61 protein-coding genes (2 of these 61 cut by a window edge) are annotated in these 57671 nt (G+C 40.2%); 25 read left to right on the top strand and 36 right to left on the bottom strand.

Annotated elements, in window-relative coordinates:
* Positions 1-128, top strand: the 3' portion of a protein-coding gene (locus IC619_RS12745) for a cold shock domain-containing protein (protein ID WP_283770974.1). 79 nt of this gene lie to the left of the window's left edge; only the last 128 of its 207 coding nucleotides appear in the window; its start codon lies beyond the left edge, outside the window; the stop codon is at positions 126-128.
* A gap of 52 nt (positions 129-180) precedes the next feature.
* Here IC619_RS12745 and IC619_RS12740 read toward each other — a convergent pair whose 3' ends face one another.
* Positions 181-597 carry an Lrp/AsnC family transcriptional regulator gene (locus tag IC619_RS12740; protein ID WP_191140443.1) on the bottom strand — a complete coding sequence of 139 codons (417 nt, stop codon included), beginning with the start codon at positions 595-597 and terminating at the stop codon, positions 181-183.
* 121 nt (positions 598-718) lie between these two features.
* Between IC619_RS12740 and IC619_RS12735 the strand changes: the two genes are divergently transcribed.
* Both IC619_RS12735 and IC619_RS12730 read left to right on the top strand, forming a co-directional pair.
* Positions 719-1177 carry a carboxymuconolactone decarboxylase family protein gene (locus IC619_RS12735; RefSeq protein ID WP_191140444.1) on the top strand — a complete coding sequence of 153 codons (459 nt, stop codon included), beginning with the start codon at positions 719-721 and terminating at the stop codon, positions 1175-1177.
* Positions 1178-1207: 30 nt separating this feature from the next.
* Positions 1208-2104 (top strand): RluA family pseudouridine synthase, encoded by an 897-nt coding sequence (locus tag IC619_RS12730; protein WP_191140445.1) that lies wholly within the window; start codon positions 1208-1210, stop codon positions 2102-2104.
* 17 nt (positions 2105-2121) lie between these two features.
* On the opposite strand, the gene IC619_RS12725 is transcribed toward IC619_RS12730, so the two are convergent.
* The 7 genes from IC619_RS12725 to aceB all read right to left on the bottom strand — a co-directional run bounded on the left by IC619_RS12725 (position 2122) and on the right by aceB (position 9049).
* Positions 2122-2430 carry a YunC family protein gene (locus tag IC619_RS12725; protein WP_191140446.1) on the bottom strand — a complete coding sequence of 103 codons (309 nt, stop codon included), beginning with the start codon at positions 2428-2430 and terminating at the stop codon, positions 2122-2124.
* Positions 2431-2490: 60 nt separating this feature from the next.
* The gene (locus IC619_RS12720; protein WP_191140447.1) at positions 2491-2748 is read right to left on the bottom strand and encodes a DUF6154 family protein; all 258 of its coding nucleotides are present in this window, start codon (positions 2746-2748) and stop codon (positions 2491-2493) included.
* Positions 2749-2812: 64 nt separating this feature from the next.
* Entirely contained in the window at positions 2813-4270 is a 1458-nt protein-coding gene (locus tag IC619_RS12715; protein WP_191140448.1) for a bifunctional metallophosphatase/5'-nucleotidase, read from the bottom strand.
* Between the two features lie 11 nt (positions 4271-4281).
* Positions 4282-5112, bottom strand: coding sequence for a sulfite exporter TauE/SafE family protein (locus IC619_RS12710; RefSeq protein WP_249669856.1), 831 nt, complete (start codon positions 5110-5112; stop codon positions 4282-4284).
* Positions 5113-5133: 21 nt separating this feature from the next.
* Positions 5134-5985 (bottom strand): DUF72 domain-containing protein, encoded by an 852-nt coding sequence (locus IC619_RS12705; protein ID WP_224749666.1) that lies wholly within the window; start codon positions 5983-5985, stop codon positions 5134-5136.
* Between the two features lie 169 nt (positions 5986-6154).
* Positions 6155-7426 (bottom strand): isocitrate lyase, encoded by a 1272-nt coding sequence (gene aceA / locus IC619_RS12700; RefSeq protein WP_191140450.1) that lies wholly within the window; start codon positions 7424-7426, stop codon positions 6155-6157.
* Positions 7427-7459: 33 nt separating this feature from the next.
* Entirely contained in the window at positions 7460-9049 is a 1590-nt protein-coding gene (aceB, locus tag IC619_RS12695) for a malate synthase A (RefSeq protein WP_347239796.1), read from the bottom strand.
* Positions 9050-9716: 667 nt separating this feature from the next.
* Here aceB and IC619_RS12690 point away from each other — a divergent pair.
* Genes IC619_RS12690 through argF form a run of 7 tightly spaced genes read left to right on the top strand, consistent with a single transcriptional unit; the run spans position 9717 to position 17588 of the window.
* A complete protein-coding gene (locus IC619_RS12690; protein WP_191140451.1) occupies positions 9717-10940 on the top strand; it encodes an argininosuccinate synthase in 1224 nt (407 codons plus the stop codon).
* Positions 10921-12327, top strand: coding sequence for an argininosuccinate lyase (argH, locus tag IC619_RS12685; RefSeq protein ID WP_191140452.1), 1407 nt, complete (start codon positions 10921-10923; stop codon positions 12325-12327). Before IC619_RS12690 ends, argH begins: the two co-directional genes overlap by 20 nt.
* Positions 12328-12330: 3 nt before the next feature.
* Positions 12331-13371, top strand: coding sequence for an N-acetyl-gamma-glutamyl-phosphate reductase (gene argC / locus IC619_RS12680; RefSeq protein WP_191140453.1), 1041 nt, complete (start codon positions 12331-12333; stop codon positions 13369-13371).
* Between the two features lie 29 nt (positions 13372-13400).
* Positions 13401-14624, top strand: coding sequence for a bifunctional glutamate N-acetyltransferase/amino-acid acetyltransferase ArgJ (argJ, locus tag IC619_RS12675; protein WP_191140454.1), 1224 nt, complete (start codon positions 13401-13403; stop codon positions 14622-14624).
* Between the two features lie 15 nt (positions 14625-14639).
* The gene (gene argB, locus IC619_RS12670) at positions 14640-15446 is read left to right on the top strand and encodes an acetylglutamate kinase (protein ID WP_191140455.1); all 807 of its coding nucleotides are present in this window, start codon (positions 14640-14642) and stop codon (positions 15444-15446) included.
* Complete coding sequence (locus IC619_RS12665) at positions 15433-16587, top strand: aspartate aminotransferase family protein (protein ID WP_191140456.1); 1155 nt, start codon at positions 15433-15435, stop codon at positions 16585-16587. Before argB ends, IC619_RS12665 begins: the two co-directional genes overlap by 14 nt.
* Positions 16588-16604: 17 nt before the next feature.
* A complete protein-coding gene (gene argF / locus IC619_RS12660) occupies positions 16605-17588 on the top strand; it encodes an ornithine carbamoyltransferase (protein ID WP_191140457.1) in 984 nt (327 codons plus the stop codon).
* Positions 17589-17833: 245 nt separating this feature from the next.
* Here argF and IC619_RS12655 read toward each other — a convergent pair whose 3' ends face one another.
* From IC619_RS12655 to ablB, 13 genes are all read right to left on the bottom strand, one after another.
* On the bottom strand, positions 17834-18763 hold the full coding sequence (locus tag IC619_RS12655) for an ATP-grasp domain-containing protein (protein ID WP_191140458.1): 930 nt from the start codon (positions 18761-18763) through the stop codon (positions 17834-17836).
* 135 nt (positions 18764-18898) lie between these two features.
* Positions 18899-19678 carry a sporulation protein gene (locus IC619_RS12650; protein WP_191140459.1) on the bottom strand — a complete coding sequence of 260 codons (780 nt, stop codon included), beginning with the start codon at positions 19676-19678 and terminating at the stop codon, positions 18899-18901.
* Positions 19679-19738: 60 nt separating this feature from the next.
* Positions 19739-20545, bottom strand: a complete 807-nt coding sequence (locus tag IC619_RS12645; protein ID WP_191140460.1) for a methyltransferase — start codon at positions 20543-20545, stop codon at positions 19739-19741.
* Positions 20546-20690: 145 nt separating this feature from the next.
* Complete coding sequence (locus tag IC619_RS12640) at positions 20691-21902, bottom strand: MFS transporter (RefSeq protein WP_191140461.1); 1212 nt, start codon at positions 21900-21902, stop codon at positions 20691-20693.
* Between the two features lie 117 nt (positions 21903-22019).
* A complete protein-coding gene (gene bioC, locus IC619_RS12635; RefSeq protein ID WP_191140462.1) occupies positions 22020-22817 on the bottom strand; it encodes a malonyl-ACP O-methyltransferase BioC in 798 nt (265 codons plus the stop codon).
* Complete coding sequence (locus IC619_RS12630) at positions 22810-23538, bottom strand: alpha/beta fold hydrolase (RefSeq protein WP_191140463.1); 729 nt, start codon at positions 23536-23538, stop codon at positions 22810-22812. Before IC619_RS12630 ends, bioC begins: the two co-directional genes overlap by 8 nt.
* Positions 23523-24689, bottom strand: a complete 1167-nt coding sequence (gene bioF, locus IC619_RS12625; protein ID WP_191140464.1) for an 8-amino-7-oxononanoate synthase — start codon at positions 24687-24689, stop codon at positions 23523-23525. The genes IC619_RS12630 and bioF overlap by 16 nt, the downstream gene beginning before the upstream one ends.
* A complete protein-coding gene (gene bioB / locus IC619_RS12620) occupies positions 24690-25697 on the bottom strand; it encodes a biotin synthase BioB (RefSeq protein WP_191140465.1) in 1008 nt (335 codons plus the stop codon).
* Complete coding sequence (bioD, locus tag IC619_RS12615) at positions 25694-26419, bottom strand: dethiobiotin synthase (RefSeq protein ID WP_191140466.1); 726 nt, start codon at positions 26417-26419, stop codon at positions 25694-25696. The genes bioB and bioD overlap by 4 nt, the downstream gene beginning before the upstream one ends.
* Complete coding sequence (gene bioA, locus IC619_RS12610; RefSeq protein WP_191140467.1) at positions 26416-27762, bottom strand: adenosylmethionine--8-amino-7-oxononanoate transaminase; 1347 nt, start codon at positions 27760-27762, stop codon at positions 26416-26418. The genes bioD and bioA overlap by 4 nt, the downstream gene beginning before the upstream one ends.
* Before the next feature lie 198 nt (positions 27763-27960).
* Positions 27961-29469 (bottom strand): carboxypeptidase M32, encoded by a 1509-nt coding sequence (locus IC619_RS12605; RefSeq protein WP_191140468.1) that lies wholly within the window; start codon positions 29467-29469, stop codon positions 27961-27963.
* Positions 29470-29680: 211 nt separating this feature from the next.
* Complete coding sequence (gene speD / locus IC619_RS12600; RefSeq protein WP_191140469.1) at positions 29681-30097, bottom strand: adenosylmethionine decarboxylase; 417 nt, start codon at positions 30095-30097, stop codon at positions 29681-29683.
* 283 nt (positions 30098-30380) lie between these two features.
* Positions 30381-31253, bottom strand: a complete 873-nt coding sequence (ablB, locus tag IC619_RS12595) for a putative beta-lysine N-acetyltransferase (protein WP_191140470.1) — start codon at positions 31251-31253, stop codon at positions 30381-30383.
* Between the two features lie 223 nt (positions 31254-31476).
* Between ablB and IC619_RS12590 the strand changes: the two genes are divergently transcribed.
* On the top strand, positions 31477-31665 hold the full coding sequence (locus IC619_RS12590) for a hypothetical protein (protein ID WP_191140471.1): 189 nt from the start codon (positions 31477-31479) through the stop codon (positions 31663-31665).
* Between the two features lie 65 nt (positions 31666-31730).
* Here the strand turns inward: IC619_RS12590 and IC619_RS12585 are convergent, their stop codons facing one another.
* The gene (locus IC619_RS12585) at positions 31731-32117 is read right to left on the bottom strand and encodes a hypothetical protein (RefSeq protein ID WP_191140472.1); all 387 of its coding nucleotides are present in this window, start codon (positions 32115-32117) and stop codon (positions 31731-31733) included.
* A 21-nt stretch (positions 32118-32138) separates the two neighbouring features.
* Positions 32139-33059: an alkaline phosphatase family protein gene (locus IC619_RS12580; protein WP_191140473.1), complete on the bottom strand. Its 921-nt coding sequence runs from the start codon at positions 33057-33059 to the stop codon at positions 32139-32141.
* Positions 33060-33214: 155 nt separating this feature from the next.
* Between IC619_RS12580 and IC619_RS12575 the strand changes: the two genes are divergently transcribed.
* The gene (locus IC619_RS12575; RefSeq protein WP_191140474.1) at positions 33215-33538 is read left to right on the top strand and encodes a DUF1811 family protein; all 324 of its coding nucleotides are present in this window, start codon (positions 33215-33217) and stop codon (positions 33536-33538) included.
* Between the two features lie 81 nt (positions 33539-33619).
* Positions 33620-33799: a hypothetical protein gene (locus IC619_RS12570; RefSeq protein ID WP_191140475.1), complete on the top strand. Its 180-nt coding sequence runs from the start codon at positions 33620-33622 to the stop codon at positions 33797-33799.
* A gap of 74 nt (positions 33800-33873) precedes the next feature.
* Here the strand turns inward: IC619_RS12570 and IC619_RS12565 are convergent, their stop codons facing one another.
* Positions 33874-34827 (bottom strand): 4-hydroxy-3-methylbut-2-enyl diphosphate reductase, encoded by a 954-nt coding sequence (locus tag IC619_RS12565; RefSeq protein ID WP_191140476.1) that lies wholly within the window; start codon positions 34825-34827, stop codon positions 33874-33876.
* Positions 34828-35014: 187 nt separating this feature from the next.
* Here IC619_RS12565 and IC619_RS12560 point away from each other — a divergent pair, with 187 nt between their 5' ends.
* Entirely contained in the window at positions 35015-35692 is a 678-nt protein-coding gene (locus tag IC619_RS12560; protein WP_191140477.1) for a hypothetical protein, read from the top strand.
* Positions 35693-36223: 531 nt separating this feature from the next.
* On the opposite strand, the gene IC619_RS12555 is transcribed toward IC619_RS12560, so the two are convergent.
* The 3 genes from IC619_RS12555 to IC619_RS12545 all read right to left on the bottom strand — a co-directional run bounded on the left by IC619_RS12555 (position 36224) and on the right by IC619_RS12545 (position 39897).
* Positions 36224-37486: an esterase/lipase family protein gene (locus tag IC619_RS12555; RefSeq protein ID WP_191140478.1), complete on the bottom strand. Its 1263-nt coding sequence runs from the start codon at positions 37484-37486 to the stop codon at positions 36224-36226.
* 469 nt (positions 37487-37955) lie between these two features.
* On the bottom strand, positions 37956-38495 hold the full coding sequence (locus IC619_RS12550) for a GNAT family N-acetyltransferase (protein WP_191140479.1): 540 nt from the start codon (positions 38493-38495) through the stop codon (positions 37956-37958).
* A gap of 79 nt (positions 38496-38574) precedes the next feature.
* Entirely contained in the window at positions 38575-39897 is a 1323-nt protein-coding gene (locus IC619_RS12545; protein ID WP_191140480.1) for a tetratricopeptide repeat protein, read from the bottom strand.
* 701 nt (positions 39898-40598) lie between these two features.
* Here IC619_RS12545 and IC619_RS12540 point away from each other — a divergent pair.
* On the top strand, positions 40599-40820 hold the full coding sequence (locus IC619_RS12540; RefSeq protein WP_191140481.1) for a hypothetical protein: 222 nt from the start codon (positions 40599-40601) through the stop codon (positions 40818-40820).
* On the opposite strand, the gene IC619_RS12535 is transcribed toward IC619_RS12540, so the two are convergent.
* Positions 40809-41597 carry a DUF4397 domain-containing protein gene (locus IC619_RS12535; RefSeq protein WP_191140482.1) on the bottom strand — a complete coding sequence of 263 codons (789 nt, stop codon included), beginning with the start codon at positions 41595-41597 and terminating at the stop codon, positions 40809-40811. The two genes, IC619_RS12540 and IC619_RS12535, sit on opposite strands and share 12 nt — an antisense overlap.
* Before the next feature lie 108 nt (positions 41598-41705).
* Here IC619_RS12535 and IC619_RS12530 point away from each other — a divergent pair, with 108 nt between their 5' ends.
* On the top strand, positions 41706-42062 hold the full coding sequence (locus IC619_RS12530) for a cupin domain-containing protein (RefSeq protein ID WP_191140483.1): 357 nt from the start codon (positions 41706-41708) through the stop codon (positions 42060-42062).
* Here IC619_RS12530 and IC619_RS12525 read toward each other — a convergent pair.
* Positions 42057-43370 (bottom strand): hemolysin family protein, encoded by a 1314-nt coding sequence (locus IC619_RS12525; RefSeq protein WP_224749668.1) that lies wholly within the window; start codon positions 43368-43370, stop codon positions 42057-42059. The genes IC619_RS12530 and IC619_RS12525 overlap by 6 nt on opposite strands.
* 292 nt (positions 43371-43662) lie before the next feature.
* On the opposite strand from IC619_RS12525, the gene IC619_RS12520 reads away from it, so the two are divergent.
* Positions 43663-44448, top strand: a complete 786-nt coding sequence (locus tag IC619_RS12520) for a YitT family protein (RefSeq protein ID WP_191140555.1) — start codon at positions 43663-43665, stop codon at positions 44446-44448.
* A 14-nt stretch (positions 44449-44462) separates the two neighbouring features.
* Here IC619_RS12520 and IC619_RS12515 read toward each other — a convergent pair whose 3' ends face one another.
* The gene (locus tag IC619_RS12515; protein ID WP_191140484.1) at positions 44463-45347 is read right to left on the bottom strand and encodes an NAD(P)-dependent oxidoreductase; all 885 of its coding nucleotides are present in this window, start codon (positions 45345-45347) and stop codon (positions 44463-44465) included.
* A 150-nt stretch (positions 45348-45497) separates the two neighbouring features.
* Between IC619_RS12515 and IC619_RS12510 the strand changes: the two genes are divergently transcribed.
* Positions 45498-46172, top strand: a complete 675-nt coding sequence (locus IC619_RS12510) for a uracil-DNA glycosylase (RefSeq protein ID WP_191140485.1) — start codon at positions 45498-45500, stop codon at positions 46170-46172.
* 52 nt (positions 46173-46224) lie between these two features.
* Here IC619_RS12510 and IC619_RS12505 read toward each other — a convergent pair whose 3' ends face one another.
* Both IC619_RS12505 and IC619_RS12500 read right to left on the bottom strand, forming a co-directional pair.
* Positions 46225-46881 carry a peroxiredoxin-like family protein gene (locus tag IC619_RS12505; RefSeq protein ID WP_191140486.1) on the bottom strand — a complete coding sequence of 219 codons (657 nt, stop codon included), beginning with the start codon at positions 46879-46881 and terminating at the stop codon, positions 46225-46227.
* Positions 46882-46894: 13 nt separating this feature from the next.
* Entirely contained in the window at positions 46895-47341 is a 447-nt protein-coding gene (locus tag IC619_RS12500; RefSeq protein WP_191140487.1) for a MarR family winged helix-turn-helix transcriptional regulator, read from the bottom strand.
* 116 nt (positions 47342-47457) lie between these two features.
* Here IC619_RS12500 and IC619_RS17380 point away from each other — a divergent pair, with 116 nt between their 5' ends.
* Together IC619_RS17380 and IC619_RS12490 are read left to right on the top strand one after the other, a co-directional pair.
* Entirely contained in the window at positions 47458-47559 is a 102-nt protein-coding gene (locus IC619_RS17380) for a sortase B protein-sorting domain-containing protein (protein WP_191140556.1), read from the top strand.
* A 29-nt stretch (positions 47560-47588) separates the two neighbouring features.
* On the top strand, positions 47589-48599 hold the full coding sequence (locus IC619_RS12490) for an NADP-dependent oxidoreductase (protein WP_191140488.1): 1011 nt from the start codon (positions 47589-47591) through the stop codon (positions 48597-48599).
* Between the two features lie 51 nt (positions 48600-48650).
* On the opposite strand, the gene IC619_RS12485 is transcribed toward IC619_RS12490, so the two are convergent.
* Entirely contained in the window at positions 48651-51761 is a 3111-nt protein-coding gene (locus IC619_RS12485) for a DUF2339 domain-containing protein (RefSeq protein WP_191140489.1), read from the bottom strand.
* Between the two features lie 133 nt (positions 51762-51894).
* On the opposite strand from IC619_RS12485, the gene IC619_RS12480 reads away from it, so the two are divergent.
* Positions 51895-52755: an arylamine N-acetyltransferase gene (locus IC619_RS12480; protein WP_191140490.1), complete on the top strand. Its 861-nt coding sequence runs from the start codon at positions 51895-51897 to the stop codon at positions 52753-52755.
* On the opposite strand, the gene IC619_RS12475 is transcribed toward IC619_RS12480, so the two are convergent.
* Positions 52740-53420 (bottom strand): 4'-phosphopantetheinyl transferase family protein, encoded by a 681-nt coding sequence (locus tag IC619_RS12475; RefSeq protein WP_191140491.1) that lies wholly within the window; start codon positions 53418-53420, stop codon positions 52740-52742. The two genes, IC619_RS12480 and IC619_RS12475, sit on opposite strands and share 16 nt — an antisense overlap.
* Before the next feature lie 53 nt (positions 53421-53473).
* Between IC619_RS12475 and IC619_RS12470 the strand changes: the two genes are divergently transcribed.
* A complete protein-coding gene (locus tag IC619_RS12470; RefSeq protein WP_191140492.1) occupies positions 53474-54169 on the top strand; it encodes a YdcF family protein in 696 nt (231 codons plus the stop codon).
* Positions 54170-54202: 33 nt separating this feature from the next.
* On the opposite strand, the gene tyrS is transcribed toward IC619_RS12470, so the two are convergent.
* Both tyrS and IC619_RS12460 read right to left on the bottom strand, forming a co-directional pair.
* On the bottom strand, positions 54203-55468 hold the full coding sequence (gene tyrS / locus IC619_RS12465; RefSeq protein ID WP_191140493.1) for a tyrosine--tRNA ligase: 1266 nt from the start codon (positions 55466-55468) through the stop codon (positions 54203-54205).
* Positions 55469-55597: 129 nt separating this feature from the next.
* Positions 55598-55774: a hypothetical protein gene (locus tag IC619_RS12460; RefSeq protein ID WP_191140494.1), complete on the bottom strand. Its 177-nt coding sequence runs from the start codon at positions 55772-55774 to the stop codon at positions 55598-55600.
* A 516-nt stretch (positions 55775-56290) separates the two neighbouring features.
* On the opposite strand from IC619_RS12460, the gene IC619_RS12455 reads away from it, so the two are divergent.
* The 3 genes from IC619_RS12455 to IC619_RS12445 all read left to right on the top strand — a co-directional run.
* On the top strand, positions 56291-56518 hold the full coding sequence (locus IC619_RS12455) for a hypothetical protein (protein ID WP_191140495.1): 228 nt from the start codon (positions 56291-56293) through the stop codon (positions 56516-56518).
* Positions 56519-56695: 177 nt separating this feature from the next.
* Positions 56696-56971 (top strand): hypothetical protein, encoded by a 276-nt coding sequence (locus tag IC619_RS12450; protein WP_191140496.1) that lies wholly within the window; start codon positions 56696-56698, stop codon positions 56969-56971.
* 229 nt (positions 56972-57200) lie between these two features.
* A protein-coding gene (locus tag IC619_RS12445; protein WP_191140497.1) for a DinB family protein crosses the window boundary here: on the top strand, positions 57201-57671 show its 5' portion. The gene runs 9 nt beyond the window's last position; the window shows 471 of its 480 coding nt (coding positions 1-471); its start codon is at positions 57201-57203; its stop codon lies beyond the right edge, outside the window.

The following is a 57671-nucleotide window of genomic DNA, read 5'->3' as shown; positions in this document are numbered from 1 at the left end:
TTCACTATTCCGCTATTGAAGCTGATGGTTTCAAAACTTTAGAAGAAGGCGAGCCAGTTGAGTTCGAAATCGTTGATGGCGATCGTGGACCTCAATCAGCTAACGTTAGACGTTTAAACCACGCTTAAGTTTAAAACTGCTAGTAAAGCCCAGTTCATCATTGAACTGGGCTTTTTAGTATTATTTTACCTGCGATAAAATAATATAAGACTCTGTCATGACTTGCGCTCTCACTTCATCAATAAACTTCTCTAACTCCTCTAAGCTGGCCAAATTGATCTTCAGGAAGAAGCATGCTTTTCCAGCTACCCGATATGCAAATTCAATCTCATTTCTTCGACTCAACTCCCGACGAAAAGCATCATACGCGCCATTGCGTACGGTTACTTCCATCAGCACCTGTACAGGAGAACCCATCTTAGCTTGATCTAGCACGACGCTATACCCTTTAATCACCCCTTCGATCTCTAATTTTTTTACCCTTTCCGCAACAGATGGCGCAGATAGATTCACCTTTTTAGCTAGCTCTCTCATAGATAAGCGGCTATTTTGTTTTAGTTCATGAACAATTAAGCCATCTATTTCATCCATTTTCATTCGTTATCCTATTCCCCTTAATTTTTTTCAATTGCTATGTTTTTAACTGTATTACATAAAAATCATAACTGCAAATTTGAAAATATCCACGATAAAATAAGGGAATAAGGAGGGGTTAAAAATGCCACGTATTCATCTAACAAATCAAGTAGGAGAAAGCCAATTAGAAAAAGCTTTATCTTATATTCCTGACAGTAAAGCACATATAAACGCACTTCATCACCAAATTTGGAACAGTTCAATCGTTTCGCAAACGCTAAAAGAGCAGATTCGACTTTTCCTCGCACACCAAAACGGATGTGTCCGTTGCATGAGTTTATCTTACGTGCACCTAGACACCACTCATCAGGAACTGATACAGCAATTTGAACAAGGGGATTACAGTTCACTCCCTCTTGCTGACTTTATCGTACAATATCGCGATAATCCGCAATTGATAACAGCAAAAGGAATTGAACAGCTCCGCGCACGGTATTCAGATGAGCAAATGATGGAAATCTGCGCATGGATTAATTTGATCGATGGGTTGCATAAAATGATTGTATCTCTTGATTTATATGATTTTTGTCAGGTAAACTGAAGAAAAAACAGATGATATTGAGGATTCATTATGAAAAAATCAAGCAAATGGCTTACTTATCAGATCCCTGAAAACTGGGATAAACATACGCTAGAAGAAGTTCTGAAAGGCCCTCTACTCATTTCAAATCGCATGTGCAATCGACTTACACGCATGAAGGGGATTCGCTTAAACCGAAAAGTCCCTTTCCTAAAAAAACAAGTTCGGACCGGCGATGTACTTGAAGTCGCTATTCGCCCTGTGGAGAAGTCCGAGCTCATTCCACAGCCTGTACCCTTTACAATCATCTATGAAGACTTGGATCTGATGGTGATTGACAAACCTGCAGGTATACAGGTGCATCCCGTAAAAGAAAGCGATCAAAAGACTTTGACACACGGTATTTTATACCACTGGCAGCAAGCCGGTGTAACTGGAGTCGTACGTCCTGTACATCGTCTAGACCGCCACACATCAGGGCTGATATTAATTGCCAAAAATGCCTACATGCATCAACTACTCGACCGGCAATTACGAGAAAAACAGATCAGACGTATTTATCAAGCGCTAGTAGGCGGTTTAATCTCTCCTAGCGAGGGGGTACTTAACGATCCCATTGGGCGCGATCCCTTCCATCCCACTAAACGAAGGGTAACCCCATCGGGCCAACCCGCGATGACGCATTACCGAACGATCGCTCAAGCTCCTACACATACGCTTGTAGAAATTGAACTAGCTACTGGGCGAACGCACCAGATTCGTGTCCATTTTGCCCATATGGGTGCACCTTTATTGGGCGATCGCCTTTATCAGGGTGATACGCATACGATGAAGAGACAAGCTTTACACGCTACAGAGCTTCTTTTTACCCACCCCTTAACGCATGCGCACTTACATTTCCGCTCTCAATTGCCTACTGATATGGAAAAACAAATAGCCTCAGGTTAACCCCGAGGCTATTTGCTTCATGATTCTATCATTTTCAGGATAGCCTCTTTGCCAGGCATTCCTGCATAAATTCCCATTTCTTCTGCTGTATACGTGACCGACTCTAAAGGAGCGGATAATAGCTGTTCGAGACTTCTAACACCTAATGCACGAGCTGCCACTATTTCACGATCCGATAGGTGTTCATTCAGGAGCTTTACATCAAGCGCTCCACACATGATATAACCCTTATCAGTCGTAATGACGAGCAGTGTTGTTTTGGGTAACTTCACCTCAACACCTAGCACAGTATGACCATCAACCTCAATCGGGGAAAGATTTATCATCAGATATTCCTCCTATCCAATTAGACATTGATAGCCTATGTTACAGGACAGAAAAAGGTGTTAGTGAATTCCGGGTGGCACATTTGATGATTTGATCTGCGGAAGCTTACCATCTTGTATCATTTTCATCTTTAACATTTCTACTAGATAAACACCTAGCATTTGCATGATCTCATCATCATTCATTTCTTGTATCAGCTGTAAAATATTCTCTTTCGATTGCTCTTCTAAAATACTGAGCACAATCGCAACCGCATCTTCTTCATCATCGCTTAGTTGGTCACGGTATAGTGAGTATACTTCATCTACAAAGCTCATTCGGTAACCTCCCTTATCTTTATTTTAACTAAGTATCTGTTTATTTACGACTAACGGCACGCGGTTACCGCATATTTCCAGGGTGTTCAATGACATACCGTTTATCAAAACGAACCACTTGTTTTTTATTGTTCTGTAAATGCTGGGCCAATACCTCTCGTAAAAAACCTGGAAGAAATTTCTTTATGATGGCACCCTTTTGAATAGAGGTAAATCCCACTCCAAAAGTAAGCATATCAATCGTAGCAACTTCATAAATTTTATCATCTTTTAATAGCGCTTGTCCCACATAAATACGTTTTATTTTTTGATACGCAGATGCGTCCGGTTGGTAGACCACCTGCAGTCCCGCCACACAAAGCTGTCCCAATACATCCCCTCTAAAACCATAACCTTTGATTTTTTTGCCATAAAATGCTTCAAGTAAAGACTCTTCAAGTGCTTGTCTTATATCTTGACCTTTAAGCGCTACTTTGACCAGATGAATCGGATGTGGGCAAATCGCATGTAAATCTTTCCTCGTAATCTGCCCTTCCTTTAGTCCATTTAAAATTTGGCCACTATTTACGAGTGCAATATCCGTTCCGACCCAATCACGAATACCATCCACTAATGCATTTCCAAGTGGTGATTCACGTTCCCATGAGATCTCCATTTTATGACTTAAAGTACAGACCGGCTCCGCTAGCGTTTTTTCCGCTTCATACTTATAGTGTGATAAAATCGCATCTATTTCCGGTTCTGCTTTTGGGTCTGAGGAGGTAGCAATCACCGCTGCATTTACATGTACCAATTTCCTTGTCTGCGGACAAACTTGTAATTCGATATGTCCCAAGTGTTCTGCAAATTTTCCGGCAGCTGTCATATAGGTGTTCCCTACACGCTTAGCTTGAGTGAGAAGATGGTGTGTATGTGCACCTATAATCACATCAATTTCAGGAATATGTGTAGCTAATTGATCATCATTTTGTAGCCCTAGATGGGAAAGCAAAATGACGATATCTACCTGTTTGCGAAAAGAAGCTACCTTTTTTTGTAATATTGTAAGTGGATCCCCTAATTTCCATCCCATTAATTCATATACCTCTTCATAAGGGATCGTAACCGCCAAAAAACCAATTTTGATAGCGTTCAACGTATAGATTTGTTCCTCATACAACCAATTTGGTCTCATCTGCGTATTTACTTCGGTTATGTTCGTACTAATTACGCTGAATGGCGCTTCTTGATATAATTCGTTTAATTGTGCTTTTGATACTGTCAAAAGTTCATTGTTTCCGAATGTAATCAAATCATATCCAAATCGATCTAAAACTGCACGGTTTACTTTCCCATGCGTCCCTTCCGTTTCCAGCCGTTCTCGATCGATATGGTCTCCAATATCTAGTAGGAGATGCGGCTCTTCTCTCTCATCGATCGATCGCTGTAAGGATCTAACATTTTGATAAAGTGAACCTAAGCGATCAAAATGGCTATGTATATCGTTTGTATGTAAAAGATGAATTGAGACAACCTTATCCATGAAATTCCTCCCTAGATCAAATGCAAGCCATCTGCAATCATCCTTACAGCAAGTAATAGAATGACAATCCGAAAAAAGTTTAGCAGTGCTTTACTACTCAATCGAGCGGAAATCCATGCGCCTAGTTTTCCTCCCAGCCAAGATCCTGGTGCCAAAAAGGCAACTAACATCCAGTCTACATTTCCCTGTACAATATGGGCTACACTTCCCACACCAGCTGATAATAAAATGACAAACATCGAGGTAGCTGTAGCGACATGAGGTGGAAAGGTAAACAGCAAGACCATCATTGGCACAAGTAATGAGCCTCCACCTATTCCAAACATACCAGATATCATCCCCACAATAAAAGAAAAAACAATAGCAAAAACCTGATGATATCCATATTCATACGTATTCCCAGATCCGTCTTGCAAAACTCGCTTAACTGTAGCCTTGAGACGAAAGTTCATCCCGCGTTCTTTTATCGATAATACGATAGATACAAATACCATAAGTAATCCAAATAAAATCAAATACGTATCCACTTCAAACAGCTTGGTGAGATAGGCTCCCACTATGGTACCCGGCGCACACGCTAAGAAAAAAATCCAACCACTTTTATAGTCTACACGTTTTTGCTTAGAAAAACTAACGGTAGAGGCTAGTGCTGTTAAAATAATTAAAAATAATGAGGTCCCCACTGCCACTGCTGGCGTTAGATCACCAATTCCATATGAGACTTCAGACAGGAACAAAATCGAGGGGACAATAATAACTCCTCCACCTAGTCCAGCTAGACTACCTACTGTACCTGCAATCAAACCAATTAAAAATAATAATATCCCGATCATCCACATCATATAAGCCTTCTTTTCTTCGAATTAGAAAAAAGTAAGTTGTTTGGGTGCAAGTCCTGTAAACCGAATCCCCAGTGTATCAATCATTAATCGCGCACTTTCTTGTGCATCTCCTTGTGAATTGTTATTAAAAAGAAGCGTAAGTTGTTTTGTAGCTTTTACAAGTTGTTTCATCTCATGTGCCAAAGCATCAATTTCGGCTTGACTATAGCGATAGGCATAACGAACATCTCGCCAATTAGGCTGACCGGTGTTATTCCACCCTGCAACATTGCGTCCATGAAATCGTACAATCACTTGTTCCGGATGCGTGATAACGGGTATAAAGGGTACGGAAGTTAGGCCCGCTTGTGGTTCATCACAAATGACATGTATCAATTGATTTTCTTGCAAAAAATGAATCGTCCTATCTTGATACTGTGGCATAAACCAAGACTGATGTCGAAATTCAATCGCTAATGTAAAATCCATAAATGCCTGCCGTATTTTCCGAATATAGTTTACGTGCTTTAGGTTACAATCATACCATGGTGGAAATTGGAACAACACGGCTGATAGTTTACCTGCCTTGCGCATCGGTTCCAAAGAGGCAATCGTTTCTGCTACGAGTTGTTGCCAAGATCTTTCAGGCGCATGTTCTAAGCGTCCATGTCCTGTCAACTCACGATATGCTTTTACGACAAAGCGAAAATCGTCTGGTGTCTCATTACACCAAGCCTCTATCCGTGCCGCTGGTGCGATCGCATGATACGTACTATCCACTTCTACGACAGGAAAGTGTCCAGCATAAACCGCCAATTTTTGCTTGGATACCGTTCCTCTTTCATACAAGTCATGATCTCCCCATCCACATAAACCCACTTGAATCGGATTCAATCTACAGATCCCTCCTCTCGTCAACTTCTTTTCTATTATCATTGTATCACGAGCTTTGTTGGATAAGAAGTGAACGCATTTCAGCTCAGGCTAAAACTTCGGGGAATCCAAAAGATAAAAAGAAAGAACACTCTTAGTGTTGAGTGTCCTTTCCTATAAAAAGTTATACTTACTTGGAGAATTGCTCTTCTTCAGTGGAACCACTAAGTGCTGTGGTAGAAGAAGTTCCACCAGATACGACCATGGAAACTTGGTCAAAGTAACCTGTTCCTACTTCACGCTGATGACGTGTAGCTGTGTAGCCCTCTTTCTCAGCACCGAATTCTGCTTGTTGTAGTTCAGAGTAAGCTGCCATGCCACGCTCACCATAACCTTTTGCAAGTTGGAACATGCTGTGGTTGAGCGCATGGAATCCTGCCAATGTTACGAATTGGAATTTGTAACCCATTTTTCCGAGTTCTTCTTGGAATTTCGCAATGGTTTCATCATCCAATTTTTTCTTCCAGTTAAAGGATGGGGAGCAGTTATAAGCCAAGAGCTTCCCTGGGAATTTCGCATGAATCGCTTCAGCAAATTGACGTGCCTCTTCTAAGTTAGGTTCAGACGTTTCACACCAGATTAAGTCCGCGTATGGTGCATATGCCAAGCCACGTGCGATTGCAGTTTGCAGCCCGCTACGAATACGGAAGAATCCTTCAGGGGTACGCTCTCCTGTTAGGAATTCTGAGTCGCGAGAATCTACATCACTGGTGATTAGTTCAGCAGCATTTGCGTCCGTACGCGCAATCAACACAGTTGGAACACCAAGCACATCTGCTGCTAAACGAGCAGAAATTAAGTTACGCACCGCTTGAGCTGTAGGGATTAATACTTTTCCACCCAGGTGACCACATTTCTTCTCAGATGCCAATTGATCCTCAAAGTGCACACCAGCAGCACCTGCTTCGATCATCCCTTTCATCAGTTCAAATACGTTAAGAGGACCACCAAAGCCTGCTTCAGCATCTGCAACGATAGGAGCAAACCATTCTCTCGTTTTATTCCCTTCAGTATGCTCAATTTGATCAGCACGTTGTAGCGCTTGGTTAATACGTTTTACAACTTGAGGTACACTGTTTGCTGGGTATAAGCTTTGATCGGGATACATATGTCCTGATAAGTTAGCATCAGCTGCTACTTGCCATCCGCTCAGATAGATCGCTTTAAGACCTGCTTTTACTTGCTGTACGGCTTGATTACCGGTTAAAGCTCCGAGTGCACGTACAAATGGGTCTTCATGCATTAGCTTCCACAAACGCTCCGCACCTTTTTGTGCAAGTGTGTATTCAATCTTTAGAGAACCTCTTAATTTGAGTACATCTTCTGCGGTGTAATCACGTTTAATCCCATTCCAACGTTCTTCTTGTTCCCATGCTGTTTTTAATGTTTGTGCTTCACTCATCCGTTATCTTCCTCTCTGATCTATGTGCATTTTTTATAATTGGTTATAACCAGGTACAGTTAAAAACTCTTCGAATTCATCTTGCAATATCAATTCTTCAAATAAAGCAACCGCTTCTGTAAACTTGCCATTTTCAAATTGTTCAGTTCCGATTTCTGCTTTAATTTTAGTTAATTCCTCATCTTTGATGGTTTCAAATAAAGGAATATCTACTTTTCTGCCATCTGCTAGAATCCCTTTGGGATGACGAATCCATTGCCAAATCTGAGCACGAGAGATTTCAGCAGTGGCTGCATCTTCCATCAAATGATCAATGGCAACAGCACCAAACCCACGCAACCAGGCTTCCATGTATAAAATTCCCACACGTACATTCGTGCGTAACCCTTGTTCCGTGATTTCTCCTTGCGGTACTGCGATCAAGTCGGCTGCACTTACCTGAACATCTTCACGTTTACGATCGATCTGATTTGAAGTCGGCATCAGACGGTCAAATACTTCCATTGCCACAGGTACAAGCCCCGGATGTGCGACCCATGTCCCATCATGTCCGTTTTGAGCTTCAATCTCTTTATCTTGTCGCACCTTATCAATTGCGGCTTGATTTTTCTCCTCATCATTTCGAATTGGAATCTGAGCAGCCATTCCACCGATAGCTGGTGCATTCCGTTTATGACAAGTTTGAATGGTTAATTGTGTATATGCTCGCATAAAAGGAACTGTCATCGTAACCAGTTGACGATCTGGTAATATGATTTCCTCATTCTTTTTCAATCGTTTAATGTAACTAAAGATATAATCCCATCTACCACAATTTAAACCAGCAGAATGGTCTCTTAATTCATATAAAATTTCATGCATCTCAAAGGAAGCCATAATGGTTTCGATCAAGACGGTTGCTTTTATCGTCCCTTGTGGAATATTTAACTTTTCTTGTGCGAAAACAAAAACTGCATTCCACAATCTCGCTTCGAGGTGACTCTCCATTTTAGGCAAGTAGAAGTACGGACCTGTTCGGTTTGCAAGTAACGTTTTCACATTGTGAAAGAAGTATAACCCGAAATCAAACAAACCTGCTGGTACTGGTTTACCATCAACCAGCATATGCTTCTCTTCCAAGTGCCAACCACGAGGGCGTACGATTAATACAGCAGTTTGCTCTTTTAATTCATATACCTTACCCTTATCGTTTTCAAAACGAATGGTACGCTTATTCGCATCACGTAAGTTGATCTGACCTTGAATCGAGTTTTCCCATGTTGGTGAATTGGAGTCTTCGAAATCAGCCATAAACATCTTAGCACCTGAATTGAAAGCATTAATCACCATCTTGCGATCGCCAGCAGGACCCGTGATCTCTACACGACGATCCAGTAAGTCTTCAGGAAGTGGTGCAATCGTCCAATCTTCTTCACGAATTTCTTTCGTTTCTGGTAAAAAGTCTGGCATTTTCCCACTATCGATTTCTGCTTGACGCTTCACACGGCGTTCCAATAATTTATCTCTTGTTTCCGAAAATTCACGTACGATGTCAGCTACAAACTGAATCGCTTCATCCGTAAGTATTTCATCATAACCAGTCTGCATGGTTCCAGTTAGCTCAATACCTTTAAGTTTCTCCAAAACTTTAACCTCCCCACATAATGGGTCGTATTATTATATAACAGATGAATACTTTCGAAATTATAGTAACACAGAACACTGTACTATAACAATAGGTTTTTGTTTTTTTCTGTTGTGAAATTGAAATATGCTTTGCCGTGATACAGATTCTATCTTTGATTTCCCTTTACAATATGGCATTAGAACACGATTCACCCCCCCTTCAAAAACAGCTATATGTTATATAACAAATGATTTTCATCTAAAATGATGGAGCTAATCGACTGTACCCTACTAAATAAAATGAACCATCCATTTACTGAGGGTCGATTTAAAATACAAATTAACCCTGATATGGATTCATACGAATATGTGATTTCATAGCCTTTGTAGGCTCAAATGACTGTACCGTTTCACACCCATCTGAAACTATTCGGGATTACAAACAATCAATTGTATATATATTCATCTATGATCAATTCGATACACCCAACACTTATCGTTGAACTTCCTAACTATTTGTATGCATGACTTTATAACATGTTGACTCCACTACACTTGCTATAATTATCCGTTTAGCAAGAATTATAGAACATTATTTCTATCCAAATAAACCATTGCTTAATCCTCTTTACGATGTATAATTATACATACAAATTGATATTTATTTAATCGGGAGGGTTTCACAATGAAAGAAAAAGTCCTATTAGCATATTCAGGGGGATTAGATACGTCCGTTGCAATCAAGTGGTTACAAGAAAAATATCACTATGAGGTAGTTGCCGTAGCGGTTGATGTAGGAGAAGGCAAAGATCTGTCTCAAGTTAAAGCAAAAGCTTTACAAGTTGGAGCCATTAAATCCATTGTCGTAGATGCTAAATATCGTTTTGCACATGAATTTCTGGTCCCAGCATTAAAAGCAAATGCTCTATATGAAGGGAAGTATCCGCTACAATCTGCTTTATCACGGCCTTTGATTTCAGAAATCCTTATGGATATTGCTAAAGCGGAAGGGATAAAAACCATTGCACATGGCTGTACAGGAAAAGGGAATGATCAAGTTCGTTTTGAACTAGCAATTAAAGCCATAGATCCCACTATGAAAGTGATCGCACCAGTCAGAGACTGGGGAATGTCAAGAGATGAAGAAATCTTATACGCACAACAAAAGAAAATTCCGATTCCCATCGATCTTGAAAACCCCTATAGCATTGATCAAAACTTATGGGGTAGAAGTTGTGAATGTGGTGTACTTGAAGATCCATGGCAGTCCCCACCCGAAGATTCTTTTGCATGGACTCAACCGCTTGATCAAACGCCAGATGAAGCAGTGGAAATCGAAATCGCTTTTCAGAAAGGGATACCTACTCATTTAAATAAGCAGGAAATGCCTCTAGTCGATATGATCTCTAGATTAAATGAGTTGGCGGGCCAACATGGGGTAGGTAGAATTGATCATGTTGAAAATCGGCTCGTTGGGATAAAATCTCGCGAGGTTTATGAAGCACCTGGAGCCCTTACCTTAATACAAGCACATAGGGAGCTGGAGTTTCTAACACAAGCACGTGAGGTAGCACAATTTAAACCACTGGTTGAACAAAAGTGGGCAGACTTAATATACGACGGTTTATGGCACTCTCCATTAAAAAAAGCATTTGATCAGTTCATCGATGAAACCCAAAAATATGTTACTGGAAAAGTACGCTTAAAATTATGGAAGGGACATTGCACGGTTACAGGTCGAATGTCTCCATACTCCCTATATCACGAAGCATTGGCAACCTATTCCACTCATGATCAATTTGATCATCAAGCTGCTGCTGGTTTTATTGAGCTCTGGGGTTTATCCACCAAAATATATGCCGATGTCCATCAAAGAAAGGAGCCTCTAAATGAAAGCGTGGAATGGTAGATTTAAAAAAGAACTTAATCATTTAGTGGAAGATTTTCAAGCATCCATCTCTTATGACCATGTTTTAGTAGCGGAAGATATTACTGGCAGTATTGCCCATACCAAAATGCTGGCTACATGTGGCATCATTCCTGCACAAGAAGCAGATCAAATCATCAATGGCCTCTACGAGGTTTGGACAAGCATTCAGAACGGGGAAGTCACATTTCAAACGCAGTATGAAGATATTCACATGAATATCGAAGCTTTACTTACGCAAAGAATTGGTCCAGTTGCTGGAAAATTGCACACTGCACGAAGTAGAAATGATCAAGTCGCATTAGACATGCATTTATATACACGCAAGCATACCGTAACACTTGTAGCGCTCATTCTCCAATTACAAAGTACGTTAATTTCGTTGGCCGAAAAATATCAAACCGTAATCATGCCTGGCTATACGCATTTGCAACGCGCCCAACCGGTCCCTTTTGCACACCATCTTCTCGCTTATGTAGCCATGTTAGAACGTGATGTAGAACGACTTGTTGACAGTTATAAGCGCACGAATACTTGTCCACTAGGAGCCGGGGCTATCGCCGGAACAACATTTCCAATCGATCGCAACCAAGTAGCACAATCCCTTGGTTTTGATCGATTATATGAAAATAGTATGGATGCAGTCAGCGATCGCGATTATTTAGTAGAACTATTAGCAAACGGGTCTCTCATTATGGTACATCTATCGCGATTGGCAGAAGAGCTTATTCTTTGGTCCAGTGACGAGTTTAAATATATTACCTTGGATGACGCTTTTTGCACAGGTAGTAGCATGATGCCACAAAAGAAAAACCCAGATATACCCGAGTTAATCCGTGGGAAGACAGGCCGTGTATTTGGTCACCTGACCGCTCTGCTTACTACTTTAAAAGCGCTCCCACTAACTTATAACAAAGACTTACAAGAAGATAAGGAAGGGGTTTTTGATACCGTGTCTACATTGGAGCAAGTACTCACCATTCTGACACCGTTATTAGACACCCTAGAAGTACATGCAGAGAAAATGAAACAAAATGCTGAAACTGGATTTTTAAACGCTACTGACTTAGCTGATTATCTCGTACGTAAAGGCATTCCTTTTCGTGAAGCCCATGCCATTGTGGGGAAACTTGTTTTAGATTGTATTGAAAAAAATCGAAATCTGATAGATGTTCCATTAAATGAACTTCAGGAGGCTTGTCCACAAATTAACGCAGATATCTATCATGATTTATCACTCGAACAAATGATTGAAACACGGACATGTGAAGGTGGGACGGCATTTGAAGTAAGAAAAAATAACATTGCCCATGCCAAGACCCGCATTCAGCAATGGACCGATTGGGTTCATGAACAGCATCAAGGATAGGGAGTGACAGAATTGAAAGTAGCAATCATTGGTGCTTCTGGTTATGCAGGTGCCGAACTCATTCGTTTGATTATGCATCATCCAAACCTTGAATTAGAAATGATCATTTCTTCTCAACATGTAGGTCGTTCACTCCATACCGTTTACAAGCATCTATCTCATTATCCGTTGACATTTGAAGCATTTGAACATACAGAAATCGTAAAACGAGTTGATCTGATCTTTTTTGCTACTCCACCTGGTATTAGTGGAAAGTGGGCACAATCCTTTGTTCAAGCTGGCAAATATGTAGTCGATTTATCAGGTGATTTTCGCTTAGAATCGTCCTCGACATATGAGAAATGGTACCAATTACCGGCTCCACAACGCATCAACATCCAGCCTGCCGTATATGGGTTGAGCGAGTGGTTTCGAGAATCCATACAGCGTAGCCCTTTCATTTCTAATCCCGGGTGCTTCCCTACAGCATCTTTATTGGCACTAGCACCGCTTTTAAATCAGCAAGCGATTTCGACGACCGATATCTTCATTGATGCTAAATCGGGCATCTCGGGTGCAGGACGAAAAGTCTTACAGCCCTTTCAATTTAGTGAAAGCAATGAAAACTTACGTGCTTATAAAGCCTTATATCACCAACATATACCCGAAATTGAGCAGATTGGTGCTAAGCTTGCAAAGGAAGAAATACGCGTTCAATTTGTACCTCACCTTGTACCGATGAATCGTGGAATTTTGGTTACGATTTATGTCACACCACTTCTTCCACTAACCGATCAAGATCTGGTCGAATTGTATCATGATGCTTATAGACACGCTCCTTTTGTCCGCATTCGAAGCCATGAATACCCTACAACGAAAGAGGTACACGGAAGTAATTACTGTGATATCGGTTTTTTTAAGGATGATCGAACCCATCGCATTATTTTGTTCGCTGCAATTGATAATTTAATGAAGGGAGCTGCATCTCAAGCCATTCAAAATATCAATATCCGAATGGGTTGGAAAGAAGAATGTGGTCTCCATTTCATGCCCTTATACCCGTAACTTGTTGACATCTTAAGGAGTGGGAAGCGATGAATACAAACCAATTTCAAGTGATAAAAGATGCCCGCATAGATGCACCAAAAGGATTTTATGCTACTGGGGTGCACTGTGGCATAAAACGAAAAAGAAAAGATTTAGGTATGATCACATGCACTGTACCCGCTCAAGCTGCGGCTGTTTACACCACGAACGCTTTTCGAGCAGCGCCTTTAAAAGTTACAGAGGAAAGCATGGAGAAAGAGGGCATTTTACAAGCTGTACTTGTAAATAGTGGGAATGCTAATGCTTGTACAGGTAAAAAAGGATTAGCAGATGCTTACCAAATGAGAGCGGATATGGCTACCCAGCTTCGTGTTCCTGACCATTATGTAGGCGTTTGTTCAACCGGGATCATCGGAGAATCTTTGCCTATGGATCGCATCCAGAGCGGGATCCATGAACTGGGCCTTCAACACAAACAAAAAACAAAAAATGAAGACTTTGCAGAAGCTATACTGACCACGGATACGCTTGTGAAAAAGGTACAAGTGGAATTAAGCATAGATGACCAACACATTAAAATTTCAGGTGTAGCAAAAGGATCTGGTATGATCAACCCCAATATGGCTACCATGCTCGGTTTTATCACTTCTGATATCAAGATCGAATCCGTTGTTTTACAATCTTTGCTGTGGAAGGCTACAGAAGAGACCTTTAATATGATCACAGTGGATGGTGATAGTAGTACGAATGACACGGTGATCGCTATGGCGAGTGGATTAGCCAATAATACCTCGCTCACACCACAGCATAAAGACTGGCATTTATTTGTAGACGCATTTACCTATGTTTGTCGTGAATTAGCCAAGAAAATTGCACGTGATGGTGAAGGTGCTTCGCGTTTAATTGTCGCTACCGTTCGCAATGCCCATTCTCTTCTTATGGCTCGTCAAATCAGTAAAGCAATCATCTCATCCAATTTAGTCAAAACGGCTATATTTGGAGCTGATGCCAATTGGGGGCGGATCATGTGTGCAATTGGTTATGGCGATAAAAATGTCGTCCCAGATCGTGTAGAAATTAAAATTGGGGATATCCCCCTGGTAAAAGAGGGTCAACCCTTGCCCTTCATAAAAAAACAAGTTGCACACCTTTTGACACAAGAAACCATTCCGATCGATGTCGATCTCCATTTGGGTAAGGAACAAGCAACAGCTTGGGGATGCGATTTAACTTATGAATATATCAAGATTAATGCCAATTATCGCACTTAAAAGAAGGTGGAGAACATGTCAAAAATCATCGTCCTTAAATTAGGCGGCAGTGTCCTTTCCAACTTACATCCCACTTTTTATAGTCAGATTCAGCACTTTATTCATCAAGGAAAGCAAATCATCGTGGTACATGGTGGCGGCCCCAACCTCACCGAAACCTTGCGTAGACTTCAAATTTCTTCTCAATTTGTAGATGGTCGTCGGATAACCGATGCGCATACCCTACCAGTGGCCAAGATGGTCTTAGCAGGATCTGTAAATAAGGATACTGTCACTCAATTCCACTTAAATGGCATCGCCTGCATTGGTTTATCTGGTGTTGATTTAGCTATCTTGCAAGCGAATCCCATATCATCTGAGCTTGGCTTTACTGGTGAAATCAATCAGGTAAATCGGTCTGCATTAATCACATTAATGAATCAAAATTGGGTACCGATCATTGCTTCAATTGGAGTTGATTCTGAAGGACAACACTACAATATTAATGCAGATGAGGCAGCCATGCGTCTAGCTGTTGCCCTACAAGCTGATCAACTCATTTTTATTAGTAATACGGATGGGATATACACCACTGACTCGCACGGCAAACATCCTATCAAACAGATTACACCGCTTCAAATTAAACAATTACAACAAGAAAAGATCATTCATGGTGGTATGATCCCTAAAGTACAAGCAGGTGTACAAGCTTTAATGAACGGGGTCAACACGATCCACATTGTAAACGGAGGACTTGAAAATCCACTCCCTGATGAAAGCCAAAAATTAGATAAAGGGACGTGTATGATACAAGAGGAGGAGGAAATCAATGTCTCTTTTTAACACCTATCAACAATACGATGTATCCTTCACAAAAGGAGTAGGAAGTAAACTTTACGATACACTTGGCAATCAGTATCTTGATTTCGCTTCAAGTATTGGGGTTACCAATTTAGGACATTGTCATCCTGAAGTCATTGATGCATTAAACCAGCAAGCCAGTCAGTTATGGTCTGTTTCTAATATCTATATGAATCAACTACAACTAAATGTGGCTCAACAACTTAGTCAAATTAGTGGTTTAGACTCCGTTTTTTTTACGAATAGCGGTGCTGAGTCAAATGAAGCCGCTATTAAATTAGCACGGAAATGGGCTGCGGAAGAGAAAGGAATAGCAAATCCTGAGATTTTAACCTTCCAAAACTCTTTTCACGGACGAACACTTGCCACCTTGACAGCTACCGGACAAGAAAAGGTGAAGACAGGATATGCACCTTTGCCAAGTGGCTTTAAAACGATTCCAACGATGAACATGGAAGCAGTGAAACAGTTTACTCATGATGATACTGCAGCCATCATGCTCGAATTGGTTCAAGGCGAAGGTGGTGTAAGAATTGCTGATCCCAATTTTGTGAAAGCACTGTCTGCTTGGTGTAGGGAAAATCGTATTTTACTTATCGTGGATGAAGTTCAAACCGGGATGGGGAGAACCGGAAAGTGGTTTTGCTTTCAGCACTATGGCATTACGCCCGATATTGTCACACTTGCTAAAGGCTTAGGGAACGGCTTCCCAGTTGGTGCAATGATGGCAAGATCACACCTACATCATGTATTCGGTCCAGGAACACACGGTACAACGTTTGGCGGAAATCATTTAGCAATGGCTGTCGTAAATGCAGTGCTATCGGCTTTATCTCCTCTTATCATAGGCAACCATATAACCATTAAAGGAGATCACTTTGCTCAATTATTGAAGAAGAGGTTAAAACACCACAGATCGATCCATGCAATTCGTCATCTTGGACTGATGATCGCGGTTGAGTTAAACGAGCCCGTACAGCCATTTATCCAAGCTTTATTACAAAAAGGAATGGTCGCATTACCTGCCGGTAATCACGTGCTACGATTACTACCCCCCTTAATTGTAACCAGTAAAGAATTAGAAACAGCCACAACATGGATCGACGAAGTATTCTCGATTTAAATGAAGGAGTGAAAGAGATGTCAACTGTCCAGAATCAAATAATAAGCCCTTATAACAGTATGAAAGGTAAAGATTTTCTTAAATTGAGTGATTTCAACGCTACTGAGGTCAAGAAATTACTTCAATTGGCGCTACAATTAAAAGAAGAACATAAGAAAGGCATACATCGCACCTCTCTTAAAGGGAAAAATCTCGCATTATTGTTTGATAAAGCGTCCACTCGTACCCGTGTCTCTTTTACTGTTGGGATGACACAATTAGGTGGTTCTACCATTACACTGACACGAGAAGCTTCTCAGTTAGGGAGAGGTGAAACCATTGCCGATACAGCTAAAACATTATCCCAATATGTAGATGCCCTTGTAATCCGTACCGATCAGGATGACATTCTGCAAACTTTTGCTGAACACGCTTCAATCCCTGTAATCAACGGCTTAACCCATTTGTATCATCCATGTCAAGCATTAGCAGATTTAATGACCTTACAAGAGTTGAAGGGAGATTTAACGCAAGTCACCCTAACGTATATTGGAGATGGGAATAATGTCCTGCATTCTCTTTTAATCGGTGCTGCATTAATGGGAATGCACCTGCGATTTGCCACTCCACGACAATACAGTCCAGATAATACCATCTATCAACAAGCACTAAAAATTGCAAAATTCACAGGAAGTAAGTTAGAAGTTTATTCATCTCCTCTGCAAGCAGCTTATGAGGCCGATGCCATTTATACGGATGTGTGGGCAAGTATGGGGCAAGAATCGGAAAAAGCAAAACGTAAATTGGATTTTGCTGGATTCACCGTCAATCAAAAAGTCATGGATCTTGCAAACCCTGACGCTCTTTTTATGCACTGCCTTCCCGCCTATCGTGGCCTTGAAGTAAGTGCCGATGTCATAGAAGGAAAACAGTCCGTCGTCTTTCAACAAGCTGAAAATCGCCTACATGTACAGAAATCCTTACTCATGGCACTATTAAGTAATGAGGGGGAGATTGTCTAATTCATATGAACCCTTCAATATAATATTGAAAACGCTAGATCCCCCAATTGTTCGGCATCGGGGGATCTTCTTACTTTCACATGATATATTCTGATCGGGCGGTTTAAAGACGCGATTAATCTTTGAAGGGAGGTACTCCACCTGATTCCCCGGAATTTTAGCCTTGATTGCAACGCGTTCGCTTTGCATGCTAAGTGAGGAGAATATTTTTCAGCGATTTTTTGAATCGGTCCTTTTTGCAAAAGTTAATCTATTTTCACGGTTCGTTCTGGAAATAAACCAAAGCGTGTCTTTAAATAGTGGAAGGTTTCTTTTGGGATATTAACGTCACAAGCAGCTTGAAGACCTTCGAATCCTGGCGATGAATTCACTTCACAAATTTTGAAATGATTGTCATCAAATAATAAGTCTACTCCTGCAATATCAAGTCCCAATATGCGCGTAGCTTCTGTAGCTAGCCACTCTATTTCAGGTGTCGCTTCAAATGCGCGTGTTTCCCCACCTGATGAGAAATTTGCTTTGAAACCATCATCTGCGGCATTTCTCTCCATACACCCAACCACACGGCCTCCAATTACAAATACGCGTAAGTCACGACCAAAACTGGTTTTAACAAACTCTTGCAAGATGATGTTAAAGTTCGGGTTAGTGGTTTCAACGAGTTGCATCAAATCATCGAAGTGGTTCCTATTTTCCGATAGAAAAACACCTTTTCCCTGTGAGCCAGATAAGGTTTTTACGACAATTGGAAATCCGATTTGCTTTTCAATTAAGTCCACATTTAGCGGAAACTTCGCAAGCATCGTCTTAGGCACTGGTAAATTACGTTCGGCCAAGATTTGATGGGTATATAGTTTATCTTTTACCGTTTCAATGCTGAGTGAGCTGTTGATACAAGGGACACCTAAGCGCTCCAGATGTCGAATAACTGCCAGTGCGAAATAAGTGGTACCCGCACCCATACGCGGGAGCACGAAATCAGGGAGTGAGACGGGCTCGCCATCTACATAGATACTTTTACGATCTTCACGAGTCACGATTAAGTCTACTTGACTCGGTTCGATAACTTTCAAATCGATTCCTTGTTGCTCCGCTTCCTCTAATAAGCAATTAATTTCATAACGTTCTGGCTTTAGATTCACTTTACTTTCTTTATATATAATCCAACCTTGCATAGGCTCGCCCCCTTATACAATTTCATTCCTCCCTCAATATACCACAAAGCCAGTATGTTTATTGATAAATTTGGAAATTCTTTTACAGGGCGATCGCTTCACTCAAAATAAAAAGGCCTATAAAGGCCCTCACCATCATCTACCATATAATCCTTCCGCATGTTTCTCGATAAAACTGCGAATCGTCGATGCAGCTTGATCAACGGTGGCTAAGTCTGCTTGATCAAAATAGAACCGTCCTTTTTTTTCATCTAAATCTAATTCATCTGCGATTTTTCCGAAAATACCGCTGGTTTTTTTATCTAATTCAAAGCGCCCACTTACACCGTTTAAGGTGTGTTTAGGTTGATACATAAAGAAAATTTCATCAAACTCACCACTCAGCCAAGATGTGGGGCGGAAATGAATCATTTGCCATCCACCTAAGCGTTCACCGTTATAGCCTTCTATATGATGCACAAAACCGAGTTGTTTAAATCCATCTAAGAAATTTTTCAACAGTCCATCTGCTGGTATAATATCAACAAAGTCACGATCTTCAGCATCGATGCCTTTATTAATTTCAAGATCCGTTTTGAAATAGTAGCGTGTATTCAAAGAAGAAACTGGTATGAGATTGGGGCAAACAAATGAAAATGGAAATTCTTTTACCTCTCCAGCATCGATTTGGAATGGCTTAGAGAATATAGGAATATGTGCTATTTTCTCATGAACAGGAATATCCAGATCATCTGTACGATAAGAGGATGCCAATGAAAAAGTAACCGAGAGTTCATCGATCGACTGTTCCACTTCTCCACCCGTCAGCACAATTTTTCCCGTTACTTGTTCTCCCATTTGAATACGATTATGAGACAAAACCAAATCAATCTTTGCACTGCCGACACCAAGCGACGCTAACAACGACTTAAACATCTTCCCACTCCTCATACTATGTATTGTGAATTTACTTCCCGCTTCTATTGCTTCTAAAACCTAAGGCTTACATCCGATCATTTGCATCATATGATAAGTGGTATACACACCGGAATTTGATGTGTATGCCTCATTATATTTTCTTTGGACCGCTTGTAACAACCGGCATTGCGTAAATAGTCCGGTACCATTTTCACTAAAACTTTCACCACAGCATTTTATCGTTTGCAGAAGGTCCTGACAATCTGTATATTCTGCACGATACCAGCATTCATGCACCTCAGTCTGAATAAGATTGGCTTTTTTAAATAAAGCATGCCACGCTTTGCTAGTTGGAAACGTACACCCATGCCGCGTCGGTTTAATTTTCATTTGTTGTTCCATGGATAAATAGGTTTTATGCAATTCATGAAGGGTCTCACTTCCAAATGTATTGACCATGAGCCATCCTCCAGATGTGAGTAGCTTAATCCATTTATTCACAGCCACTTGAATATCTAGTAGCCAATGTAACACACCACTTGAAACAATGAGGTCAAACTGCCCTAGAACGGACAAATCAAAACGTTCTACATCTGCGCAAATAAAGGTTAAGGGAGCTGACGAAAGTATTTTCTCTTCAGCAACACGTAACATGCCTGGTGATAGATCAATACCCACGACATCAGCTTCTGGATAGCGATCGATGAGGAGCTGAGTCGTATATCCTGTTCCACAGCCAATATCTAAAATACGCAGGGGTTTAATATCCTGTCTTTCTGTAGCTAGTAGTAACCGATGCGCCATTTTACAAAAAATAGCCGCATAATCATCATAGCTTTCCGCATACTGATTAAGTCTCTGTACGCCCGTTTTTTTACGCAACATGTGTACGTTTCCTTCTCCTTCTCTGTGAACTGAATTGTATCTATAATATTCAGTTTATTAAACGTGTAAGCATATTCCTTTACGACATTCTAATTCGCGTTCACATTGTAATCTCCTTCAAAAAATTTTTCCACTCATCCACCGTTTATACGGTCGATGAGTGGATGATGTGACGATTACGGAATAAGAGCATTGTCGTGACGAATAGTAAAGAAGCCGCTAAACAGAAAGTGATACGTACACCACATAAATCGGTCACATAACCAAACAGCAATGAAGAAAAACCGAAAGCTCCAGCTAAAATCGTTTCATTGGCTGCATACACTTTGGGTAATACTTCTTGTTGCGTACGGGTTTGAATCAGCGTCTGCTGTGAAATATCTTTGATTTGCATGATAAACCCGATGAAAAAAGATAGCAAAAGTGCAAACCATGGATTGGTAATCAAGCCAAATCCCAGTGTGAGGACAGCCACGACCCCTGCACCCACGATAATAAATCGTAAAAGGTGCTGGTTGATTCGATCAGACAACCACAAGCTGATCAAACCACCTAGCATCAGTCCAGCAAAGAAACTCGCATTGATATAGCCCCACCACTGTTCACTTGCTTGTAACACTTCTTCAATATAAACAAAAAGTATTGCAGCAATCCATACAACTCCGGCAATCGCTTCGATACATTCGACCATACTAAAAATACGTAGGAAGGGCGTCGACCAGATCACTGTCCAACCTTCTTTTAATGAATGCCATTTACTTGTCTTAGGTTTTTGGGGTTCTACTTTTACATGCTTATCGATGAAAGTCATGAAAATAGTAGCCAGTACAAACAATACCACAGTAAACCACAGTAAAAATTTTGCATCTAAGAAGGCAACCAGCATCCCACCAATCGGCCAAGCGCCTAAGCGAATACTTTGATCGATGATCGCTAAAAAACTATTCGCTTTCACCAGCTGGTTAGGCGGAATCAATTGGGGAATGAGGGCATTTCGTGCTGGACTTGCCCATCCGTCTAAAAAAGCAACGCAGGTTACAAACAAAAAAGTGAGACCGATCATCATTCCTGAGAGATCGCTCCACGTTATGATGACAAGACCGAGCAAAGCCAAAGTTTTCCCCAGTTGAGCATACAGCAAGAGCCCTTTAAGTGAAAAACGATCTAAAAGTACAGGGGCCACTGCCCCACTTGTAAAGCGAGACAATGTCATTAAAAACGGGACCGCAGCCAAATATAAGGCCGATCCCGTCGCTTGATATAGTATCGTAATTAAAGCCACAATATAAAAAACATCACCACAATTGGCAAGGGATTGTCCGATCCAAAGAAAACGAAAAGAAGATTTATTTTCCATTTAAATTGCTCCTATTACCTATTCAATTTTAAATAAATGTCACAATGAAAATGGAAAATACTACACCCCAAATCTCCCTCTCTTTAAATACGTTCTATTATCTTAGCATATTTCAAACTATTTATGGACAATAAAGCGGAGCGTGTGATATGTGGCATAAACGCCATCTCGTGTACGATATTGTTCATTATATAGACGCATCACGCGTGCCAGCACTTTAAAGCTAATCCCCATCCCCTCTTTAGATTGACTGTAGCTAGCACCTGTATCTTTAATCGACTGTAAAAAATCTCTACTATCTAAATAATTTAATCGTATGCATGTTTCTTCACTGTCAATGTTTTGAAAACCGGCTTCTTTGCATATTTCCTGCCAATTTGTAAGCGAGTGTAACAAAAGCCCATGTGTTTGCGGTTTTAAATTGAATGATGCCTCCACTTGCTGAAAACAAGCATGTAATTCTTGAAAAGTTTTCTCTCCAAAAGTAGTAAGCATAAGCTTTCCCACGGGACTAAGCCATGCCTTCCACTTTTTCAACGTTTCAGTGGGTTGGGTAAACCATTGTATCGTCGCATTAGATAGGATCACATCATACTCTGTTTCGTTTCCAGCCCACTGCTCAGCATCTGCAGTAATAAACGTAACATCTCTTAATGCTGGTTTACATTTCGCTTCAGCAATCATTTGATCGGCTAAATCAAGTGCCGTAATCTGCGCCAGTGGGAAAGCGCGTACCAACATTTCAGTCATCACACCTGTTCCACAGCCAATTTCGAGAATTTTGCGAGGGGTGATTTGCTCTTGCTGTAATCCGTTAATTAAATCACTAGCCATTTGTTTTTGAACAACCGCGTGCTCTTCATAGGAAGGAACAGCACGATTAAATTGTTTTGCAACGTGTATTTTGTTAATCATGATCTTGCATCCCTTTCACTAGCCAGTCTCGTATACGGGCTGGTGCAGTCCAAGGAACGGCATGTCCTTGCTTATCGTCACTATAAAGCTTGCATTGTGATACAAGACTTGCCAATCGTCGTCCTTCTTGCGGTGAACATATTTGATCCTGCTCACTCATCCACATCCATACTTGGCTCGTCACTTGTCCCAGATCAGGATAAATAGAAAAATGCAACAGGAAGCGCAAGCCCGCTGTTAATGCATCACAATCCCATTCACCTGTACGATACTGGTCTTGGAATGAACGGAGCAGCCCTTGACTCATTTCATTTGTGGTAAACATCTGCTGATCAAACGCTCGCAATACAAACTCAGGATTCTGATTCAACTTCCGAATCATCCGTCTCAAAATACGTTTATCCCAGCCCTCAGGGTTTTGTTCACTTTTAACAAAGCATCCGGAGGCGTTGATTAGAAAAAGTTTTTGAATGTGATTAGAAAATCTTGTCGCTAGATGCAAACCTAACATCGCGCCTAAAGACCAACCTACAATATATATGCGACGCTTGTTTATGATGTGGATTAGAGATTCAGCTCTTTGATAAATGTCCATCTCATTTTGACAACCTTCTCCAGATAAGAAAACATGATCATATTCAGGCAAGCTCTTCGCATAATCGTGCCAAAAACGATCAGGTAAGGACCAGCCTGTGATCCATACTACTACTTCTTTTTCCATAACTCCTCCAGTAAATCAAGGGTATACGTAAGATGATCATGCTCATGGGAAGCCATCAATGAAAAGCGAAGGCGTGCTTCTCCCACAGGTACAGTTGGTGGACGGATAGGCACCGCCAAAATGCCCCGCTCAAATAGTTGGTGACTTAGTTGAAGTGCCTGCTGATTTTCACCGATGTAAATCGGGATAATTTGTGTTTGACTTAAGCCCGTATGAAAACCGATGCGCCGTAATTGTGCATGAAAATATTGATAATGTGAATGAAGCTTGCTACGTAAGATCGTACCTGCTTGAACTTGCTCGAGTGCTGCGCGAATTCCGGCTATGACGGTAGGGGGCAAGCCCGTCGTATAGATCAAGGATCGCATCTGATTCACCAAGTAATCGATCCACAACTTACTGCCCGCAACATAAGCTCCGTATACACCGAATGCTTTACTAAAGGTACCAAGCAAGAGATCAATCTCTTGTATGGTACCTAAATGATGGGCTAAGCCTTGTCCTTGCAAGCCCCACACACCAACACCATGTGCTTCATCAACCACCAAGGCAGCATCGTATTTCCTTTTTAGCATGATGAGATCGTTTAGTGGCGCCCAATCACCGTCCATGCTAAATACCGTATCTGTAATAATGAGCTTTTTTTGATAACCTTTTGCTTGCGCACGTTTTAGCATTTTTTCGAGGTGATCCATATTCAGATGACGATAACGAAACGATTTAGCACCACTTAAGCGAATACCATCTACAATACTGGCATGATTATATTGGTCACTAAAAACAGCATCTTGTGGGCTTAATAAAGTGGATAAAACACCTAGATTCGCCATATATCCATTTGCGATGACTAGCGCCGCCTCTTTCCCATGAAAGTGAGCGACCTCTTGCTCTAATTGTTCGATTTCCGATCCATGACCAATGATGAGCCGAGAGGAAGTGGCCCCTGCTCCTTGGTCGACAGCCGCTATCATCTTTTTTTTAATGTCCGGATGATCAGCCAATCCCAAATAATTATTAGAGGAGAAATTAATTAAACGCTTTCCATTACGCCTCACGACCGGCTTCACAGCATCATCTGTAACCGTTAAGGTTCGTTGTAGGTATTTTTCTTCGCGTTTTTCATGTGCGTGCTGGAGCCAATCTTCCCACATCTATACCGCAACCTCTTCAATCTCAAAACCGAGATCGGCTATCATTTGATGATCAATCATCGCCGTTTGTCCCTCTGTGGTCAAATAATCTCCCACAAAAATGGCATTTGCAGGGTAGAGCGCGAGGGGTTGGAGATGTCGCAAATTAACTTCACGCCCTCCTGATACACGAATCTCTTTGGTTGGACATATCAAACGAAAGAGTGCTAATACCTTTAAACAATATCGCGGATCAAGCTCGTCCATGTTTTCAAGTGGCGTACCTTCAATGGCGTTTAAAAAGTTTACTGGAATTGAATCTGCATCCAAGTCACGTAAGGCATAAGCAATTTTCACCACTTCTTCCTTACTCTCTCCCATACCCACAATGCAACCTGAACAGGGAGACATGCCTGCCTTTTTGGCCATATTTACTGTTGAGACACGATCATCATATGTATGTGATTGTGTGATATTTTCATAATGTTCAGCGCTTGTATTTAGGTTGTGATTGTATCGATCTACTCCCGCTTCTTTTAAACGTGTCGCTTGTTCTTCTTTCAAAATACCAAGACAGGCACACACTTTCATATTTAGTTCTTCTTTAATCACTTTGACCGCCTCTACAACTTCATCTACTTCCCGAGGCGTTGGACCACGACCACTTGCTACAATACAGTAGGTACCCGCTTTTCGTTCTTTCGCTTCCACTGCACCTTTAATTAAGGTATCTTTTTGTAAAAAGGAATATTTTTCAATTGGTGCCTCTGATACGATCGATTGCGAACAATAGCCACAATCTTCAGGACAGTAACCACTTTTAGCGTTAATGATCATATTTAGTTTCACTTTTTTTCCGTAGTAATGCTTACGCACACGAAAAGCAGCTTGCAGGATTGGAAGCAACTCCTGATCATCTGCCTCCAGAACGGACAATCCCTCCGCCAATGTCAAAACTTCACCCGCTAAAGCACGATCCGCTAACTGTTCCCAATAAGAAATTCCTACTGTGATACCCTCTTGACTCATTTTACATCCTCCTCAGGTAGTAAACGAAGTAGGTGATCCATATCGATATGTTCCGTAATCACTTGCTGGAGTAGCGCATATCCAATTTCTTTATCAACCCAAGGGACTGTTCCCAATACAGGAACTTGCCCAAATGATTCAATATATGATGCATTATGAGAGATACTCGGATCTTTTTCCCCATCTCGTAAGCCATTTAAGATCACGCCGATTGGATGAAGTCCTAATTGCCTTGCATAGTGAATCGTAAGGAGGGTATGGTTTACGGTACCGAGCGTAGCCGACGCCACGATGAGTAACGGAAAACCCATTGACTGAGCCAGATCGGCTATAGTCCAGTTCTCCCCTAAAGGTACCAGTAGGCCACCTGCACCCTCTACCATCACCATCTCATATTGATTCGTAAGCGTTTTCAAATGAGCCAATATTTTATCTTGTTGGATTGTTTCATTCGCAAGCCTAGCAGCTAAACCAGGAGCAACTGGTGTTTCATAGCTATAGGTCACAATCGAATCAATAGATTGCTTACTCCCTCCCCATGCACGCAGACGCATCGCATCGCTACTTGGATCGGTAGAATTAAATCCACTTTGAACCGGTTTCATGACACCAATATTTAAGCCACGCTCACGCAACGCAGCTGAAAGACCTGCTGTGATCACAGTTTTCCCAATATCCGTTCCCGTTCCTGTGACGAACATTCCTCTTTTAGTCTTGCTCATTCTGTCACATCTACAATCGCTTGATATAAGATTGTAGTCATGTCATGTAACTCTGTTTGCGTTACCACGAGTGGTGGCATAAAGGTAATCACGTGATCAAGCGGTCGTGTGAACAGCCCCAGTTCACGCGCACGCTTACAAACAGTTGCCCCAATCGCCTCTTCATATGCATATGTCGCTTTTGTCTGCTTATCTTTTACAAGTTCAATCCCAACCATTAATCCCAATTGTCTTACTTCCCCTACATGTGATAGTTCCTGGAATGGCATAAGCAAATCAGTTAATTGTAAACTACGTTCTTGCACCTTCGATATCAAATCTTCTTGCTCATAAAGTTCAAAATTGGCAAGTGCAACTGCACAACCTAATTGATTTCCCGTATAGGAGTGACCATGGAAGAAAGTTTTGACTTCAGCGAAATCACCGTAAAATGCTTCATAAATCTCGTCTGTGGTTATCGTTGCGGCTACTGGTAAATACCCTCCCGTCAACTTCTTTCCTACAGTAAGTAAATCTGGCTGAATGTTTTCATGTTCGCATGCAAACATCTTGCCTGTTCGTCCGAATCCAGTTGCTACTTCATCTACGATCAAAAGCACTTCATATTGACGGCATAAGCGTGCTACCTCTGTCAAATACCCTGGTGGCATCATGATCATTCCACCTGCACCTTGTACCATCGGCTCTACAATTAAGCCTGCAATTTGATCAGCAGATGACTTAAGCTTCTCTTCTAATGCTTGTATACTCTCTTGTTTACACGCCTCAGCCGTCCCTGCAAAGCGATATGGATAGGGATAAGGGACTTTTTCACTCTTAAACAACATACGTTCAAATGAGGCATGAAAGAGATCCATCCCGCCTACGCTAACCGCGCCTACCGTATCACCATGATAGGCATTTTTCATACTGATAAAGGTGTTTTTTTCCGGTCGATTGCGATGCTGCCAATATAAGTAGGCCATTTTTAGTGCAATCTCCACAGCTTCTGCACCACTATCCGAAAAAAACACCTTTTGCAAATTTTTAGGAGATAATTGAACTAACTTCTCCGCTAATAAAATAGCAGGTACATTACTCATACCAAGTAGGGTAGAGTGGGCAATTTTTTGTAACTGAATCTCAATCGCTTGATTGAGATGAGGATGATTATGCCCGTGCGGATTTAACCATACGGATGCATTTCCATCATAATATTCCCTTCCATTTACATCAATCAGTTTTACACCTTGACCACGCTCGATAATAATGGGATCCTCTTTTAAATATTCCTTCATTTGTGTGAATGGATTCCATAGATATTTCTTATTTTTGGCGAGTAAGGATTCATAAGTGTCTGCCATCTCTTCACCCCTCTAATGTCAAGCGTGTTGACTTTCATGATTTTCCATTTTATCGTCAGCCATCTAAATGTAAACTGATTATTTATGATAGTTTACATTTCTATTTTGAGTATAGCATGCCCACTCTACTAGCAAAACCCTCTTTAGTGAGAAACACCCTCACGATTTGGAGAAAACAAACCATGAGGGTACCTATTTTTACTTTCCAGTCAAGTAAATATCGCGATATTTTTGGTCCAAGTAGTTTAAATAGGGGGCGATGGTCATCTCTTTCCCAGTTGCTTTTTTGATGATCTCATCAGCTGTATATTTACTACCAAACTGATAAATATTTTGTTTTAACCAGCTATGCAAGGTAGAAAACTCACCTTTCTCTATTTGCGCCATAATTTCAGGATGTGCTTGGACGGCTGCATCAAAAAATTGTACACTTAAAATATTTCCGAGCGCATATCCTTGAAAACTTCCACCAATAGAATCCATATACCAGTGAATATCTTGGAGAACGCCATCTTTATCTGTTGGTGAAGAAATACCGAGGTCGCTCTGGTAACGACTACGCCATGCTTCTGGTAGATCTTTCACACTAAGTTTTCCTTCCAACATCGCTAATTCCAAATCAAAACGAATAATAACATGTAAATTATAGGTTAACTCATCCGCATCCGTTCGAATTAAAGAACGCTCCACACGGTTAACCGCCCGATAAAATGATTCTAAGGAGGTTTTACTTAGCTGTGTTGGGAATGCCGTTTGTAGTTGCGGATAGAAGTGTTTCCAGAAGCCACGACTTCTCCCCACAATATTTTCCCATAAACGGGATTGACTCTCATGCACACTCATTGAAGTCCCAGAGTGAAGCGGTGTACCTTCATAATTAGGATCGATCCCCAATTCATATAATGCATGTCCCGTTTCATGTACAGTACTAAAAAAAGCTTCGGTAAAATCATGCTCTTTCACTCTCGTGGTAATACGAATATCTCCATGCGCAAATTTAATCATAAACGGATGTGGCGCAAAGTCTTGACGCCCACGATTAAAGTCAAAGCCAAGTTGTTTAATCACACTTTCTCCAAATTGAATCTGCTCATTTTTGGGAAAATGTTGTAGTACACTACTTGCATCAATCGGTGATTGTGCTGTTACTTCTTCTACCAACGGAACAAGACCATCTCTCAGTTCCTTGAAGATACTTTGGATCGTCGTCGCTTTCATGCCAAAATCACTGCGATCAATTAATGGATCCGCAATATGTTCATATGGGAAGAAAGAAGCGTATTCACGGCTCAAATCTAATGTTTTCTCTAATTGTGATTCAACCAATTTAAAGTTATCTGCTTTTCTAGCGGCAACCCACGCATTATAAGTTTCCGACGCGTTTTTTAATGAACGGGAAACATAATCTTCTGATACACGACTAGATCTTTCATAATCGCGTTTTGCATGACGTATTAGTGCCGCATCATCTGAATCATAAGGGAGTGACTCACGATATGGTGTCAACTCCTCAATCCATTTTCCGAAACGGTCATCTGTTGATAACTGGTGAACAATTTTACCTAGTGTAGAGAGTTGCGCACCACGAGCTTCTGCTGCAGCTGGAGGCATATATGTACTTTGGTCCCACTCTAACATCATCATGGCTGATTGAACATGGGCAATCTCTTGTAATCTCTTTTTAAATGCATGTAAGGTTTGTTCCACTTTTCAACCTGCTTTCTTTTTTAAGATAACTTCAACTTTTTCCTAACTAAATATTAACGCAATCCGCTCAAGCACGTCTATATATTTAAATCCGTATCCTAGCAAACCAGGCGTCTGTCGATCAGACAAGGTCTTGGCTCCGCTATTGTATGTACCACTAAAATAGGAAAATCCCTTCAGCATCTTGAAGGGATTGTGATTTATGACTGTATTAGATAATGGCTTTTATTGCTTGTTCTTCATTTACATTCGATTCGGTTTCCATAATCTCTATCGGTCCAACGCCACGGCGAAGCACTTTTGAGTATGCTCTAGCTGGTTTTAAAATATCCATCATGTAGTCGATCGCTACTTGAGGATCTACTGTGGTCCCACAAGTGTAACAATCCAATGCAGCAAACCCTTTCTCAGGGTAGGTGTGAATCGAGAGATGACTTTCTGACAACATGACTAAAACCGTTACCCCTTGCGGATCAAACTTCTCCGCTTGAACAGATAATACAGTGGCACCACAAGCCTGTGCTGCTTTTCTCAAATGGCTTTCTAAATGATTCAAATCATTTAGTTGGTCAAAATCTACACCCCATGCATCCATCGCTACATGTCTTCCGAAAGTCGAATATTCCATCCCTTTCGGCCCCCTTCCTAGCTAAAAGTTGGTGTGAGCCAAACTTCGCTAAGATCAACTTGTTCACCACGGGGGAAGGTTAGTCCAGTGAGGTCCCAACCCTTTAAGTGAACCTTGGATCCTACCAGCTCAATGTCACAATGTTTAACTTATCATATTATTTTACCGACATCAACACCAAAATCACACCAATTTCATGAAATCTTGCCAAAGAAGTACATCTAATAAGTTGATCACGCTATACAAAAGGTCGGATAAAAGTATCCGACCTTTTGTATAGCGATTATTTAATGTTTTTAATCCAGATATTCATATCCTCAAACGTACCACCAATTTGACTATTTTGGATTAATCTGCCTTTGTATTCAAAGCCTAACTTGGAAATCACCATATTCATTCCAGTTGAAACCGCTCGTGTCAGAGAAAATAGATTGGGCACACCTTTTTCTCGCATTCTTTGTTCAAGATCAAATATAATGCAACTGAGTAACCCTTTTCCACGATGCTCGGGTAGTGTCGCGCAATCTGTAATCTCCGCGCTATTATAATTCGTAAAAATATCAGCGGATGCTGTACTAATCACTTCTCCATTATAGGTTACAACCGTAAAGTAAACATCATTTTCCATACATTTTTTTACATATGCTGGATCATGCATCGGTGTCGGATAAGTTTTAAAAACTTGATCATAGATGCGAGCAAGTGCCTCTGCATCGTCCATCGTAGCACATCTCATAGCGTAACCTGGCTCCAAGGCTGGTGGTTCAGATAGCGTATCTGCGTTTTCGGCCATTTCTACAATCTCATCTTTTTTAGCTTCATCCTTCTGAATCGAACGGCCATTATTTAAAAAACGTGATAATACACAAGCTGGATCTCCATCAAAAAAACCGCTAATTTCGCCTTCTAATTCAAAGCCTAGCTTTTCAAAGATTGAGATATCCTCGGGATCCGCATAGATCATTACTTTACTGAGATCATTATCATTAGCTAATTGCTCTAGGTGATCGACTAAAGACTCAATGCTGTCTTTGCTATACTGAATTAATTTAATCCGACTATTATACTCATCCAACTCATAAGATACACTTGTAGGTACTACTTGTTTTGTCATCATGTGTAAATTCCAAACCCCCATTTGTTTATTAAGGGGCATCTAACTCCCCTTCTTACGTTTCCCTAAAAGAATACAAATAAAACTTCATATTTTCCTTGTAAGAAAAAATATGATCTGCCATACATAATTGATAAGCCAGAAGAATATTTTTGAGTTGTAGTCAAATCAATCATTTATCACTCATGAAGGTGTAACATTGTCCGTGTGTGGGTAGGATATGGGTAGAGATTAGTTATATCATGCGATCAGAGGAGGGCCTTACGTGCAATTATCAGAAAGAGAACGCGGGCTTGTCATTTTAGCACTAAAAAAAGTACTTGAAACTGAGCCTTCCTATGCGCGAGCAGATGAATACAAAAAGCTATTAAATCGGTTACAGGATGAACAAAGTCAAACAGACTTTGACGATGCCATCTATGATGGATTTCGATATGATATTGACGATGTATAAGATTCTGATTTAAGACGCACGTTTTCGTTTGTAGGAGAAGATGTGTGTCTTTTTTTATAGGTCTTTTACCAACCTGCATGTGGATGTCTTTTTAGGTACACGTCTCGCAAGAGAAGGCCAGTAGCCTCATCACTGATATCTTTTAATTCTTGATCTGTAATAATAATGGCAAAGGAACTGTTGGTATAATCATTCATCAATAATATGCCAGCGTGCTCCTTAGGAAATGCAATCGCTTTTTCAATCCCACTCTCTAAATGAAAGCAAAATATGTATCCATCTTCGGTTCGATCAAACATCCAGACATATTTAAACCCTTTAGTATGCTCATTAATGATAGCTGACCATTCTGGGATAGATAAAATGAGCACCGGCGACGCATCTATTTCTGCCCAAACACCATCTTCTGGAATGTGCGCTTCACGAATTTGAGGAACATAGCGCTTTGTCATAGAACACCCACTCCTACTTCATCAAATGATTGACTCTTTTTTCCTCGCAACCAAAGCGTGCAATAATGGCTTCACATGGGTTAGATCTGATAAGTGAGTTAGCGAGAATAGCGCTTCAATATCACCGATCAAGAGTAGTGGCACTTCATTATAAGTGTGTGTTGGAACACGCAAATCTTCGCTATTCCCATGATCACTAACCAATACAATCGTATCCTCATCTTTTTTCACACGAACCAATTCTGCTAAAAAACGATCATAATGATGAATGACCCATTTCACCAATTCAGGATCTTGTGAATGTCCCGCACGGTCACTTAGGAAAAACTCATGGACTACCATATCATAAACAGAAGAGATATGCCAGAGATGCTGGGCAGCTAATTCGGGCGTAACCTCCTTCATATCAGGAATAAAACGCTTTAATGTCCTTCTCGTCAGATCATGAAAAACAGCTTCACCTCGTTGCAGATCCGGCAGATAGCGCAGGGGTGAGCCGCTCGAAAGGATGGCTGCCGTTGATACCGAAATACGTCCTTCTTGGGTTGCCGCTCTTTTGTTAAACTCAGTCGTATACGCATTCGCAAAAGTAGCCGACCATTTTCTCTGTGAGAATTGCGTATATAGGTTATCCCGTTCGACCCACGCGCGTAGTTCACGATTCGGCAAACCATTCATATGCATGCCCATCGCTTCCGGTGCATTTCGACCCGTAAAAATGGTAGCCTGACCCGTTGCACTTTGGGGTAATTCAGACACACCTAAAGTAGCATCAAGTGCGCTAAGTACAGTATCATGCCCGTATTGACCCACTGCTTGATGCGTTAAAGATTTTCCATTTAATATCTGGTTAATACCGGGCGTTTCATATATATACCAAGGATTATGTTCGTTTTCATCCCCCAAGCCCACTCCATCGATAAACAAAAAAATAACAGCCATCTCTTTTTCTCCTTTCGTTTGCTATATCTATTCTTTTATATACCCAAATTAAAGGTGAACAAATAAAGAAATCTTCGATGAAAAACAAACGATGTTTTCCTTTTCCGTTTCTGATAAAATTACTCTCATATTCAAACAGTAGAATGGAGCCAGTTATGAAATCTTATAGCAAAATGGATCGACATACACTTTTAGAAGAGATTAAGCAGTTAAAACACGATTTAACAAAGACCAAAGAGAATGGACACGACTTTCAGGAATCTGTGCTTACGCAACAACTGCGCATCGCTCGCTCTTACTTAGTAGATCCACAATCCATTACATTAAATAAACGCTATGCGGTTGAAGATTCATCTCATCTTTTCCATGTTCTCTATTTAAATGGTGTTATGGCTTGGGGAAAATGGGAGGGTTCTAACGAAACGTGTGCGATTCCGCTCTCTTCCCTCATTCTGGTAGATAATGAAGCCGCTCAGTAAAATGAGTAGGCTTTTTTTCATGTTTCGATGGTTAAGAATAAACAAACCTAGGCATACTGTTAAAAGGAGGTGCATACTACCGTGTACTATGTCGTTCGCGATTCAGAAAAACTACCCTCATCCATTATACATGAAGACAATTACTTCGCCTGGTACAATCCGATGAAAAAGGACCACCATGTCGAATTTCGAGGATCCATGAATCAATGCTATGATTTTATGGCCATACGAGATGGTAAGAAAGCAGCTTCTGCTCCATAAAATTTACTGAATTGTACCAAAAAACAATACAAAACAAGGCGAAGGATATCCTTCGCCTTGAATACTACGATCCGCTATTCGTTCACTCTTTTTTTTCTTACAGGGGGTAGTATTTTTTTCATATTGACTGTGCGCTTCAATTCCCATGTATGAGGATGCTGCTCATCAAATTGTTCAATAAACTGAATAACCTCACGTGTAATCGGGGTAGGCGTTGATGCTCCCGCTGTGACACCTACTACTTTTTTACCCATTAGCCAGTCCGTGGATAGCTCTGTAATATCTGAAATACGGTGCGCTTCCACCCCAGCAATATCCATAGAAACTTGTGCCAACCGATTAGAGTTATTGCTTCTCGGGTCTCCAACCACAATCACTAAATCTGTCTCTTTGGCTTGTTCAGCTACAGCTTCCTGACGCTCTTGTGTAGCTAAACAAATCTCATTATGAATTTCCACCGATGGAAAGCGATCACTCACTTTTTTCATGAGTTGACGCGTATCCCATTGACTCATCGTCGTCTGATTGGTTACAAGTAAACGATCTGTTTCTACCTGTAATTGCTCTACATCCAATTCTTTTTCAACCAAATGAACCTTACCCGGCGCTACACCCACGGCACCTTCCGGTTCGGGATGACCGCTTTTACCTATATAAATCACTTCATATCCATTTTTCACTTTTTCACGTATTAAATCATGTGTACGTGTAACATCTGGACAAGTAGCATCCACTATCGTCAAACCACGCGCACGCGCTCGTTCACGAACCTCTGGTGAGACCCCATGAGCAGTAAAAATGACAGTTCCTTCGTTTACTTGCTCCAATAATTCAAGCCGATTTTCACCGTCAAGTGTAATAATATCCTCATCTTCAAATGCCTCAACCACATGTCGATTATGGACAATCATACCCAATATATATATGGGACGTGGCAGATCTAAATTTTTAGCAGCTTGCCTCGCCAGAACCATTGCATCCACTACGCCGTAACAATATCCTCGAGGTGTTATTTTTAATACCTTCATTTATACACTCCTCTCGACTCCCTATCAGTTAGCCCGAGACTTCCACTATTATACCTTATTCCTTTCTAGCCACCAAGGGTTAGATTCACTTTCATCAATTGCTCATCCCGATTAACTTGTCTATTGTAACCAGTTATTTACCCATTTCATAGGATAAATGGTGACAGCGCATAAAAGGAGTGAAACCATGGAGAAAAAGCCAAATCATCATGCAAGACCTCCCATGAAATTACCTGAACCTATTCCGTATACCCAGCAACAACAAGGATATCCATATCCACAAATGCCTGGATGGCCTTATCCACAACCTCCGCAAACACCACAGATGCCTGGGGGAGGTAGGCCCCAACCACCTCGCAGACAACAACCCCAAATGCCACCTAGACCAGGAAGAGAACTACCGCAAATGCCTGGATGGCCCTTTCCTCAAACGCCTGGCGGACAATCTCCGCAAATGCCGCAAATGCCTGGTGGTGGATGGCCACAAATGCCACAAATGCCTGGTGGTGGATGGCCACAAATGCCACAAATGCCACAAATGCCTAATCTTCCAATGCCTGGTGGTTTACCGCAGAAGTCCGAAACCGACAATACCGATCAGCAGCCAGTCAATAAAAATGATCCACAAGAGATGATGGACCCCGATTTACTCAAGCAACTTTTTCAACGCATGAAGCTCCATCAACGTTATGAGCTCGAGGTAATGCGTTGGTATATGAAATACTATTCTACTTATCACCGTAAGACACAAAATCCCGGACCACAAGCTGGGAATGGGCCGATGCAAATGTTCCCCCCTCCTCATGACCATGAGCACGGCCCTCGCAAGAAATTCCCCTTAGAAAGTTCTAGCTACCGCAATTAGCCCATCTAAAAAGCACGTGGGATCATCCACGTGCTTTTTAACTTACTGGAGCAAAGCCTATATTTTTCAAGTGTTCACTTTCCTTTTAAGCGTTCTCTCACATATAATGTCCCTAAAACGAAAGAAATGAGCATTAAAAAAATAAGTAATCCTGATGATTCCAATGTATAAAATCCCCCTTAGCAATCCATCCAAAAATAAACATCACTAAATACTATACAACATAAAAGAACAAAATAGTGGACAAACATGCAAATTATTCTATCTATTTTTTGTATAACCTGTTTATTTTAATACAGCCTAAGGTAGTGCAAATCTATATCCTTTCATCGTGAACTTTTAAGCGTAACCCCACATAGTTAAGATTTGGATTAGCCATATGATTTAACGACGATAAATCATATGGCTAATCCAAATCAGGTTTCTCCTGATTTTACAGGATGTATAAAGCGCCGATCCCCTGAAATCGGTGATTGCTCGACATCTCAAATATGGAGGTGTCGAGCAATGTTTATCATTTATTTACTTCATTTAGTTGGGAAGTGAAGACAGTTGATCACTTAAGTTACGATACCAACTGCGCATATCAGAAAGTCCGTGACCAACAACATCCAGATGGTCATAGCGGTTTAATGTCTCTAAGTGGTTCCACATTCCTGCTCGTGCCGTTCCATTAAATGATACTACTCGCTCTGATTGAGGCGCATCCATAGATGCAACCGGTACAATCCCATCATTTTCCCACCAGCTACTCGTAACATTTACAAGACCATTATTTCCACTTTGTTTATATCTTCCAATATAGTAAGAAGAATTAAGTAATGCTGGATTCATAGTTGGTCTTGGTAAATGGTAACCTAAAAAGCCTCTGTACGTATTGGATGCACTCACTGAGAAATAATATACATCTGGTCGTGCTTTCACCCAGTCATTTAATTCTTTTGCTCCTTCAGGCGATAAATCCCATTCTCCTGTATCTTTTGACATTTTCCAAAGTGAGCTATTTTTCACTCGATTTATGTAGCTCACTAATGATTCACCAGCTTCTCGTTTTAATCCCCACTGATCCATTTTAAAATCGTAATGTGGTTCATCCTTACGACCCGTTACAGATGCCGCAAGTGCAACCATTTGTTGCACAAAAGGAACCATATTATCGACAGCGTATACATAAGGCGAACCATCGTGCGGGGTTGTGATTGTGGTTATACTATGTACTAACCCTCGATCTTCATTAGCGAATAGGGGAGATAATTCATTAGCTGGCGTCATATCTCGCTCTTCTTTGTAACCGCTTTCAATTAATTGATCAAGCACACGAATGGTTTGGCCACCCATACTGTGACCAATAAAGTGCACCTTGTTTTCCTTACCTGTATTCGGGTCAATTTCTCCCCACTCCGGATAAAAGCCTTCGTATGTTCTTCCAAAACGAGCATGATTATGTTCCTTTGAGTGCGCTTCGCCATAATCGACACGCCCACCTTTAATTTGCGCATATAACTCTACTGCACGATCCCAGTTACTAGACAACGGCCCTACCGCAGCAGAAAATACCGTTTTTCCATCATTTTTCAAGTCAGACTCAATATCACGCAATCCACCCCAATATTTATAACCAAACATCTCATCACGACCCCATCCTGAAAGACCGTGCACTAAAACGATAGGAGAATCATTTTTCTCGTTTAAAGTTTCAGTCGATTCAGCCGAAGCACGCGTATTTGTGATCATCAATGAACCTACAGCCACTGTCATACAGGTAAATCCAATTGCTATCTTCCGTAAAAGCATATCCCCACTCCACTCTTCTTAAGAATAATCCAACAAGGTGTAAGCGGTTTCAAATCCGCGCAATTGAAACCGCTTACAATAAACAGCCTACCTATCCAAAACACAATCATCCTTAAATCAACTGAAGACTATTACATCTTATTAATTGAAATAAGAAGAAATATGTTTTTGGATAAAGCCATTATATACTAAACTCAAACATACTGAAAGAAAAAAATTTATATTTATTCAATTTCACATATGGACAATTACAAGATAAAACTGAAAAAAGATAGATTGGAATACGCTATCTGCACAGTAAATCTATACGATTTTTAACGTTTCCTATAATCATTTTTTTCTGTATAGGTTAGTGCAACTTCATAATCATGCACATTTTCAGAAAGAATCTATTCTCTCTTCAAACTAGCTATCCAAAGTTAGTTAATTAACCCTTCCCATATGACGAGCCTACTTCTAGTTTGAAATCTTATTTTGTTAACACACCACTTTGCTCTACAGTTAATGCATATATTTTGTGATCTTGCCATACGCCATTAATTTGGAGATGGTAGTGAGAAATGCCAATAAAGGAAAATCCAACTTTTTCTAGTACTCGACAAGATGCGATATTATCTAATTTTACAGCCGCTTCAATTCGATGTAAGTGAAGTTCACGGAAGGCAAGTTGAGCTACTTTTTTTACTGCGGTCGTCATAAAACCTTTGCGATTGTATGCTTGATCTAAAGAATAGCCAATCGTACAATTTTGAAAAGCCCCCCTTGCAATGTTACTTAAATTAATATTTCCAATCAGTAATTGACGATCATCTAAAAAAATGCCAAAACTATATTTCTCATCTTTTTCCCATTGTTCTTCCGCTTCTACCAACCGTTTTTTTTGTCCATCTCGTGTATAATACTCATCTGGCCTTACCGGTTCATACGGTTTCATAAATGTACGATTACGAATAATATAGTCCAAATATTTCCGATCATCATCTGATCTTAATCTACGTACTTCAATCATTTGATTCCCTCCTAAAAAATAAAAATGCCCATATGATCACAATGTATCATGGGCATCATCAGAACAGCCTATTCCTTGATTAAGATCCTGATTGCTCTACCAATTGTTTTTTTGTTTTATACATCGCTGCAGTTGTCATATTGAACTCCGCTTGATCCCCTGTAATTTCATAGCATCCAGCCAGCTCAAATTGACTACGATAAGCTAAATCAAATCTTTTGGCTTTCTCTGCTAGTTGTATCGAACGTTGGAAATATTGAATGGCATCAATCATATGGCTCATTCTCTTCATCAGACGCCCCATCAGTAGATGTGCTTGAGCCTGTAGTGCTACATCATAGTATTTCTCAGATAAGTCTAACGCCTGTTTGAGAATATTTTTGGCTTCCGTCACTTCACCTTTCTCCATCAGTAGTTCACCTAAAGAGAAGTAGGTTTTCACAACTTCATTACGATCTTCAACTTGATCACCTAATTCAAGCAAGAACTCATAGCAAGTACTTGCATCATCATACTGTGCAGTATCTAAGTAAGCACGCCCTAAAACAGACCATAGCTTAAACATTTCATCGTAGTAGTTTGAGTTTACTGATAGCTGTACGCCTTCTCGTGCATAGCGAACCGCATCTTGATACATATTTAAGCTCACTAGTAACTCCGCTCGCAATCCATACATCTCCAATATCACTTGTTTACTAGAAATGATATCGATATCTTCCCATAGAAGAAGGAGCTGATGTAATGCTTCATCTGTTCTGCCTAATTTTTCTAAATATACAACCTGAGCATTCAGCAAGTTATACCGTATCTGGGCATGTTCTCCCTCATTAACTTGCACTGCATCCAAGCCTTTTTCAATATACGAAAGTGCTTGCTCCCAGTTCTTTTGTACAGAGCGACAGAAGGCTAAAAAATAATAACTCTCTGCTTCTAGGTTTGCTTTTGGTGCATATGGATCTTGATAGGCTAGACGAATGGCTTCCCCTAGTTCCCTCTCTCCTTTTCGAAAATCTTTATTTTGCAAATGACACTTACCTTTCAAAAGATGTACAGTCGCTTGGTGGCGAGATAATGATTCATCTGATATCTTATTGAGGAGCGATAGCGCCTTTTGTGTTCTCCCCAAGTTGACCAATGCCTCAACTGCAGCAAACTTCACCTGCATACTTTCTAAGCTCTCACTATCTTTTTCTAGCATGTCTGGAATTTCACTTATATCTAAATCAAGCTTACCCATCAAATACAAGACTTTATCTTTATTTACATGTGGGACTCCACGTTCAATGTTACTTATTGTAGCAGTTGAGATATGATCATCAGAGAGATCCTCTAGTCGAAGTCCTCTTTCTTTACGTGTTTTACGGATAAATTTACCAATTTCATTCATTTCCAGTACATTCATTGACTTTCATCCCTTTCTTAAATTCTTCTTAAACCTATTTTACTATTTTTTTTAAATATGTTAAAGAAATATATAGATTAAAATAGGAATTTTATGGATTGTAATTTTTCCCATATTACTCCCATTTGTGGGTTAGTTAACGAATACTGGCAAATAGCTAAAGTGGCTTTATAAAAAATGGCTTGTACATGATTTAAAATAAGAGGACCCAATCTCCTTAAAGGAGAATGGAGTAGCTATCTATCTCCCTAAATATAAGTTGTACTCCCTCCACTAATTTTAACACGCATCAATTTACTTCTTATATATAACAGGAAAGGTATTCCAACATCTGTTATTAATCAAAAAAAATCTGTTGTTATATATAATCCCCAAAAACTATACAAGTTTAAACCTATATCCCATTTTTTACAAATAAAGAGGTGCAAAATAAGCATTCACGCTTGTATATAGAGTATAACATCTTAATTTAGGAAAATCCAAAAAGTCATGAAAATATCTTATTTTTAACTTTAATATACTCTCTTATTTCTTTATTTACATATTTATTAATATTACTGGAAAGTTTATTCATTTATATATAGTGATTTAATTTTCATAATTTTCCATTTTCATCAGTTTTGTATTTTATTCCCTTCACCAGTACAAACCTCTTTGCTTATAATAGATGAAAAGGGATATGTAGGATTGGAGTCGATCAAATGATGAATCAATATGATTTGTTTCAAGTGGGACCAATCGGACCACTAAGTCCAGTAGTACCTTACTTCGGTCCATATGGTTCTTTTGGTGTTGTAGTGAATCCACTTGGTCCCATTCAACTCGCACCCAGTTTTTCATTCAATTTTACTGACCGCTTAAATTGGATTGCCCCTCCCACGCACTGGAGATATTACGAGCCTTATGATCCATTAGATTTTTAATAAATCCTCAATCAAGATGATTTGTAATTGATCATTTACTTTTAGTGCAACAATTGTAATCACCTGCTCTGAGTCTAATCGAACACGAGGAAAAGAAGCTATTTTTTCATTCGTACCTGCTTGATATACAACTAAGTCATATAAATCGGGCTGAAGTGAGCGATAGTTTGATGCATCCTCATATACAATATTTTTAAATATAGGCGTACCAGTACCCGTCTGAATATCTACAGCTGGAAAACCGCTAGCTAAATGAATAAATCTAACTTTTGCCATTCGCATGATCGGAATCGGTCTTATATAATAATTGATAAACTGCAAAATTTGCCTTGTACCCTGATCTGGATTCGTAAGTGTCAGCATATAGGCTTGTTCTGGATCAGCAAAAAATTTAGCTACAACTAAAGGTTGCGTTCTTTCACCGGCCGGATATACGGTTACACGATATGTTCCCCGCTCAATTTCAACGTAACGTGTTGCCTCACCATACCTTACATTAGCCTCCACTAATTCATTATTTACAAATATATCAATACGTTGGTTCTGAGCATTACTTGCAGCATGTAAAAATTTAATCCATGCCCTTTTTCGAGTTGCATCAAATTGCTGAGATGTTTGTTTTTTTGAGACACGTTGTTTTTCATAGGATTGTACAAAGCGTTCTTTATTATTTTGAAATTTGCTATAGTAATATTGATAGCGCTGAGGGTCTCGATACATATAATACTCTGCTAAAATTCGGTACATATTAGCTTTATCTAGGTATGAACTGGACAAATCACTACACCTCCTCTTATAACAACATCATTATGCTACACGACTCAATTTTCGAACTATTCTTTGCTAGAACATTTCATCGTAGAAATGGAAATGGAGTGGATTAGATTGAAAATGAACAAAAAAATAGCCCCTCACTACAAATGGGGAACAGATTGTGACGGATGGCTACTTGCAGATCATCCTGCTTTTAGCGTGATTGAAGAACGTATGCCCGCGCACACAAAAGAAGTTCGGCATTATCATACAAACGCACGACAATTTTTTTATATTTTGTCAGGAACAGCCACGCTCGAAGTTGAAGGCAAATATATCGAATTATCCCCTCAAGACGGAATTGAGATCGCGCCTCTTACGATTCATCAAATGATGAATCGGACAGATCATGAACTCTCATTCATCCTATTTTCCTCACCTTCTACACGAGGAGATCGTAAAGTGTCACCAAAAAACAACCTCCTATAAAGGAAGTTGTTCTTTTGTTTCTGCTGTATAAGGGGTTACTAAAATACGGCGAATCCGCCACTGATCTACCTCTTGTACTGTAAATAACCACTTTTCATAGACGACTTGATCTCCAATATGTGGCGCTTTTTCAAGTTGGGAGAATAGCCAGCCTCCGATCGTATCATTATCTTGATCTTCCATATCTAAGTTAAAATGTTCATTTACTTCATCAATTAAAGCATGTGCATCGACAGATGTCCCTTCTTCACTATGCTCAAAAAAGGGCTTCTCTTGATCAAATTCATCTTGAATCTCACCAAAGATTTCTTCGATAATATCTTCAATAGTAGCCAGTCCTGAAGTACCCCCGTATTCATCTACAACGACAGCCATCCCCAGATGGTTTTTTTGCAGGATACGAAGTGTATCTTTTATTTCCATCGTTTCCGGTACAATCACGACATCTCGTGCCAGCTCTCTCAGATTAATTTCCTGACCATCAATCACTTTCTCGTATACATCGCGAATATGAACAATACCGACAATATCATCTTTATCCTTTGCACACAGTGGAAATCTGGTATGATGGTTGCTTTTCATTAAATCCAGATTTTGTTGAAGGGGCCAGTCTTCATAAATACAAACCATATTAACACGAGGTACCATGACTTCACGTGCAACCCGCTCCGTAAAATCAAACACGCTATCAAACAAGGTAAGTTCAGTTTGATCAATATAGCCGCTCTGATGGCTTTGTGCTAATAACATACGTATCTCTTCTTCTGTATGGGCATGCTGATTTTCATTCAAATCTATTTTAAACCATTTTAAAATCCGATTGGCTGATCCATTCAGAACGAAAATAAACGGTCTAAATATACGATAAAATATTTCTAACGGGAAGGCTACCCATAGGGTTGTCGACTCCGATTTACGAATAGCGATCGATTTAGGGGCCATCTCTCCCAGCACAATATGCATAAAGGTTATAAGTGAAAATGCGATTACCAACGAAACTGTACTGTTTAACCAAGCTGGCATTCCCAGATAGTGAAATACCGGCTCAAGAAGGTGGGAAATTACAGGCTCTCCTACCCACCCCAGCCCAAGTGAAGCCAGCGTAATTCCTAATTGCGTAGCAGAAAGATAAGCATCTAGATTTTTTAAGATTTGCTTTGCCATACGGCCGCGTCGATCTCCAAGTTGCGCAATTTGAGTCGCGCGCACCTTAACAATCGCAAATTCTGCCGCAACAAAAAATCCATTTAAGAACACTAAAAAAACGACTAATCCTAGCTGTAATATTGTGCCTATAACACCTTCCAAAGTTTAAATCCCCCTAATGAGACATGTACTTTTTCAATTCTATTTCACTATTATATAAGAGAATGAGCAAGATGCATATATCCCATCATTCGATTTCATTTCCCGTCCACTCGCTTATGGAATCATCTATAGTGGTTTCACTCAAGACTGAAATCTTCTCAAAAAAGAATATTTTTTCATTCCCCTATTGTAAAACATATAAAATTCGATATACTGTAGTCTGCTTCACTAATCAGTCTATTGCTTTGGAGTGATCAACTTGAACACATTCGTACGTTGGATCGCGATTTTCATGGCTTCCATCATCGTAGCCGCTTCTTATAATTTATTTTTACTCCCCCATAGCATTTTATCCAGTGGTGTAACCGGTATTTCAATGATTATCGGACTCAAAACACCTCTAAACACTGGGGTAGTCAACTATGTATTAAACTTACCACTTCTCATTATCGGTTTTATGAAGTTAGGACAAAGCTTCATGTTTCGCACTATTTTCTCCGTAACCGTTACATCAATTGCTATGGTTTATCTCCCACTGTATCAATTATCACCCGATCCCATTATTTCTACCGTCTTCGGAGGTGTCATCGGCGGAATCGGTGCCGGAATTATTTTTCGCTATGGTGCATCCACAGGTGGGTTTGATATCATTGGCTTTTTAATCACCCGTAAGAAAGACTTACCGCTAGGCAACTTAATCTTTGCCATGAATGCTGTAGTTGTCGCCGTATCAGGCTTCTTATTTAACTGGGATATCGCCCTTAAAACGATGGTAGCCATCTTTGTCATGGGCAAAGTAGTAGACACCATCCATACCAATCACCTTAAGTTAACCCTGATGATTATTACCAATGAAGACGAAACCCTAAAACAAGCCATCATTTCTAAATATGTCCGTGGTATTACCATTGTAGATGGTGAAGGCGCTTATACAAAAGAGAAGAGAAAAGTGTTATTCATGATCATTTCTCGTTATGAGCTAGCTGGAATTAAAAAATTGATCAAGGACACCGATCCTAAAGCGTTTGTAAATATTACAGAGACTGTAGACGTAATGGGTTATTTCCGCCGGGGATAAAGAGATCCCCACTTTTAGTGGGGATTTATTTTCATAAAATGTTTAAATAATACCTGTGTTCCACTCTCTTCTTCTCCTAAAGCAACCAATTGGTCATAGATATGCTTAGCAAGTTTAAGTCCCGGTAATGTAAGTTTCATTTCTTCTGCTGCTTCTAATGCAATCGCCATGTCCTTAATGAAATGTTTCACATAAAAACCAGGATCATAATCCCCCTTCAACATACGCGGTCCCAACTGACTAAGCGACCAACTTCCAGCAGCACCCGTTTCAATACTTTGAAGAACTTGCTTGGGATTGAGACCAGCTTGTTCCGCATAGATTAGTGCTTCCGTAACCCCGATCATATTGGAAGCAATTGTAATTTGATTACACATTTTGGTATGTTGTCCTGCTCCTGCTTCTCCCTGATAAATGATATGCGTGCCGATCAACTCGAATAATGGCTTTATGCGATCAAATACTTCTCGATCCCCTCCCACCATAATCGAAAGACGCGCTTCCCGTGCACCGATATCTCCACCTGATACGGGGGCATCTAAAGCGAATACTTGTTTAGCTAATGCTTGTTCATATATTTCTTTGGCAAGTGACGGTTTAGATGTCGTCATATCCACTAAGTATGTACCGCGATCTACATGGGCAATTAAGCCTTCTTTACCCAGATAGACTTCTGCTACATCTTGTGGATAACCAACCATCGTAAAAATGACATTTGCACTTGTCGCAATCTCTTTAGGTGAATCTTTCCAAATCGCCCCTCTTGTAATCAAATCTTCAGCTTTACTTTTCGTACGCGTATAAACGTGAACTTGATAACCCTTACTTAGTAAATGGCCCGCAATACTTTTTCCCATTACACCAATACCGATCATCCCGATGACAGTCGTTTGATCCATCTCATCAGCTCCAATAAAGAAATAAATAAATTGTATACAACATTGATCATATCCAAAGGTTTTCACATTCACAACTATGGTTCAATGATGGGCCATCTTTTTGTATACTTAACATCGAACGCATTCTGCTGGATAGGAGATTGTTTATATATGCCGATCTTAAAAAATGACTGGAACAACTATTTAAAAGACGAATTCCACCAACCTTATTACTTAGAACTACGTCGTTTTTTACAAAAAGAGTATCAAGAGCATACCATTTATCCCGACCAATGGGAGATTTTTTCTGCCCTTCAACTCACTTCTTTGCAAGAGACGAGAGTCGTCATCATTGGTCAAGACCCTTACCATGGTCCAGGTCAAGCACACGGTCTCAGTTTTTCTGTAAAGCCCGGTGTGAAAGTTCCACCCTCACTTCAAAATATATATAAAGAGTTACAGCATGATATCGGTTGCACGATCCCCAATCACGGTTATCTCCTTCATTGGGCCGAGCAAGGGGTCTTAATGCTAAACAACGTCTTAACTGTGCGCGCGCATACACCTAATTCTCATCGGCAAATAGGGTGGGAGAACTTTACAGAAAAAGTGATTCGCATTTTAAATGAACGAAAAGCGCCTATTGTCTTTTTATTATGGGGTAAACAAGCGCAAGAAAAGAAGATGTGGATTACACATCCACATCATCTTATAATCGAATCGGCTCATCCCAGCCCTTTTTCAGCACATCGCGGTTTCTTTGGTAGTCGTCCCTTTTCTAGAACGAATACATTCTTACAGTCAATTAGTGGTGCCGAAATCGACTGGCAAATCCCCAGTCTGTAAAGCAAGAAAGCTAGTGCTTCGATACCATACATCAAAGCACTAGCTTTTTATTTTATGCCTGTTTTACTTTAACTGCTGTTTCAAGTGCTTCTTTAGGTTCCAATCGTTTTGTATAGTCGGGGTTCGCTTCTACATACGCTATTTTACCCTCTTGACTAATCACGTATGTCGCTGGCACAGGTAAGCTCCATGCATTCTCTTTTGCATTAAACTGAGTTAAGTCGATTCCAAACTTTTCGTATACCTCAATAAGATAGTCGGGCAGATCAAATAACAATTGATAATCTTTTATCACCTGCTTTGTTGAATCACTTAATACTTCGTAGGTTAAATCATGTTTTTGTTGCATGGATACAGTATGGTCTGGCGTTTCTGGACTAATCGCAATCACTTCTACACCTTTTTCTTTAAATTCAGGTGCTAACTCTTGATACGCTTTTAATTCGAGATTACAGTAAGGACACCATTCTCCGCGATAAAAGACCAACACAACAGAACCATTTTTTAATTTATCGGATAGGGAGACTTCTTTACCCACTGCATTTTTTAATTTGAAATCAGGTGCAGAATCTCCTACTTTTAATCCTTTTCCCATATCGGAATCAGCTAATTCGTGTGTCGCACGCTGCATGACTTCTAAAACCTCTTTTGGAATTTTGCTCATACTTTGTGCCACAGCTTGTTCCAATGTTTCAGTTAAAGTACGCATGTTCATACACTCCTTATTTTGAATGATGACTTTTACAGTGCAAGCTGTACTGCAATATCTCCATCGCTCCATTAATCTTGATTAATTCTTCCTCCGGAACACCTTCAATATGTTGAAGAAAATTACTTTTCACATGCGTGAGGTAGTTTTCCATAAACTTCTCCCCCGATTCGGAGAGATGAATATACACTTTTCTTCGATCTTCATGTGAGGTTTTCTTTTCGATAAACCCTTTATCTTGTATTTTTTTCAACTCGCGACTCACATTCGGTAAGGACATATCCAAACATTGACAAACCTGAGTCACCATGACAGGTTGATTCATTTTTACATACTCGAGCAGATTAAACTGACTAGGTGTCATATCATATTCGATTCCACGTGTAATATCACCCGAAAAAAGATTAAATGCATTTACAAGCTTTAAGTAATTATTAAAGATGGTTTGGAGATCCATCATAACCACCTCACACTTTTATTATAGTATTAAAGCTATCAAAAAACAATTATCATTTGACAATTATTTAATTCTCGTTTACGCTGGATGTATCCGACAGATCCATGATTTAATTATGTATTCTTTTTCTATTTATAAAGAAATTATATTTCCTCTTTATTTGCCTTCTTCTAGCATCAGGCGCCACCCTTGTTAAAAGGCGTACAGCAGTTAGAAAATAAAAAAATGATGAAAGGTGCAGTGATGTAACATGAAAGCCATGACCGTTGCGAAATATGGTGCAGACCAAAAACTAAGTTTAACCGAACTACCTACACCTACTATACAAGATGATGATGTCTTAGTACAAATTCATGCCGCTAGTGTAAATCCTGTAGACGCTTTGTTCAGGAACGGAAATTTTCGTTTGACTCTTAAACATACCTTCCCGCTCATTCTGGGAAATGATTTTGCCGGTACAGTTGTTGAAACGGGTAAGAATGTATCCCGATTCAAGATAGGCGACCGTGTATATGGCCGCCCACACCCCCTGAAAGGAGGAACATTTGCAGAATATATTGCGGTAGATCAGAGCGAGATCGCTTTAACACCCAAAAACCTAACAATAGAAGAAGCGGCTTCACTTCCGTTAGTAGGTCTTACTTCTGTGCAGGCATTATACGACGTCCTTCAACTACAAAAAGGGCAAAAAATCCTTATTCATGCTGGTTCAGGTGGAGTGGGCACATTTGCCATACAACTGGCTAAGCATATCGGTGCTTATGTCGCAACAACCACAAGTGAAAAAGGTGCAGACTTGGCTAAAGAAATGGGAGCAGACCTGATTATTAACTATAAAAAGCAGAAATTTGAAGATGTTATATCAGGCTATGATGCTGTGTTCGATACCTTAGGCAAGGAATCCCTGGAGCGTTCATTCCAAGTGCTCAAAGCTGGTGGTAAAGTTGTATCCGTTTCCGGACCTCCTACCAAAGAATTAGCAGAAGTATTTGATCTTAGTTTTATCCTGCGCATGTTGATTTCACTCGGTTCTAGAAAAATGCATAAGCTCGCAAAGCAAAACAATACCACTTACCGTTTTCTAGCTATGCAGCCAAACGGTAAGCAGCTGGAAATGATTACAAAATGGGTTGAAGATGGTGTAATCAAGCCCCATATTGATCGTACTTTCTCATTAGCGGACGCTCAAGCAGGACTTGAATATGTAGAGTCAAAACGTGCTAAAGGAAAAGTAATGATCCACGTTTCAGATCCATCGTGAAAATAAAATCATTCGAGGTCAGTTTCGATTTGACCTCGAATGATTTTATTGTTATAACAAATGATCCTTAAATTTTTGATAAGCAAATGATACTCCTAATAGAACCACACCTAATCCAATAAAGGAAACAATACGATATAGCGTTTCAAGGAACGAGAGATCAATGATAAATATCTTTAAAATTGATATCCCAAATAGAAGCATCGCAGCCATACGAAAGATACGTAAGCGTCGCCACAACCCTAAGGTTAGTAATAAAATAGATAAGGAAAGCCAGCCTAAAGAAAGCGCAAGTTGCATACGATTCAACCAAATATTTTGTTCTGTATCTAATGCTAGCATCAGTGTGTGATGGTATAAATCGCGCGTTTCTACTGTAACCATTTCAAAGAGAAGTAGGATGAGTACAATTTGTCCAATAGGTTTGAGTATTTTCATCCATGCGTCTTTCTTGGAAACCATTGAAAAGTGCCAAGTCATCCCTGCTACACCTATGGTTAATAAACATAATGTGAAAAACCGCAAATTAAACACAAGATCAAATGCAGTTAGGGGTTGATAGCTTAATCCCCACACTGCACCCACAATCACAGACAAGCTCAACAATCCAATTCCACCATAATATACGGGCTTTCCAAAACGCTTCACGCCCAAGTAATATAACCCCACAGCGTACACGCCCCACATGGATGACAACAGCAGTACACGTGTATAAGCTAATGCTTGATATACATTGCCGGTTTGCCCTTGCATTTCTTTTAGGAAATAATCGAATGTTTCTACTGTAATCAACTCAAACACAACCGTCATCAAAAGAATTTGTCCAACTAGCCTCCCATGCTTTAGCCAGCCCTCTTTCTTCATATCGGGTTTGAGTAGCCACATCACCCTACTAATTCCTAACAACAGGAATGCCAATACTAGAAAACGTAGGTTTAATATCACAACAAATTGTGCAAGTGGTTCATAATGTATTCCTGTGATCATCCCCACCACAATGGCTAACCCGAGTATAGATAATCCACTGTATCGCACCATTTTCCCGTATTTACGAACGCTAAGCTCTACTAAAATGACACCATAGATGCCCCATACCAATGCCAAAACCAGTGGTAACTTATCAAATAGAGTTTGGAATGGCATAGTGTGATAAAAAAGATGTGTAACCTTCAGTGTAAGTAGTTCAAATACCATTACGACCATGATGACTTGCCCAATTTGTTGTACACGCTTCACCCAAACTTCCTGTTTTTCAAATTGGTGTAGCAAAGCCAGAAAAATACCGATTCCAATCGTTAAAATCGCTAAGGTGATAGAACGCATATCAAAAACCAGATTAGACTGAGTTGAAAAATCAAGCAATGCAGTGCTCATACCACATATAACCGCAAATAAACCGATCCCCATCCCAGTGTATAGGATACTACGAATTTGATAGCGACTCGCTATCCATGTATAGAGAATGGTATTGGCCATCCATAGGATGGTAAATATATACACCATGTTCAAATATGAATCGATTTGAATATGGTTAATAAAGATATTCCACGCTTCGAGTGACTGCCAATACGTCATAAAGCACACGGCCGTTAAATAAATGAGATGGACAACTTGAACATCAATACGGTAACCCTTTCTAAGGGTATACGCGCCTCCAACCAACGAAAGTGCAATGACTATAAAAGCAAGCGTGCGTTCATGAAAGAAAATGGCATATGTTTGATCACTTGACAACAACACATACTGAAAATCAAATAGTGCCAAACCAAATAGCATAAGTGCGATCTTCCATATCCAATCATTTTTAAAGTATTTGACTCCCCAAAGAATCAATGAAAGTGCACCCAGCGCCCATAGCATCGCTACCATATACGCTGAAAACTGCAATGGAACCGCCACTGTTGCAAGTGTAATCCCCGGGACAAGATAGATGAATGAAAACGCTCCCAGTCTCTTCTTCAATAAGTATACAATGATAAAATAAATCAGTGCCAAGCCAAATGTAAATAACCCATTCATCTTCACACTCGTAATCATGATGAAAGACTGCAATAAAAGATACGCATTTAAACACACAATCGTATGATCTACGATGGACGATATCCCCCATGCATGTATTCGCTTTAGTAAATCATAAGTACTGAAACATAGCCAAAATAACAAACTAAATAGCATAGCAAATGCTTTCTCTGTTTCAGGCACATAGGCTGCTGTTAACCATATAAAGTATATGGCATGAGTTGCGCCAAATGTGAGTGGATATAAGATCATCCAAGTCGGTTTTTTCCATACAACCCACAATAATCCCCCACTCAAAAATAATAGGTACGTAAACAACCCTACTGGATTTGAATCACCGTTGCTTAATAAAAATGGTGTCAGGAACCCGCCAGCCCATGCCAATATTGAGATGGCGAGTGCTTGATATTTAAGGGCATAGCGAAATGCAATCATCGTGATCACAGACATAACAAGCATAGCTACCGCTTGCGAAATCAAATGATAGTATTGAAAAGATATAAATACACTTAAATGCAATACTGAGATTGCTACGCCCATAATTCCTTGCGCAAATATCATATATCCCTTGCGGTGGGTGTAACTGCCATACAGCAAAAGACCCACACCTAAACTTGCACCCATCAACATACGCATAGGCTCTGAAATCCAATTTTGATCAAATGCATACTTGAGTAAATAGCCAATCCCAATAATTAAGGCAAGTGCCCCAATTCGATTTAACAAGCGTCCTCCGATTAATAACTCCCAATCAACACGCGTACGCGTCTTTTTATTTGAGTGTTCTTTATCCTGCTTAGGTGAAGACACCTCTTTCACATCTACAGCAGGCACTTTCTCAACTACTTCTTCACTTTCTTCTACAGTAGTTACTTCTTCAACTACTTCTTCACTTTCTTCTACCACTTCTTCGCTTGATTTTTCGGACGAAGGTTGTTCGGCAGTTTGTGAAGTGTGCCGCGGATATTCAAGCTCATTTGTCTGTTCCGCTTTTAATGACGTAATGAGCTGTCTTTGATGCTCTACATTTTTCTTCAAAATGGCAATCTGAACATCCATCTTTTTTTGATCTTTTTTTAGTTCAAACACTTTAATAAATATGTATAATAACAAGAGAAACAAAACAATACTAAAAATTTTCATTCCCTCACCTTTTCTATGTCATCATTCCATTGTGTTTCCATATTTGGCTGTCAACACCCCTGATCATAAGACCTGAGTCTGGTATCATTCATACTAGAAATGGGAAATTTCCAAGCATAAGGAGTTGATACATATGACAAAAACAATTCCCACATGGACTTCACGCTACTTAACCTATTTAAAATTAGGGCAAGAATCCCCTACATGTGACTATCTGAAGCGCATTTTAACCCAACACCTCTCTCTAGTTCCATTTGAAAACATTAGTAAATTAGTCCGTATGCACCGCTCGCCTGATTTTACTCCAGCAATCATCCATCCAGCAGAATTTGTGAAACAGATGGAAATGGAAGACTTAGGCGGAACTTGTTTCACAGCTAATTATAGTTTATACCATCTATTAAGTGAACTTGGCTATATATGTAAACTGATCATGCTGGGAACCAGCCATTTAGGTATCTTGGTCAAACTGGTCGAAATAGGAGATGAATGGTTATTTTTAGACTGCGGCTCATGTGCACCCTTCTTTAAGCCCATTCGTTTTCTAGATGGGGTGCAAGAACAAGTTCAATTCGGTCATGAAATCATCTATCTAGAACCAATAAAAGCGTCTGGCATGTACCACTATCGTCGTGTAAATAAAGGTAAATCGAGCGACAACGACTGGATCTTCCATATTGATCAGCAATTGACCGATCGTGAAATTGAAGCTGAAATCATTCGTTCCTATCAACCCGATAAACATTTTATGCAAGTGCTAAAATGCTTCCTTTTTCAACCAGAGCAAGGTCGTTCACTCTCACTATCAAATAATCAATTTAAAATTCGTACACATACCGGAGACGAAGAAGTATATATACTCAAACAAATCGCAGACATACGCGCAGTAGTAGAACAGGAATTCAAACTACCCCGCCTCCCGCTGGAAGAAGCAATTCTAGTGCTTGAACAACGGGGTATCGATATTTTTGCAGATGATCAAAGCACTTCATAATAGCCATAAATCGCATTCTCTTCTACATATATGATATCAGTTGGAAGTTCTACTCTCTCCACACAAGCACATAACACATAATCCGGTACCCATGTATAGTGTCGTATTTGCTTTTTTTTGCCTACGATATAAGACTGATGCTCTTCCATACAAACCGTTATACTTTGTGGGGAAATCGATAATCCTTTCCCCACAGCCTTCACATAGCTTTCTTTTGCTGTCCAAATCTTGTAGAAATAATGCTGACGTCTATTCTCTGGTAATTCTTGATATAGAGCCATCTCTGCTTCTGAAAAAACGACATCTGTTATACGATGATCCAGCTCTTTTATACACTCGACATCAACACCGATCTCTTCACAGCCTAACATTCCCACAACCCATTCGCCTGCATGGGAAAGGTTAAAGTGAACTTGTGGGTGACCTTGCAGATAGGGCTTTCCATACTGATTATAAGCAAACTGAAGCTCTCTCGGATCTACTTCAAATCGCTTCGCTATCTGCATACGGATGAGTAAATCGGCTAATAAAGAGCGTTTGGCATCAATTCGTCGATGATAACGCACAATTTTTTCTCTTTTTGCTCGGTCTACAAAGGATAGTAGATGAGTCAATTGCTTATCCGTAAGTATCGGATCGATATGTAGGGCAAATAGTTGAATCATATGATCTCCTTTTATCTTATACATGGTATAATAAGGAAAAGGGGGAATCTTGGATGAGCGATCACTACGCTCCGTACTTCCTAAGTGAAGTTCAAATTCAAAAGATTACAGAAGTTGTCTTTTCTAATCCCTCATCTTTTCCACAGCTTGATACTTATGATTTAATGCTGATCTTTGGAGGATCTCATCCTGCCATTTGGCGGACAGCCACCTCTGCTTTCTGGGGAAATAAAACAAATAAGATCCTCATTACCGGAGGCTATAAAAAACAGCCCAATTTACGGCATAACACGTGGATCTATGGGGAGACACCCGAAGCAATCGTGATACGAGAAAAATTACTTCAATCGGGTATTCCACGATCCGCCGTTCATATCGAAACACGCTCTACTAATTCATTACAAAATGTCCTATACGCAAGAGCAACCTTCCCTTTTCACTCCACACGTACCGTTTTATTTGTCAGCAAAGCATACGCTGTAGGGCGACAATATCGTACTCTTAAGCAACATATGCCACCCCACATCCAATTTACACCTTTACCTGTCTCCGTTGAGATAAGCGGCAAACCACTTACACCCCAAAATTGGCTTTACCACCCCGTACATCGCCGTTTTGTACTTGATGAATTTAGACGTATCATTCACTATGGTAGGCTTGGACACTTACAACGCATACTGCCTTCTATGAATCCTTTTATCAAACACCCTTCACTCCCACTCCTTCAATCTGCTGAAATGGAGAAATGACAGGGCTACCTCTATCACGTAGCCCTGTCATTTCTATGCAGAAATTTCACCTAAGAAATATTTTTTCTTCCCTCTACGAATTACCAAGTACTTGCCACCAATTGCATCAAGATCGCAAACTTTAGTTTCTAGCTCTCTCACTTTTACATCATTAACTGAAACCGCGCCATTGCTCATATGTTCCCGTGCCTCACGTTTGGAGCTGGCAGCCCCTACCTGAATCAAAGCATCTATGAGTAACATGTCGGAATCGGCAATTTGCGCTGATGGGACATCTTGTAGCCCTTCGGCTATTTCGTCCGCAGATAAGCGAGACAGGGCACCTTGGAATAAGGCTTCTGTAATTCGGACAGCCCGTAAATACGCTTCTTCGCCATGTACCAATTGAGTCATTTCACTAGCTAGTCGTTTTTGCGCCTCTCGTTTATGTGGTTCGTCTTTCACCGCTTGCTCTAACACCGCTATTTCATCTAACGACAAGAAAGTGAAAAATTTAAGGAAGCGAATCACATCTGCGTCATCTGTGTTTAACCAAAACTGGTAAAATTGGTACGGAGATGTTTTGTCGGCATCTAACCAAATCGTACCGGCTTCCGTTTTGCCAAACTTACCCCCGTCACTCTTGGTGACAAGCGGCATCGTGAGCGCATGCGCTTTTACTTTCTCAGCTTGCGTTCTGCGAATCAAATCAGTTCCAGCAGTAATATTCCCCCACTGGTCACTTCCACCAATTTGTAATTCACAGTCGTTTCGCTTGTACAACTCTAAGAAATCGTAAGCTTGTAATACCATGTAGCTAAACTCGGTGAATGATATTCCATTTTCTAAGCGTGAACTGACGGACTCTTTTGCTAGCATATTATTAATCGAAAAATGTTTCCCAATATCACGAAGCAATTCAACCGCACTTAGTTCAGAAATCCAATCATAGTTGTTCGCAATTTGAGCTGGGTTTTCTTCTTGCTCAAAATCGAGGAATCGAGAAAGTTGCGCTTTGAGCTTGTCACTAAATCCAGCTACAACCTCCTGGGTATTGAGCGAGCGTTCTGAAGAGCGACCACTCGGATCACCGATTAAACCGGTTCCTCCACCTACTAAGCCAATCACATGATGACCTGCCAATTGAAACCTTCTCAAGGTTAAGATCGGTACTAAACTTCCAATATGTAAGCTATCCGCCGTTGGGTCAAATCCACAGTAAAGTGTAATCGGTCCCTCAGCCAAACGTTCGCGTAAACTATCTAGGTCAGTATGTTGATAAAGCAATCCTCTATCCTGTAAATCTTGCAAAATATCCATACTCACTTACTCCTTTACATTCGTATCATATGCATACTTTACCACAAACCCGCACTTATGTTGAATCAAAATACCTTTCTAAACAAAAAATACACGCCTACTGGTGTGTATACAAGTCAGGATTTTGTTCTATTCTTTCATACTCATACGCTTTATTTCTGCTACTTCTTCTTTTAAACTGGTGATCTCTTTATTTTGCCGTCTAATCTGTGCTAACAGAAGAATAAGTATAATAATCGGAATGACCCAAAATACAGAAAATAAGGTAAGCTGTACCAACATATTACCTAGATGATACTCTAGCATGGCTTCACTCCTCTATATCTCCTCTCCCTTTCATTATACCTTAGATCACATCCATTCAGCATATGATCTATACAAATAAGAAGAAAATAATGTAGGTTTATAATGATTAATGATTTAAATTTTTAATATATACAGAAGAAACACCTGATAGGTTCGATATACAGGACGTACCCACGATTCCACTGAGAGAATTGCTACAGCCAACCAGCATAAAAGATCTCCATCATCTGCAAGAGACTGATTCTGTATCTATAGGTGTTTCTACCTTATGGGAAATAAGTAACGTTTATTCATCTTTTTGGCAATTTGAACGTGGAATAGTGAAACGTACTAGCCCTTAACGATCAGCAGACCCTATGTACTGGTTATAACACGATGACACCAACGCTACACTTACGTTAAGCGACATACCCCATATTTTGTAATGATCCACATCTAACAGAAAAACGGATCTGCTCACAGAAGTGGGGATATAATCATACGCTATAAGATCCTACCTCAGAAAGGAGCTTTAGAATGGATACGCAATTCCTATCTTATATGCCCTATCCACACCTATTTACTATGCCAATGTGGCAATATCCTACTATACCGGGATACGGCATACCCGTTATGCCTTATCCACCTCAGATGCCTGGATGGCCCTACCCATACACCCCCAACCCAAGAATTCCAAGATCTGTACCTCCCGTTCCAGCCCCACAAGTCCCTCGCCAACCAGAAACACCTAGAAGTGCATACTAGCGCATATTCTCCTCTCGGGGTTTCTCACAATCTTATCCATCTATATTGAGCTGGTTTCTACTATTTTCAAAACCGATAAGATCATCTATATACGATTAAAAAAATAACATCTCTGATACACATAATAAAGGGCACAATCATATCCTATAGGGTAATGTCTTAAGGAGGAGTATAAAAATGGATAAACAGTACATGATGCCCCCACATGCACCTTATATGCCTTATGGAACCGGGTATCCGTACCACACAATGCCTATGCCTTGTATGCCACAAACCCCAGGATGCCAAGTCCCCGCAATGCCTTATCCATATTACATGCCTGGCTACCACATGCCTATGATGCCTGGATGGCAAAACCCTCATATCCCACACCCCGAAATTCCAAGATCGATCCCCCCTGTCCCCGATCCACAACTACCACGTAGACCAGAAACGCCTAGAAGTGAATATTAGCTAGCAATGAACTGCCCCCATTGTTAGACACCTCATCATTGGAGGTGTTTTTATTATGTATAGAGTGGCTTGTGAAGAAAAGATTAAAGCTTTGAAGCACTTGACTACAGCTATAAGAATAGCTTTAGATTCTCTATCTGGGAAAGTGAAAAGATCGTTGCACTACTTCGCCATAACCACCTTTGGTATAATATCACTATACACTGAAAAGCGAAGGAGTTTTGTCTAGATGCAGGCTATCGATTTAATAATTTTGAATTTCGAAGAAATAAGATCTAGAAGTATTAAAGTGTGGCAGTCCATCCCCCATGAAATGTTAAATTGGAAACCGGATGAAGATGCTCTCACTTGTGCTGAAATGATTAGACATTTATTACAAGCTGAGTATCTTTTTCACCAAATTCTCATCGGGAGAGGCGGTAAAGTATTATCTCATTTGCACAATCCCTTCGAAGAAAAACAATTCATATCGGTAGATGATGAACTTGCATTTGCGAAACCTTTTCGTGAGGAATTTTTGAAATACATTAAAACAATGCGTCCAGATGAATTAGAAAATATAGAAATTGACCTTTTGGATGCAGGTGGCTATATTAAAAAACTTGGGGATATGTTGTTACGTATTGCATACCACGAATCTGTTCATACAGGTCAGTTGTTAGATTATATGAGAACAATGGGAATTGACCGTCCTCATATA

It is taken from the genome of Polycladospora coralii, assembly GCF_014773435.2.
Taxonomy (GTDB): Bacteria; Bacillota; Bacilli; order Thermoactinomycetales; family Thermoactinomycetaceae; genus Polycladospora; species Polycladospora coralii.
The sequence above is the reverse complement of the archived record's forward strand: the minus strand, read 5'-3'. Positions and strand labels throughout refer to the sequence as shown.

What these genes read in the sequence shown, in the direction of transcription:
- IC619_RS12565 (WP_191140476.1), bottom strand. Translation starts at nt 34,827, where the DNA reads ATGAAGGTATTAAAAATAACACCTCGAGGATATTGTTACGGCGTAGTG.
- bioF (WP_191140464.1), bottom strand. Translation starts at nt 24,689, where the DNA reads ATGTGGGAAGATTGGCTCCAGCACGCACATGAAAAACGCGAAGAAAAA.
- IC619_RS12585 (WP_191140472.1), bottom strand. Translation starts at nt 32,117, where the DNA reads ATGACAAAGCGCTATGTTCCTCAAATTCGTGAAGCGCACATTCCAGAA.
- IC619_RS12575 (WP_191140474.1), top strand. Translation starts at nt 33,215, where the DNA reads ATGAAATCTTATAGCAAAATGGATCGACATACACTTTTAGAAGAGATT.
- IC619_RS12740 (WP_191140443.1), bottom strand. Translation starts at nt 597, where the DNA reads ATGAAAATGGATGAAATAGATGGCTTAATTGTTCATGAACTAAAACAA.
- speD (WP_191140469.1), bottom strand. Translation starts at nt 30,097, where the DNA reads ATGGAATATTCGACTTTCGGAAGACATGTAGCGATGGATGCATGGGGT.
- bioA (WP_191140467.1), bottom strand. Translation starts at nt 27,762, where the DNA reads ATGGCAGACACTTATGAATCCTTACTCGCCAAAAATAAGAAATATCTA.
- IC619_RS12475 (WP_191140491.1), bottom strand. Translation starts at nt 53,420, where the DNA reads ATGATTCAACTATTTGCCCTACATATCGATCCGATACTTACGGATAAG.
- IC619_RS12630 (WP_191140463.1), bottom strand. Translation starts at nt 23,538, where the DNA reads ATGGAAAAAGAAGTAGTAGTATGGATCACAGGCTGGTCCTTACCTGAT.
- IC619_RS12655 (WP_191140458.1), bottom strand. Translation starts at nt 18,763, where the DNA reads ATGCAAGGTTGGATTATATATAAAGAAAGTAAAGTGAATCTAAAGCCA.
- argF (WP_191140457.1), top strand. Translation starts at nt 16,605, where the DNA reads ATGTCAACTGTCCAGAATCAAATAATAAGCCCTTATAACAGTATGAAA.
- IC619_RS12470 (WP_191140492.1), top strand. Translation starts at nt 53,474, where the DNA reads ATGAGCGATCACTACGCTCCGTACTTCCTAAGTGAAGTTCAAATTCAA.
- IC619_RS12550 (WP_191140479.1), bottom strand. Translation starts at nt 38,495, where the DNA reads ATGATTGAAGTACGTAGATTAAGATCAGATGATGATCGGAAATATTTG.
- IC619_RS12510 (WP_191140485.1), top strand. Translation starts at nt 45,498, where the DNA reads ATGCCGATCTTAAAAAATGACTGGAACAACTATTTAAAAGACGAATTC.
- IC619_RS12710 (WP_249669856.1), bottom strand. Translation starts at nt 5,112, where the DNA reads ATGATGTGGATGATCGGGATATTATTATTTTTAATTGGTTTGATTGCA.
- IC619_RS12725 (WP_191140446.1), bottom strand. Translation starts at nt 2,430, where the DNA reads ATGATAAATCTTTCCCCGATTGAGGTTGATGGTCATACTGTGCTAGGT.
- IC619_RS12690 (WP_191140451.1), top strand. Translation starts at nt 9,717, where the DNA reads ATGAAAGAAAAAGTCCTATTAGCATATTCAGGGGGATTAGATACGTCC.
- IC619_RS12540 (WP_191140481.1), top strand. Translation starts at nt 40,599, where the DNA reads ATGATGAATCAATATGATTTGTTTCAAGTGGGACCAATCGGACCACTA.
- IC619_RS12485 (WP_191140489.1), bottom strand. Translation starts at nt 51,761, where the DNA reads ATGAAAATTTTTAGTATTGTTTTGTTTCTCTTGTTATTATACATATTT.
- IC619_RS12545 (WP_191140480.1), bottom strand. Translation starts at nt 39,897, where the DNA reads ATGAATGTACTGGAAATGAATGAAATTGGTAAATTTATCCGTAAAACA.
- IC619_RS12480 (WP_191140490.1), top strand. Translation starts at nt 51,895, where the DNA reads ATGACAAAAACAATTCCCACATGGACTTCACGCTACTTAACCTATTTA.
- IC619_RS12665 (WP_191140456.1), top strand. Translation starts at nt 15,433, where the DNA reads ATGTCTCTTTTTAACACCTATCAACAATACGATGTATCCTTCACAAAA.
- IC619_RS12645 (WP_191140460.1), bottom strand. Translation starts at nt 20,545, where the DNA reads ATGTTGCGTAAAAAAACGGGCGTACAGAGACTTAATCAGTATGCGGAA.
- IC619_RS12520 (WP_191140555.1), top strand. Translation starts at nt 43,663, where the DNA reads ATGGCTTCCATCATCGTAGCCGCTTCTTATAATTTATTTTTACTCCCC.
- ablB (WP_191140470.1), bottom strand. Translation starts at nt 31,253, where the DNA reads ATGCCCCTTAATAAACAAATGGGGGTTTGGAATTTACACATGATGACA.
- IC619_RS12460 (WP_191140494.1), bottom strand. Translation starts at nt 55,774, where the DNA reads ATGCTAGAGTATCATCTAGGTAATATGTTGGTACAGCTTACCTTATTT.
- IC619_RS12715 (WP_191140448.1), bottom strand. Translation starts at nt 4,270, where the DNA reads ATGGATAAGGTTGTCTCAATTCATCTTTTACATACAAACGATATACAT.
- IC619_RS12455 (WP_191140495.1), top strand. Translation starts at nt 56,291, where the DNA reads ATGGATACGCAATTCCTATCTTATATGCCCTATCCACACCTATTTACT.
- IC619_RS12490 (WP_191140488.1), top strand. Translation starts at nt 47,589, where the DNA reads ATGAAAGCCATGACCGTTGCGAAATATGGTGCAGACCAAAAACTAAGT.
- tyrS (WP_191140493.1), bottom strand. Translation starts at nt 55,468, where the DNA reads ATGGATATTTTGCAAGATTTACAGGATAGAGGATTGCTTTATCAACAT.
- IC619_RS12500 (WP_191140487.1), bottom strand. Translation starts at nt 47,341, where the DNA reads ATGATGGATCTCCAAACCATCTTTAATAATTACTTAAAGCTTGTAAAT.
- IC619_RS12735 (WP_191140444.1), top strand. Translation starts at nt 719, where the DNA reads ATGCCACGTATTCATCTAACAAATCAAGTAGGAGAAAGCCAATTAGAA.
- aceA (WP_191140450.1), bottom strand. Translation starts at nt 7,426, where the DNA reads ATGAGTGAAGCACAAACATTAAAAACAGCATGGGAACAAGAAGAACGT.
- bioD (WP_191140466.1), bottom strand. Translation starts at nt 26,419, where the DNA reads ATGAGCAAGACTAAAAGAGGAATGTTCGTCACAGGAACGGGAACGGAT.
- IC619_RS12505 (WP_191140486.1), bottom strand. Translation starts at nt 46,881, where the DNA reads ATGCGTACTTTAACTGAAACATTGGAACAAGCTGTGGCACAAAGTATG.
- IC619_RS12730 (WP_191140445.1), top strand. Translation starts at nt 1,208, where the DNA reads ATGAAAAAATCAAGCAAATGGCTTACTTATCAGATCCCTGAAAACTGG.
- IC619_RS12650 (WP_191140459.1), bottom strand. Translation starts at nt 19,678, where the DNA reads ATGTTTAAGTCGTTGTTAGCGTCGCTTGGTGTCGGCAGTGCAAAGATT.
- argB (WP_191140455.1), top strand. Translation starts at nt 14,640, where the DNA reads ATGTCAAAAATCATCGTCCTTAAATTAGGCGGCAGTGTCCTTTCCAAC.
- bioB (WP_191140465.1), bottom strand. Translation starts at nt 25,697, where the DNA reads ATGAGTCAAGAGGGTATCACAGTAGGAATTTCTTATTGGGAACAGTTA.
- IC619_RS12555 (WP_191140478.1), bottom strand. Translation starts at nt 37,486, where the DNA reads ATGCTTTTACGGAAGATAGCAATTGGATTTACCTGTATGACAGTGGCT.
- IC619_RS12515 (WP_191140484.1), bottom strand. Translation starts at nt 45,347, where the DNA reads ATGGATCAAACGACTGTCATCGGGATGATCGGTATTGGTGTAATGGGA.
- IC619_RS12450 (WP_191140496.1), top strand. Translation starts at nt 56,696, where the DNA reads ATGGATAAACAGTACATGATGCCCCCACATGCACCTTATATGCCTTAT.
- IC619_RS12640 (WP_191140461.1), bottom strand. Translation starts at nt 21,902, where the DNA reads ATGGAAAATAAATCTTCTTTTCGTTTTCTTTGGATCGGACAATCCCTT.
- IC619_RS12580 (WP_191140473.1), bottom strand. Translation starts at nt 33,059, where the DNA reads ATGGCTGTTATTTTTTTGTTTATCGATGGAGTGGGCTTGGGGGATGAA.
- IC619_RS12720 (WP_191140447.1), bottom strand. Translation starts at nt 2,748, where the DNA reads ATGAGCTTTGTAGATGAAGTATACTCACTATACCGTGACCAACTAAGC.
- argJ (WP_191140454.1), top strand. Translation starts at nt 13,401, where the DNA reads ATGAATACAAACCAATTTCAAGTGATAAAAGATGCCCGCATAGATGCA.
- argH (WP_191140452.1), top strand. Translation starts at nt 10,921, where the DNA reads ATGAAAGCGTGGAATGGTAGATTTAAAAAAGAACTTAATCATTTAGTG.
- bioC (WP_191140462.1), bottom strand. Translation starts at nt 22,817, where the DNA reads ATGATTAACAAAATACACGTTGCAAAACAATTTAATCGTGCTGTTCCT.
- IC619_RS12560 (WP_191140477.1), top strand. Translation starts at nt 35,015, where the DNA reads ATGGAGAAAAAGCCAAATCATCATGCAAGACCTCCCATGAAATTACCT.